The organism is Streptomyces sp. C (genome assembly GCF_000158895.1).
GTDB classification, from domain to species: Bacteria; Actinomycetota; Actinomycetes; order Streptomycetales; family Streptomycetaceae; genus Streptomyces; species Streptomyces racemochromogenes.
Window position 1 is genome coordinate 602,182 of the sequence record NZ_GG657750.1, and the last position, 46,550, is coordinate 648,731.

Here is a 46,550-nt window from a genome sequence, read left to right on the forward strand (position 1 = left end):
CGCGCCCCGCCCGCCGGCCCGCCGACGGGCCGGAGCGCACCCCCCGAACGGCTGGAGCCGACCCGCCGGGTGTCCACAGTGCGGGGGTGATCAAGCCACCGCGTACCCTGCCGGGCGTACGGTCGACGTCAGGCGAGCACCGTACGAGCGCGCGGAGCGCCCGGCTGTACGGGTCGCCGAGAAGCGGGACAGGGCAGACGAGAGCGTGAGGCGGAACGCCGGTGATCCGGGTAGTGGTGGTGGACGACGAGGCCCTGGTGCGGTCGGGCTTCCAGATGATCCTGAACGCGTCCGACGGCATCGAGGTCGTGGCGACCGCGGAGGGGGCGCAGGCCGCCGACGTGATCCGGCGGGAGCTCCCGGACGTCGTCCTCCTCGACATCCGCATGCCGGACGTGGACGGCCTGACGGTACTGCGGCAGATCCAAGAACTCCCCGAACCGCCGCACGTGGCCATGCTGACCACCTTCGACACCGACGAGTACATCCTCACCGCACTGCGCTCGGGAGCCTCCGGCTTCCTGCTCAAGGACACCGAGCCCGAACAGCTCGCCCAACTGGTCCGCACCCTGGCCGCGGGCGGGGTGGTGATGTCCCCGAAGGCCTCGCGCGCGCTGCTGCGCGGCCACCCGGGAGCGGGAGCACCCCAGGACGCGGACGTCGCACGCGTCGGCCTCCTCAGCGACCGGGAACGCGACGTCCTCGTCCTGATCGCCGACGGACTGTCCAACGCCGACATCGGCACCCGCATCCACCTGAGCCAGGGCACCGTCAAGGACCACGTCAGCTCGATCCTCACCAAACTGCGGGTCACCAGCCGCGTCCAGGCCGCCCTGCTCGCCGAGCGGGCCGGACTGCTCAGCCGCAGCGACGGCGACACGACCCGGGACAACGGCCGGTGAGCACGGGCCGGGAACTGTGGCGGCGGGTGCCGCCCTGGGCCGTCGACGCGGGCCTGGTCGCCCTGGCCGCGCTCGACGCATGGATCAACCTCTTCGGCGACGCGACCCCGCTGATGTGGGCCTGCGCCGCCGTGGGCTCGGCCGGACTGTTCCTGCGCAGGCGCCTCCCCCTGGCCGTCTTCCTGCTGACGATGCCCATGGCCCTGTTCATGGACGTGGCGGTCGCCCCGATCGCCGCCCTGTACACACTGGCCGCGTCCACCCGCAACCGCCCCCTGCCGGCCGGCTGCGCCCTGCTGAACGCGGCCGCGGACACCCTGTCCTGGCCCCTGTCCCACACGTTCACGGGCGACCGGACCTGGACGCTCGTCCAGTTCGTCTACACGCTGGCCACGGCGTTCGCCCCCGTGCTGTTCGGCCAGCTCGTGCAGGCCAGGCGCGACGTGGCCCGCCAGCTCGTCGAAGTCGAAGAGGCCCGGGAACACGAACGCGCCCTGTACGCCCAGACCGTCCTCGCCCGCGAACGCGCCCAACTGGCCCGCGAGATGCACGACGTCGTCTCCCACCAGGTCAGCCTCATCGCCGTCCAGGCGGGAGCCCTGCAGATGGCCTCGAAGAACCCCGACACCCGCGAGGCCGCCCGCACCATCCGCACCCTCAGCGCGAACACCCTCGACGAACTCCGCCACATGGTCACCCTGCTCCGCGCCTCCGGCGGCAAGGCGACCGAACTCACGCCCCAGCCCACCCTCGCCGACCTCCAGCAGCTCATCGCCAACAGCGGCATCCAGACCACGCTGACCGGAGAGCTCCCTCCCGGCATCAGCACCACCGCCCAGCGCACCGTCTACCGCACGGTCCAAGAAGCCCTCACCAACGTCCGCAAACACGCCCCCGGCGCCCGAGCCGACGTACGGCTGTGGCACGACGCGCACCACTTCGGCGTCACCGTCACCAACACCGCCCCCACCCGCCCGTCCGTCGCCCTGCCCAGCGCCCGCCAGGGCCCTCATCGGCCTGAAGGAACGCGCCGACCTCCTCCACGGCACCCTCACCGCCGGCCCCACCCCGGAGGGCGGGTACGGGGTCGACCTACGAGCTCCCGCCCGGCCCGCCTGAACGGCCGAAAGCAGGCCGTCCTTCTTCCAGTCGGTCCACGGTTCCTGGCGCAGATGGAGGCATATCACTCCAGAACGCGACAGTTTTTGATCCCTTTTGGCCAGTTGTGGTATAGACCTGCCGTTTCCGGCGGCGCTAGTTTCCCTCACACTCACCTCACAGACCACGCACAGCAGAGGAAGGCAACGATGCGCCGCACGACAACCCGCCCGGGCCGAGGGCTCGGAGCGCTCTTAGCCACCGCGACGGCCGCCGTGGGCCTGGCCGCCACGCCGGCCGCCGCCGCGCCCGCCGCCGCCACCCCGGCCGCTTCCGGGCAGGCCGTCCAGCCCGGCCAAGCCTGTACCGCGGCCGATCTCGGTACCCGCCACCCGATCATCAAGACGACCGAAGTCACCCCGACGATCACCCACTTCAAGGGCTGGTACGTCACCCAGGGCTCCACCGGCAGCCATACCGTCACCACCAGCACCCAGACCACCATCTCGGTGTCCGTCGGCCTCAACGGCACCGTTCAGGGAAGCTTCGCCGTCGAGGCCCTCGGCAGTGTCGGCGCGAGCCTCGGCCTGAACGTACAGGTCAACTACTCCTCCACCAGCAGCGAGTCGAACTCCGTCTCCTGGAACTTCCTGCAGCCCGGCTACTACGGCCTCTACAAGGGCACCAAGAAGGTCACCGGCACCTACGGCAGCCTCAACTGCAACCGCGCCCAACGGGGAGACGGCAGTTGGGCACTGAAGTGGACCGAGGGCCCTGACAGCGGCAGTTACACCACCTACACCGCCCTCGAAGAAGGCGCGGTGCGCTGCGAGGACAAGGTCCCCGCCAACAGCATCATGGCCAAGGCCCAGGTCCTGTTGGACTGCGGCTCCCCCGCCGCCACCGCGAAGCACGCGGCAGGTCCCGTCCCCTCGGCCAAGGCCGACCAGGCCAAGCACGACGCCGACGACGCCGCCGCAGCAGCAGCCGCCCAGGCCGCCAGGCCCGCCCCGCGCGCCGCCCTGAACTGCCAGCCCGGCGCCTACAAGATCGACGTCCCGGGCAAGCCCCTGAACTGGAGCGCACCGCTCCTGGCCAACGACGGCATCCGCCTGCGCGAATCCACGTTCTTCAGCGCCCACCTGGACAACTGGCGCCTGTGCAACGTGACGGAGAAGAACGGAGTCCTCGAGGCGTCCCTGTGGAACTGGGGCAACGGCGGTTGCGCGACCATCCCGGCGGACATCGCCAACCAGGAGCAGGCCTACCTGACGACGGCCACCTGCGGGGAGGACGACCTCCAGCGGTTCTACATCTACCGCGACGTTCCCGGCAGCACGAAGATCGGTCTGCAGAACAAGTACACCGGCTCCATGATGGGCCACGACCGGTACGCCGACGGGGAACTCATCCGCCAGTACTCCAGCGGCCGGCCCGACGGAACGGGTACCTACACCCTGACCGGAGTCTGACGACCCCCACCCCGTGAGCGCGGCCCCGCACGTGAACCCCCGGCTCCGCAGGGTTCCGTGCGGGCCCTCCGCGCCTCTCCCGAGCCCAGCCCTGCCCCCGCGGGGGCAGGGCTCAGGGGGCCCGCCAGACGTTGGCGAAGGCCGCGTTCTCGATGGACCGCCGCTGGCGCACCGCCTCCAGTTCCATCACGGCGTCGTTGACGGCGGCCAGCACGGTGGTCACCGCTTCGCCGTCCGGGCCGGGGGCGTCCGCGGAGGGTCCGCGGCGGATGCCGACGGCCATGGCGAGGGCCCGGAGGACGGGTTCGTCCTCCTCCCAGCGCCTGCGCGCCCGCTGCCGGGCCGGAGAGTCGACGAGTTCCAGGTGCCCGGCCCCGAACGACAGGTACCCGCGCCGCGCCGGGGACAGCAGGCCGTCCTCCTCGAACACCGCCTGGTAGGCCGCGGACAGGTCGCGGCCCCTGCGCCACAGCCAGTCGTCGACGCGCTCGTACGGCTCCTGCCGTCCGAGCGCCGACGCCGCCACCCCGAGCAGTCGGTCGTCCAGCGCCGGCTGCGGGCCGGGCAGGATGAGGTCGTCGTCCAGGGTGACGGCCTCCGCCGCGACGAGATCGATCAGTTCGGCACCGGCCAGGGCCAGGGACAGGTCGCCCTGTCCCACAGGGCGCTCGGGCGCAGACTCCAGGGCGACGATGAACAGGTCTTGCGCCGTGGTCATGAAGGGCTCCCTCGTGGTCGGCCGAACCATCTCCCGTCGCTGCCGGCGACGGCGCGGGTGCGATGCAGGTGCGGGGCAAGTATCGCCCGGGAGAACCTCCCCGACGCAGAGCTCGCGCGCCCGGCCTCCCAGCGTGCAACTCCCGTGCTCTCCGCAGGAGAAGGGCAGGGCCGCAGGCCAGGCTGCCGTAACGGGGGTCCTGTCCGGATATCGGCCACATAGCCGGTTAACGGCGACTAACCCATTTGGCCGCCGGTGAGAAGCTGGTCCGTGCGGCGGGTTAGACACTTTGTTGTACTACCCCTGTGAACCACCAAAAGATCTTGACGTTCCTCCAGGCCGTGGATAAGTTTCAGTCGACCTACACGGGGGAGCGGATGCGGGCCTGAAGGCGCCGCATCAGAACGGGGAGTCGGGGAGTTCGCGGCTGATTCAGCCCATGTACCGCAGTGACTCGCGGTTTCTTCGGGCACGGCCGTACGTCTGTGCATTTTTCTTGGCCGCGCGGTGATTTCGGCATACCTGCATGCTGTTTTCATCCCCTTCTTTTCCTCTCACCTGGCGTGAGTCCTTCCACAGAACTTCGGAATCGCCCTGCCTGCGCACCTGTGCGCAGCAATGGGGTGTGCCCGATGGGAGTCCTGCAGCTCGCAGGCTCCTGAGCGCCCAAGTGGGCGACTACGTGTTCAAGGAGGTGAAAAACATGGAGAACCTGGACGTCATCGAGGTTGAGGACGACATCGTCGAGTTCGAGTCCGCCGAGGACAACGCCGCCAACGTCGGCAACATCGGCAACATCGGCAACATCGGAAATATCGGCAACATCGGCAACATCGGCAACATCTGATGAAGCTGGCTGGCGGGGGCCTCCCGGCCCCCGCCACATTACGGAAGGGATGTACCGGACGTGGCGCGCTCGGTCATAGAAGAAAAGATGGAAGCGGCGCGCAAGCTGGCCCGCGTGCTTTCCGACCAGAATGACGGGTCAATCGACTCGATTTACATAGCGGGAAGCCTGACGGCCGGACTCGGGAATCCCACCAGTGATGCCGATTTGTTCGTCCTCTATGCCGACGAAGCGGCCATGGGCGATGACGTCTCGCAGTACAACGTCGACGGGCACCGCGTGGACGTGGAGCGCTACACCCTCGCCTTCGTCGAGGAGGCCGTAGGCGAAATCACGTCGTTCCGCCTCCGTCGCGACAACCTGACGGATCTTCACAAACTGCCGTCCAAGCTGGACTTCGTCTGCCGCCTGTACACCTCGGAGATCCTGCTCTCCTCCCCGGCGCTCGCGGCCTTCCAGCAGCGCATCGACGAGTCCATCGGCGCCATCCGCCAGGTCGCGGTGAACCACTCGGCCATCGCGATCAACGGCCACCTCGAGGACTTCCTCGGTGCCTCCGTCGACGGCGACCTGGAGACGGCCGCACTGGTCGGCCAGGAACTCACCGCCTACGCCGGCAAGGCCGTCGCGGCCGCCTCGGGCGACCTGTACCACAGCAAGAAGTGGGTCTACAAGCAGCTCGCCCGCACCCCCGTCGCAGGCTTCCCGAAGGCCGCGTTCACCGACTTCCAGCGCGGCACCTGGACCGACCGTGGCACCGCGGCCGCCGAAGAGCTGGTGTTCTTCGTGCAGACCTGCATCGCCGCCAGCCAGCTCCTCAGCCGTCAGAACGTCTCCCTCGACGTCTGGCCGGCCTGGACCGCCCCCGCCGTGCCCGCCGCCGACGGCCTGTGGCGCAACCCCTCGTACAACGTCCTCGGCCAGGACGAGGGCGTCCTCCTCCACTGGGAGCTGCGCCGCCAGCTGATGCTGCGCGACCCGGCCGCGTTCGTCTGGGCGCTGTGCGACGGCCGCGGGCCGCAGGACGTGGTGAAGGCCGTGGAACAGCTCGCCGAGCACGTTCCCGCCCTGAAGACGATGACCGCCGAGCGCGTCGAGAAGCTCCTGGCGTCGCTGCGCGAGCGCGACCTGGTGCAGCCGCAGCCGTACTCCGTCCTGCGTTCGATCTGACCGGGGCGCACGGCGATGGGAAGCGTGATGAGTGAAGGACCCGGGCAGCCGGGGAGGTCCGGGGGGCCCGCGGCGGGGCACGACGACGGTGCGGGGCAGCTCCTGGAGCTGGCCCAGTGGGCCGTGGAACGGCTGCGGGGCTCCGCGGACTACGTGCAGGTCTACGCCGAGAGCACCCTGGAGGTACGCGTCGAGTGCCTCGACGGGGACGTCCTCGCCACCTGCGCCGAGCCGCGCGACGGGCTCGGCGCGATGGTCCGCACCGGCGACCGCTGGCGCCACCGTGCCTTCCCGGTGACCGAACTCGACGCGCTTCCCTCCTGGTTGGACGCAGCGCAGTCCTCCGCCGCCGGTCCCGTGAGCCCCACCGGGTCCACCGGGTCCACCGCGTGGTGGCCGGAGCGCGAAGACATCCGCTTCACACCCGTGGCCGCGCAGGACTGGCTCGTCCACGAGGCCTCCGTGCCGCACTCCCTGCGCACGATGGAGGACTTCACCGCACGCACCATCGCCGTCGCCGACACCGACGGCGTGCGGGCGAGCTCCGCCTCCCGCCTCGTCCGCCGCCGCGTCGAGGCCACCGTCACCACCGGCGGTGGCCGCTACCGCGGCCTCAACCGCTGGCTCGAACGCGGCCCGGCGGCCGGCCACGGCGCGGACAACGGGGCCACCACCCCGCAGGACGTCGCCCGCGTGGCCCTCGGCCATGCGCACGACTCCCGCACGAGCCGCCCTGCGCGGCCGCCACCGCACCCCCGTCGTCTTCGGCCCGACCGCGGCCGTCGGCTTCCTCCACGAGCTGGTCGGGCACGCCCTCGAGGGCGACAACTTCGCGATGACCAGCGACTACGTCACCGCACTGCGCAAGCCCGGCGCGGTCCCCGAGCTGCTCACCCTGCACGACGACGCCACCCTCGCCGACGGCTACGGCTCCTACGCCATCGACGACGAGGGCGTCGAAGGCCGCACCACCGTCCTGGTGGCCAACGGGGAGATCGGTTCGCCGCTCACCTCGGTACGCGCGGCCCAGCGCCACGGCTACACCCCCACCGGCAACGGCCGCCGCCGCGACTACCGCGAGCTTCCGCTGCCCCGGGCCAGCAACACCGTGGTTCCGCCCGGCACCGAAGACCCGGCCGCGCTCGCCGAAGCCTCCCGCGAGGGCCTGCTGCACGTCGGCTGCCTGGGCGCCGGGATGATCAACCTCGCCACCGGAGAGTTCTCCTTCGCGGCCCTCAACTGCACCTACCTCACCCCTGACGGGCACCGTGTCCCGGTCCGCGACGTCAGCCTGTTCGGTGACGCCCTGGACACGCTGCGCCGGGCCGAGGCGGTCGGTTCGGACTTCGGCGGCGACAGCATCACCTGCGGAAAGCAGGGCCAGATGATCGGGATCGGTCTCTTCTCGCCCTCGATGCGCTACTCCGCCCTGGATTGGAGCGCGGCATGAGAGTGCTGGAGACCAGAACCGCCGAGGCCCTGGCCACCACGGCCGCCGTCGAAGCCGCTCTGCGCACGGGGGAGCACGCGTCCACCCACCTCGAACGGACCACCCGGCGCCGGCTCACCGTCGACCCGGCGGGCCGCAAGCGGCTCTTCCACGACGACGCCGGCTTCGGCGGCTTCGTCCGCCTCGGCCACGCCGGCCGGGAGCTGTACCTCAACGCCGGGCAGCTCAGTGAACGGGGAACGGCCGCCCTCCTCGCCACAGGACGCCGGCTCTTCCACCTCGGCAGCCCCCTGCCCGCCACCGAGCGGATCCCGGCCCACCACCGCGCCGCTGCCCCGGACGGCGGCTGGCAGACCACCACCGGCCGGCTCGACATGGCGTCCGCCGCCGCAGGCGCGGCCGACCTCCGTGATGCCGTCGCCGCCCGGCTGGGCGCCGGACAGCACCTCGGAGCCCTGCAGATCTGCGACCAGCTGCGCGAGTCGGTCCACGCCCACACCGCGGCCGCCCCCGCCTGGGACCAGTGCTACGGGGTCGAGCTGACGGCCGTCGCCACCAGCGCCGACGGCGCCCGCGCGGTCTCCGCCTCCCGGTACGCCACCGGGCTCGACGCGATCGACCCGGCCTGCCTGGGCCGCGAACTGAGCCTCATGGAGACGGGCATGGGCGCGGGCGAGCGCCCCTACGAAGGCCCCCGCGTCGTCTTCGCCCCCACCGCCACCGCCCAGCTGCTGCGCGCTCTGACGAGCACGCTCCTGCTCAACCCCCTCACCCGTCCGGCTCCCCTGATCACGTCGCTCGTGGACGAGGGCCCCCGCCCCGACGCGTGGGGCGCCCGCTCCTTCGACTGCGAGGGCACGGCCACCGGAGCCACCGCCCTCGTCGGCCCGGACGGCGTCCAGCACACCGTCGCCACCCGCAAGGCGCACGCCGGCGGTGAGGGCGCCGAAGCGGCCACGGCCGGCCTGCTCACCGGGCACGCCTGGTGGAACCCGCTGAAGAACTTCCCCCAGCTCGGCGCGGGCAACGTCCGCCTGACCCCGGCGGGCGCGGGCGCCGGCCTGCTGGACGGCGAACGCTGCGTGGTCGTGGACGCCCGCACCCTGGGCGTCGAGGAGTTCCGCTCCGGCGGACAGCTCGCCTTCCGCCTGCTGGCCGCCCGCGCGGTGGACGGCGTCCCTCAGGAAGCCTTCCGTCCTATGTCCGTCGAGGGCGAGGCCATCGACTTCCTCGCGTCCGTCACGGCGGTCGGCGAACACGTGTCGTACTTCCCCGGACAGATCTCCGCCGGTGGCGGATACCTGGAGATGGATCTCAGCCGGGTCACCTCGAAAGCGAGAGAACGATGAACACACCCGGCAAGGGCCTCGAAGCCCGGGGGCTCGTCCGCGAGTTCACGGCCAAGGACGGCACCGCGCGCCGGGCGGTCGACGACGTCACGCTGACCGTCGGCCCCGGTGAACTGGTCTCCGTCCTCGGCCCCAACGGCGCGGGCAAGACCACCACCGTCAAAATGCTCACCGGCCTGCTGCTGCCCACCTCCGGCACCGTGCTGATCAACGGGCACGACGTCGTGCGTTCCCGCCGCCGCGCCTCCCTGGCCTGCGGATTCAGCCTCGGCGGCGACACCGGCCTGTATCCGAGGCTGACCGCCCGGCAGAACCTCGAGTTCTTCGGGCTGATGTACGGCCTGCGCGGCGCGCGGCTGGAGGCCCGGGCCGGGCTGCTGCTCGACGAGGTCGGCCTCGCCGACCGCGCCGGTGACCTCGTGGGCTCCTTCTCCCGTGGCATGAAGCAGCGCCTGCACCTGGCGCGCGCCCTGCTCCACGACCCGGCCGTGCTCATCCTGGACGAGCCGTCCGCCGGTCTCGACCCCCAGTCCGCCGCCGCCATGCGCGCCCTCGTGGCACGGCTGGCGGGGGAGGGCCGCAGCATTCTGCTGACCACCCACGACATGCGCGAAGCCGAGGAACTCAGCAACCGCATCGTGCTGATGAAGGGGGGCCGCGTCCACACCGAGTCCACGGCCGCCGAACTGCGGCTGACCGCCGCCGAACGCCTGGGACACGTGGTCAACACCGTCTTCTCCGCCGCGCGGGTCCCCGACGGGACCGGCGACTGCCCCGGGCTGATGTCCGCCGAGCAAAACGGCGCCGCCCTCACCCTGCGGGTGTCCGACGGGGCCGCCGCCGTCCAGTGGCTGCTCGCCACCTTCCCGGGCATGACCAGCAGCGTCGCCGTCACCCCGCCCACCCTAGAAGAGGTCTTCCTCGACATGGTGGCGACCTCATGACGGCCCTGACCCCCCAGTCGGCCGAGGCCGCCGGCCGTCTCGGCTGGCCCCTGCCCACCTTCCTGCGGGCCCTGGCCGACCAGTTGCGGATGCACGCCTCCAGCCCCATGGCCGTCTTCTCCACGCTGGCCATGCCCTGCGTCTTCGCGTTCGTCGTGCACGCCAATGCCACCGGCGCCGCCCGCGAGACTTCCGGTGACATGGCAGTGGGCTCCGCGGGCATCGGCATGCTCGACTCGATCATCGTGCTCGTCGTCGTCAGCCTGCTCGGCGAGAAGCAGTGGAAGACGCTCTACGCGGCCCTCGGCAGCCCCGGCGGCCTCGTTCCGGTGGTCCTCGGCAGACTGACCGGCACCGCCGTCCAGTCGCTGACCGCTCTGCCGGGCACGCTGGTCATCCTGCTGCTGCTGTTCGGCCTCGGCGACGGCTTCGACTGGGCGCGCTGGCTCGCCGGCGGAGTCCTGCTGGCCTTCGCGACCGCCTCCGTGGTGGGCCTGCTCGGCTTCGCGGTGCTGCGCTTCCCCTACTCGGCCGGCATGACGAACGGACTGACCGGCCTGGTGATGGCGCTCAGCGCGCTCATCGTCCCGCAGTCCGCCCTGCCGGGCCCCGTCCAGAAGCTCGCGCTCGTCATCCCGCAGTCCCACGTCATGGCCTGGGTCCGCGGCGGCGGTACCGGCGAACTGCTCGCCGCCCTCGCCCTGACCGGCGTCTTCTGCGGACTTGTCGTCCTCGCCGTCCGGCGGCTGGAGAGCACCGCTCGCCGCCAGGCCCTACCCCTGGAGGCGTGACCCATGGCCCCCCTCACGGAGGACCGCCGGGGAAGCGCCGCCGGCGCCGCCCTGCACGGCGCGGCGCTCTCGTACCGCGCCCTGTTCACCTGGCTCAACCCGCTCGGCTACCTCAGCTCCCGCATCGTCCGCCCGATCGGCACGGCGATCGCGTTCATCTCCCTGTCCACGCACTACGGGGCGGCCGCCGGGCGCATGCTCATCGCCTGCAGCCTGCTGGCGGGCGCCGGCGCCGTCGTGTACGGCATGGCCCTGTCGATCGGCAACGAGCGCTCGTTCGGGACGCTGGGGATCTGGCTGGCCTCACCCCAGAACAAGCTGGCCTCGGCCTGCCAGCGGGCGCTGCCGCACATCGTGGACGGAATCGTCGGAGGACTGTGCACGTACCTCGTGTGCTGTCTGCTCTACACCACCCTGCCGATGGGAGTGGCGGAGTTCTCCGGCCTGCTGGCCGTCGGCGTACTGACCACCGCCGGTTTCGGCCTGTCGCTGTCGGCGCTCGCCCTGGTCGTCGAGGACCTGTTCGTGGGGCCGAACACGGCGGAGCTGATCCTCATGATCCTGTCCGGCACCCTCGTGCCGCAGGACCGGCTGCCCGGTTTCCTGGTGCCCGTCAGCCAGGCCATGCCCCTCAGCCACGTCATGAGCGCGGTCGAGCGGAGCCTCGCGGGCCGGGCGTACGGGGCGGCCTTGCCGGCCGAACTGCTCGTCGGAGCCGTCTGGTTCGCGGTCGGCGTGCTCTTCCTGCACCTGGCGGTGCGCCGCGCGTCCGCCCGCACCGCGCTCGGCAACGCCTAGGGCCTGCCGAGCCCGGCCTGATCCGAAAGACAGGCCCTGAGAACACCCAAGAGAGAAAAGTGAGCGACATGTCTACCTTCAGCCCCTCGGCGAACGCCTGGATCGACCCGCGCGGATCCTTCGCGGCCACCGCCGGCCGACGTGACGGCCTGATCGTCCGGGACGGCCTGACCCCCCGTCCGCTGGGCGCCGACGAGCCCTACTTCGTGCCCTCCCTGCCCGTCGAGGTGCACTGCCACGGGCTGGGAGACGTCGACTTCTCCAACTTCGCGGAGATCGACCTCCACGCGGTCGACAAGCACGCCGCGTCCGAGGGCCTGCTGTGCATCCCCACCCTCTACCTCCAGCAGGAGCGGCTCGACGGCTTCGTGGAGTTCATGCGGGGCTTCGCCGCCCTGAAGGCCGACGGACAGCTGCCGTTCATCCCCGCCATCGCCCTGGAAGGTCCGCTCGTCGCCAGCTTCGGCGGCACCCCGGCCTCCTCGGTGTGGGCGCCCTCCAAGGAGGAGTGGGAGAAGCTCGCGAGCTGTGGTCCCCTCGGCCTCGTCTACATCATGATCTCCCCGGACGCCCTCCAGTCCAGCTCCTACCTCGCGGCCCAGTTCACCCCGGACCACCCCCCGCTGGAGTGGATCGTCACCCGCCTCGTCGAGAACGGCATCCGGCCGGCCCTCGGCCACTTCGCCAAGGAAAACCCGCAGATCGGCGCCGACTGCATCGAGGAGGTGCTCGCGGCGGCCGAAGCGGCCGACTGCCCGCACACCGGCGTCCGCGTGGTCACCGACCACCTCTTCAACGAGATGCCGCTGCTCATCAAGCACGCGTTCCGCACCTCCAGGGCCCGCGCCAACCGCGACGCCCTGCTGGCGAGCTACGACCTGCCGTCGTGGAACCTCGCCGACCTCCACGAGCAGGTCGGCCCCGTCCCGGCCGCCATCATGCGCGGCGCCCACCAGGGCCGCATCGCGGCCTGCCTGAACTTCGACGGCGAGCACGTCGACTTCGCCATCGCCAAGCGCGCCATCGAGATCGTCGGCCCCCACAACATGATGCTGATGACCGACCGCAGCGACACCGCGCGCCTCGCCGGCCAGGACCTCCACCAGGAGGCCGGCAGCGACCTCTGGTACCAGGAACAGGGCGTCGTCGCCGCCGGCACCCAGCCGATCGACCAGCAGATCGCCAACGTCAGGGCCCTGGGCGTCGGCGAGAGCGACATCTGGCACCTGGTCTCCTTCACCGCCTACCGCACCTTCTTCCCGGAGATCGACCTCACGGGAACGCAGTTCGGTCGCGGCTGCCACGTCGACGCCGAGCGCCGTCGCATCGCCCTGCTCTGAGCACGACGCGACCGCGGACCGTAGTGAAAGCACAGCAAGGAGCACCATGATGGGGACGACGGGGAACCCCGGCGAACGCATGCACGACATACCGCCGCGGCTGCTGGCGGCGATCACCCGCTCACCGGTCAAGGCCCGGCTCTTCGGCGCGGACACCTATCTGCGCGAAGCCGCCTGGACCTTCGCCGACCACGTGGACGACGTGCTCGGCACCGCCCTGTGCGTGCTCAAGCCGGACGCCGCCGTCGGACGCCGCTACGGCACGGCCGTGGAAGCGCTGCGCGACCACGGCTTCCGGCCCGTCGACGTCCTCCGGGTGCGCCACAGCAGGCTGACGATCCGCGAGACCTGGCGCTTCCAGCTCAACTTCGCCGACCGCGAGCGGATCGCCACCATGGACCTCTACCTGCGGTCCCTGGACAGCGTCCTGCTGGTCCTGCGCGACGAACGCCACCGGCCGGGCGCCGTTCCCGCCTCGGTCCGGCTCGCCTCCCTCAAGGGCCCCGCCACCGCTGAGCTGCGCCGCCCCGAGCACCTGCGCGAGCGGCTCGGGGCGCTCAACGGCCTGTTCAACTTCGTGCACACCGCCGACGAACCCATCGACGTCCTGCGCGACCTCGGACTGCTGCTGGAAGAGGGCGACCGGATCCGCGTGCGCACGCGGATCCTCGCCCGCCACGACGCGAGCGAGGAAGCGCGCCGGGTCTTCGACGCGATCGAGAGCGCGACGCCCCCGCACGACCTCGACCCGGAACGCAGCTGGCAGCGGCTGACCCGGTCCGCCGCGCCCGCCGGTGAAACCGCCCGCGCCAGGGCGGCGGGCCGGACCGTCACCGCGACCGAACTGCTGCGCGCCGCCCAGCACTCCGACGCGGACCCGGCCGACCTGTGGGACCTGCTGTCCGTCCTCACCACGAGCGTGCGGTTCAACACCCCGGGCATCGAGCGGCTCTTCCCCAACGTCCTGCTCAGCGCCTGGGAGGAGGACCCGCGATGACCAGCCCCCACGTGTGCGTCTGCCACCGCGTCACCGAGGACGAGATCATCGGCTTGATCCGGCGCGGGATCACCACCGCCGACGGCATCGGCGAGCAGTGCGGGGCCGGCCAGGGCTGCGGAGACTGCCGCGAGATGCTCGACGAGCTCATCGAGGACTTCGCCGAGGACCTCGCCGACGGCTTGCCCGAAGACGTCACTCACGGCTTGGCCGAGGACCTCCGCCCGGACCCGGCCGAGGACTCCGCCCGGGAGGCCGGCCTCGCCATTGCCACGACGGACGGCCACGGGAGCCACGAGCACGCGCGGGCGGTGACCGGTGCCCGCCACTGACGACCACGAGCAGCCCGCAGCGTTCTGGCGCACCACGCTGGAAGAGGCCGCGGTCTTCTCCCTCGCCACCGAAGCCGTCAAGGAAGCCACCCCGCTGCCCCGCACCGCGGTGTACGACTTTTCCTTCGCCGGCGCCCACGGCCACCGGATCGGCGGCTGGCTCCTCCTGCCCGCCGACAGCCCCCGTCCCCTGCCCTGTGTGGTGCAGTACCTCGGATACGGCGAAGGCCGAGGCCACGCGCTCGACCGGCTGCTGTGGCCGGCCCTCGGCTACGCCACCCTCGTCGTCGACACCCGCGGCCAGAGCGGCGCCGGCGGCCGCCGGGGCGCCACCCCGGACCCGGTCGGCCTGACCCACCCGCAGGTCCCCGGCTTCACGACGCGCGGCGTCCTCGACCCCGGCTCCTACTACTACCGCGACGCGTACACCGACGCGGTACGAGCGGTCGAGGCCGCCGCCTCCCACCCCGCCGTCGACCCCGCACGCATCGCCACCGCCGGCTGCAGCCAGGGCGGCCAGCTCGCCCTGGCCGCAGCCGTGCTGAGCCCCTTGGTCGCCGCGGCGCTCGTGGAATCACCGTTCCTCTCCGCCGTCACCGACCTGGGCCGCCTGCCCGACCGGCAGCCCTACCGCGAGCTCCTGCGCTTCGCCGAGTCCTACCCCGACCTCGCCCCGCGCGCCCTGCGGACCCTGGGCCTGTTCGACGTGGCCCGGCTCGCCGCCCACGGCCGCTGCCCGGCGCTGTTCTCCGTGGCCGGGCGCGACCTGCGCTGCGCACCGGAAACCGGGTACGCCGCCCACGCGAACTACCCGGCCGAAAAGGAGCTCCTGACCTGGCCGACGGCCGAGCACGCCGCTCCCAACACCCCGCTGCGACTGGCCGAGGCCCGGTTCCTCGCATCGGTCTTCTCCCGGCCTCAGGCCGGGGCCCGCACCCCCGCCTTCTGGCAGGAAGGACACGACCAGACATGAGTCTGCTGCGCTCCGACAGCCCGCCCGTCGACAGGCTGACCGAGGTCGGCGCCGACATCCGCGACGCCGTCACCTGGTCCCGGGAGAAGGCCGACCTGTACGCGGTCGACCAGTACTTCCGCGAGGCGTGCTGGACCTTCGGCGACATGACCGAACAGATGCTCGGCGTCGCGCTGTGCATGCTGAAGTCCGAGGCCACCGCCGGACGCCGACTGCGGCCCGCTCTGCGCATCCTGCGGGAAGAGGGCTTCCACCCCGTCGACATGGTGCGATTCCGGCACGACCGGCTCACGATCCGCGAGGTGTGGCGCTACCAGTTCAACATCGCCTCCCGCGAGCGCATCGAGGCGATGGACGTCATCCTGCCGAGCACTGACACCATCGCCCTGGTCCTGCGGGACGAGCGGTGGACCCCGGGCGCCCTGCCCGCCGCGGTCCGCCTCAACGCGCTCAAGGGACCGGCCGACCCGGCCCTGCGCGGACCCGAGCACCTGCGCCACCGGCTCGGCGTCGTCAACGGGCTCTTCAACTTCACCCACATCTCCGACGAACCGGCCGACGTGCTCCGCGAGATCGCCGTGATCTGCGACGAACCCCGGCGCGAACTCATGCGCCGCCGCATCCTGGACGGGCACGACGCCCGCGTCGAGGTGCTCACCGCCTTCCAGGACCTCGAAAGCCGCCACCCCGCGCACGACTTCGACCTGGAGGCCAGTTGGGGGCGGCTCGCCGAGGCCCCCGGCCCGCTCGGGGAACCCGCCCGCCGACGCGCCCAGGGCACACCGCCGCCACTCGCCGAAATCCTCGAACTGACCCGCGCCACGCCCGTGGACAGCCCCCACCGCTGGGACCTGCTGACCGTGTTGACGCACCAGCTGACCCGGATGAACACCCCCGGCGTGACGCCCACCGTCCCCAACGTCACCCAGGCATGGCAGCCGGCCGGCCACCCGGCGGGAGCCGCCTCGTGAGCGCCGTGCTGGCCACCGTCAACCTCGGCGTCGAGCGCACCGGATCCTGGACGGACGTCGGCCGCAGCGGCATCGACAAGCGCCCCGTCCCGCACCGGGTGACGGCACGCACCTGGGGCCTGGAAGGCGATCTGGTCGCCAACCCGAAGGTGCACGGCGGCCCCGACAAGGCCGTCTACGCCTTCGCCCGCGAGGACGCCGTCTTCTGGGAACACGAGCTCGGCCGCGAGGTCCTCCCCGGAAACGTCGGCGAGAACTTCTCCACCACCGGCCTGGACATCACCGGCGCCGAAGTCGGGGAGCAGTGGGCCATCGGGGACGCCGTCTTCGAGGTGATCAGAGCCCGCAAGCCCTGCCGCGTCTTCGCCGGCTTCTGGGACGTACCGGACCTCGTCACCCGGTTCATCGCCCATGGCGCCCCCGGCGCGTACCTGCGCGTGCTCAAGGAGGGCACCGTCGGTGCGGGCGACCCCATCGAGATCGTCAAGCGCCCGGGCCACGGCGTCACCATCGGGCTGATGCTGCGCGCCCTGACCACCGAAAGGCACCTGCTGCCCCGCTTCCTCGACGCCCCGCAGATGCTTCCCAAACACCACGAAAAGGCCCGCCAGTGGCTGGCCGCCCACCACGAGACGGAAAGTGTGACGCGATGACGACGACCACCCCGCAGCCGCTGATCGACCCGGCCCGGCTGGCCGCGCTGGACTGGAACGACATGCCGGCCCTGCACGGCCCCATGGAAGAGCTCCTCGGCGAGCTGGTGTCGTCCCCGACCTGGCTGAACGACGCCTTCGACCACGTGCTGCGCACCCCCGAACTCCTCGGCCAGTGCGAGCGCCTCCAGGAACTCGACCGTGTCGTCCTCGTCAACGACAAGGCCAGCGACGTACGCGTACGGCTGCACGTCTTCACCGGCAGCGGCTTCGACCGCCCCCACAACCACCGGTGGAGCTTCGGCAGCCGCATCCTCCACGGCAGCTACCAGCACCACCTCTTCGGCGACTACGAGAACCTGGACACCTCCACCCGCATCGGCGCCCCCGCTCTGGTCCGCGAGGAGACCGCCGGATCCGGCTACGTCATCCGCCACACCATGGTCCACACGGTCAGCTCCGCGCCCGGCACCACCTCGCTGATCGTCCGCGGCCCCGCGGAGAAGGACCGTTTCGTGGTGATGAACCGCGACACCGGCGAGGCCTGGTGGCAGTACGGCCAGAAGGCGGAGAAGCCCGAGGACCAGGCCAAGCGGCAGCTCGGGGCGGAGCGGGTCGAGGAGATCCGCCGCCTCCTCATCAGCCAGGGATGCATCCGTTGAACGCGCACCCGGCCGAACCGGCCGAACCGGTCGAACCGGTCGAACTCGTCATCTTCGACTGCGACGGCGTCCTCGTCGACAGCGAGCCCATCGCCGTCCGCACCCATGTCGCACTCGGGGCGGAGCTGGGCTGGCCGCTGACCGAAGCCGAGGTCATGGAGCGCTTCGTGGGCCGCTCCACCACCTCCATCGGCGAGCAGATCGCCGAACGCGTCGGCCCCGCCACCGCCCGGATCTGGGACGAGCGCTTCCGCGAGATGCACGCCCAGGCCGTCGACACCGGCCTGCAGGCCGTCGACGGGATCGAGGAAGCACTCGACGGCCTGCACGCCGCGGGGCTCGGCCCACAGCAGTGGTGCATCGCCTCCAGCGGCAGCCACGACAAGATGCGGCACACCCTGGGCCGCGTCGGCCTCTACGACCGGTTCGACGGCCGGATCTTCAGCGCCCACGAGGTCGAACGCGGCAAGCCCGCTCCCGACCTCTTCCTGCACGCCGCCCGTTCCATGGGCGTGGAACCGGCGCGCTGCGCGGTCGTCGAGGACAGCCGCTTCGGCATCCAGGCCGCCGGGGCCGCGGGCATGCGCGGCTTCGGCTACGCGGGCGGCCTCACCCCCGCCGCGTGGCTGACGGCGCCTCACACGGTCGTCTTCACCGACATGCGCCGGCTTCCGGCGCTGATTCCCGCACCCCGGCAGGAGGAGAACGGCCGTGCCCCTGGAAATTGAGCGCAAGTTCCTTCTCGACGGCTTCACGCCGCCGCCCGGCGCGCACGCGCAGCCCATCGAGCAGGGCTACATCGCGATCACCCCGGACGGCACCGAGGTGCGGCTACGCAGCATCGACGGCGCCTACGTCCTCGGCGTCAAACGCGGCACCGGCTCGCTCGCCCGCACCGAGGTCGAGTGCCCGCTCAGCCGGGCGGAGTTCGAGGAGCTCTGGCCGGCGACGGCCGCCGCCCGTCTGGTGAAGACCCGCTACACCGTTCCCCTGGACACCGCCGTGGCCTCCGTCGACGTCTACGCGGAGTCCCTCGCGGGCCTGTGTACCGCCGAAGTCGAGTTCCCCTCGCTGGAAGCGGCCGAACGCTTCGCCCCGCCGTCGTGGTTCGGCCCGGAGGTCACCGGAGCCAAGCCCTACAAGAACCGCACCCTGGCCACCGAAGGCCGCCCTCCGCAGCCGGGCCTCTGAGGCCGTGGAACGCGTCTCGCCTCCTGGAGGAGTAGCGGTCCGGGGCGGGCGCGAGGTTTCACCCGAATGGCGCAACATAATGCGCCACCCGAATGGATGAAGATCAGGCTGGCTAGTGCCCCAACCGAGGCAATGCGTGAAAGGGGAACCACATGCGCATTCGAAGAATGATCGCCGCCGTGTTCGCCACGGCAGCCCTCGCCGGGCTCGGCCTCACAGGCGCCGCGGCCGCCACCGCCGCCACCACTCAGGGCGTGCCATCCTCCGTCACCCCTTCCGAGTGCAAGCAGGGCGGCGGAACCGCCGATCTGACGACCAACGTCTGCACGGGCGGCATGTACGACGGGGAGCAGATCGACTGAAGCAGATCGACTGAACCCCGCAAGGCGCCCCGCAGCCACGCGCCGCGGGGCGCTCCCGCACGTGTGCCGGTCAGCCGGTGCGGAAACTGCCGGTGTACACGTCCGTGCGGTTCTGTGGTGCGCCGGAGTGGGTCTCGGTGAGCACCGCCCGCACTCCCTTGCCGTCTGCCACGAGGCCTTGGTAGTCGCCGAGGAAGTAGCCGCCGGCGAACGGCGCCTGCAGCCAGTCGAAGACCCGCGAGATCCGTCGTTCGGTCTGCAGTCTCGGGTTTCCGTGCGGCAGTGTGGCCAGCTGGTACGCGGTGGGCAGGGTGGTGGTGTCCCCCGGCTCGAGGAAGCGCAGGTCGTAGTAGGTGAGCGCGACCGTGCCCCGTTCGTCGACCGCGATCGACGGGGAGAAGGCCGGCACGCCGTCGGGGCTGATCAGCTCGGGGCTCCCCCAGGTGCGCCCGCCGTCGGTGGAGCGCACCAGCTGGACGGAGTTGAACGCGCCGCCGGAGAAGTCCGCGCCCTCGTAGGCCATGTACAGCGTGCCCGTCCCGGGGTCGACGGCCGGGCTGGGCAGGGTGGACGCGGCGCGCAGCGGCTTGGTGGGATCGTTCGGGTCGACTTCCGGCACGGCGGTGTCCCGTGCCACGGTGACCGGTGAGCTCCAGGTCGCTCCGGCGTCCGTCGACGTGACCATCGCGTAGTGGGCGTCGAGGACGGTGGTCAGGTCGTCGGCCACGGTGATCATGTCGAAGAAGTCGTACAGGGTGCCGGTGCGCCGGTCGACGACGATGAGGTGGCCGATGGTCTGGGTGTTGGGCACGGCACTGGTGTCGACGAACCGCCGGGCCTCGCTCCAGGTGCGGCCGCCGTCGCGGGTGAGGGAGATGTAGCCGGGACCGTCGATGCCGCCGGGGCCGGGCGGGTCGTTGTCGAGGCGGTCCCAGACCTGGTAGGCGGTGCCCTCGCGGATCGGGTCGGCGGTCAGTGAGGGCTTGTCGTTGAAGAACGGCTGCTCGTCGACGTGCGTGGTGGTGAGGTTCTGCCAAGTGCGGCCGCCGTCACGGGAAGTGGCGGTCAGAAGGGCGCTGCGCGTGCTCTTCGTGAAGTCGACCCCCTCCCCGCTCGCGTAGACCGTGCCGTCCGGCCCGGTGCTCACCCAGGGGTCGGAGGCCCGTTCGTAGTCCGCGCCGCCGGGGGCGCACAGGCTGAACGGCAGCGTGCTCCGGTGGAAGGTCTCGCCGTCCGCGGACCAGGAGGCCGCCAGGCCACGGGCAGCACCGTCGTTCCAGCGGTCCTGCTGGAACACGGTGACCACGCGCTTGGGGTCGCGCGGATCGACGGACAGGTACGGCTCGACCTCGGTGCCCGGGTAGACGACGCTGTCGGGGGACCTGGCGCCGATGGTGCACTTCGCGTACGGGTCGCCTTGGGACACCTTCACCAAGGGGGTGCCGTCGGGGTTCCGGTCTGCTGGCGCAGGGGTCGCGCCGGTGACCGTGACGAGCAGGAGCGCGGCGGTGGTGGCGGCTGTCAGGGGCAGGCGGACGCGCATGCGGGATCTCCTCCGGGCCTGTCGGCCGGGATGCGGGACCGCCGTGGTCGGGGCGGCCTTGGGCACGGAGGCATACCGCGTCGAGCGCGAGGGTGGGGCGACTCCGCCTGATCCTTTTCGGCGTTGCGGCCGGAGCTCTTGATGGGCCGAACGACGGAGTCGGCTCCGGGGGCGTAGAGGCGCACGACGGAGCCGACCGGCGAGTGCTGCGGCAGTCGGCTCTCTGGTCGTGCTGATACCGCGGACCGGTCAGGTGATGGGCGACGTGGTCCCGTCAGGCAGCGTGCAGTAGTCGCCGGCGTAGGGGCGTCCGACGATCTGTCCGCCGGCGGCCGTGCAGTCGTCTCTGGAGATGTCCGGAGACGAGGCGGCCCCGGCGCTGACTGCGCCGATGGCGCTCATGCCGGCCAGGGTCGCCGCGGCCAGGGGGAGGCCCAGGATTCTTCGCAGGCGCATGACTTCCTCCTCCTCTCAGGCGCCTTCGTTTCGGCTAACGCGGTTCGTGGGCCGCAGCCCGGCAGGCGCCGGTCGCGGCGCCGCCCGCCACTCCGGCCCCCGTCAGCCCGGACACACAACCCTGCAGGTCTCCGCTCACGCCTCGGCTACAGGCCGCTGTGACGGAGCCGGAGTCGGTGGCGCCGGCCTGTTCTGCCATCTGTGTGCAGGCGGGGATGTCCGCGCGGGCCGCGGGAGCGGCTAGAACCGTTCCACTGAGGGCGAGGGTGAGGCCGGTGAGGGCACCGGCGATACGGGTCGACGTGCGCATGGGGACGCACCTGCCTTCCGGGTCGGTCGCGCGGTCCCGGCCCCAGCGGGCCGGTCCACGCGGTAAGACCGCCTGGCGACGCTCCGTGAACGGCGGCTCGTCCCGGCGGGCTCACACCTCTCCCCAGCGTCGCATCCTCGGAGCGGGAGCGCCCCGTCGCGCCGGGCCGGGCGCCGTGGGGTTGGGATGTGCAGCCTCCGCAGGGCGGGGGCGGTCTCACCCCCGCCCGTCGCTCATGAGTAGCGCCTCGGCTCGCCGGGGCGCTCGAAGTAGAAGCCCCGCGGCCCTTCAGGTTCCGGGGAACCGCCACACAGGCAGGACCGCCGGCCCCCGCCTTCCACCAGCGCGCTACCGTCAAGGACAGGTTTGCCGTCGAAGCGCCGCCCGACAGAGCCGAACAGGTGCGTACCGCGGCCGAGCCGCATCAGCCCCGCGACCACGCGCCACGGCGGGACGGGCAGTCCGCCCGACACCAGCGGAACAAGTAGGAACAGGTTCCTCTTCTCCCGTGCGCTCGGGCCGGTCCACAGCGCAACGACCACTGCCGCGTCCTGCGGCTCGGGAACACAGCCGCGGACGTAGTACGGCCTGGCAATCGGAGTGTCCGTGTAGTGCCAGAGGGCGGCAGAGACAGCACGCTGTGCGCGGGTGAGGCAGCCCTCGGAGCAGGTCAGTTGACCCATGACGGACATTTCTGCATCCCCCGGCAATAGGCCGTGATGACTCCGACCTTCCCCTTCGCCCCGGGTGCTTCGTACCTGCCGTCGTCCGTGGTCCTGGCGTAGCGGACCTTGACCACGAAGTCGACCTGGCGGCCGTTCTTGATGGCCGATCCCCAGTATTCGAGGTTGCGCTGCTGGTCGGAGAGCTTGTCGGGCTTGCCGTTGAGGGCGGCGTTGATCAGCCTGCAGCTCGTGATGCCGTGCGGCCGGGAGAAGTGCTGCCACCCGAGCTCGGAGTTGCCTGTTCGCGTGGGGATGCGACGGCTGTCCCAATCCGTCTGCACGCACCTCTCCGTCGTGTCCCAGGACTCGAGTGGGGCGCCCGCCGGGGCGGCTCCCAGCAGCGCCACGACAGCGACCAGCACGGCCACCCTCTGTAAAGAAGCAGTGATCATCCGCCAAGGATCCCGGCCTCCTCGCCGACGGGTACACGGGCCGCACGTACATTCACCCGAATGCTCCGGCCGCAGCCGCTGGACTCCGCTCCTGGAATCGACGGCGCTCGGGCAGCAGGCGGCCGCCCCGATCGGCGGCGTCACTGCTCCTGCGGCGGCTTGCCCTCCGCCGCCGACACCTCGACGAACTCGACCTGGCCCTTGCCGTCGAGGCGCAGGATCGGGACGGCCTTGTTGCGCGGATTGCCGTTGTTCTGGAAGGAGATGAAGCCGCTGGCCCCGGCCACCTGCTGGGTGCCGTCCATCTGGTGGAACATCCGGGCCACCGCGTCACCGGCGACCTGCCCCTGCCACCGGGCGGCCATCTGGATTCCGTGGGCCGCGGTGAGGACCGCGTCGTGGCCCATCAGCGCCCCGCCGTCCGCACGGGGGTCGTGCGGGAACCACTGGTCCAGCAGCCCGCCCGGCTGGAAGTTCTTCGCGGACGGCGCGGACACCGCCTGTGGCGCGGAGCGGTACATGTCGGGGTGGGAAAGGCCCGTGTAGAGCACCTCGATACCTGTCTCGGCGGCGTGGGCGAGCTGCTCGGCGCTCAGGTTGGTCGTGTCGTCCCCGGCGAACACGGTGAACTGCTGGTCGGTGCAGCTGCGGTTGGAGAGCGCGTCGAGGAAGTGGGTGAGGTGCCTGCCGCGGCCCGCGAAGTAGACGAGCTGCGGGCGCTGCTGGCACAGCTGCCCCGGGATGTAGCGCAGTTCGTTCTGCCAGGCGCTGCTGACGGAGGAGTCGTAGGTCATCCGCTCGGAGACGAGCCTGTGCTTGTCGCCCTCCTGGAAGGCCTTGGTGAAGGCCGTGCCGAGGGTCGAGGCGTAGAGGTTTCCCTCCGCCACGTCCTGGAGGACGACGGCGGTGGCGACGCCGCGCCGTTTGAGGTAGCCGGCGGCCGCGTACGCCTCGTCCTCGTTGGTGGGGGCGATCCGCACGAAGCCGTTGATGTTCTGGATGTTCGTGGCGGTCATGGTGGCGCCGACCATGGCGATGCCGTTCTCGGAGAGGCGCTGGATGGCCGCGAGGTTCTCCTTGGTGCTGGGGCCCAGGCCGGCCACGGCGACGAGCCGGTCGGGGCCGTCCTTGCGGGCGATCAGCTCGTCGACGGTGTGCTTCCACCGCGCGGACCTGCTGCCCGGGTTGGCGATCAGCAGGCGGATCTTGGGGGTGGCGGCGAGGTCGCCCTGGTTGTGACGGTACTGGGCGAGGTAGGCGCCCTGGAGTTCGTGGCGGACGCCCTCGGCCGAGTTGCTGTCCTCGGCCGTCGTGGTGAAGGAGGTGAAGTAGGCGACGCTGACGTACGGTTCCTTGTCGGCGTTGGCGAGGACCCTGCTGTTCTCCTCCTCGATCCTCTTGCTGACGGCGTCGAGGTGCGGGGCGAAGACGTAGGAGCCGTCGGTCACTCCGACGCACTCGTCGTCCGGTCCCTGTTCGACGACTCCGTCCCCGCATCTCGCCTGCCGTTCCTGCAGCCAGCCGGCCCCCAGCCAGAACGCGGCGACCAGTACCACGGCGGCCGCGGCGGCAAGGACGACACGGCGTACGACGTGCAGGGGCCATTCGAGTCTGGGCACGCGCTCAGCCCTCCCAGCCCGCGGTCTGGGGATCACGCCAGTGGCGGTACCGTTCCGCCTCGTTGAACAGAGCCACGATGTCGTTCCTCCGCAGTTGGGACAGCTGGGTGTAGCCGTCGGCCATCAGGTCGCCCAGCCGCATGGCCGGGTCGGCGAGCGGATCGCTCCACACCCAGCGGGTGGTCACCAGGGTGTGGATCACGGACTCGGTGTCCATGACGCGCCCGGGCCTGCGCTGGACGAGCCCGGCGAGGAGTTCCAATGGACCGCTGTCGGGGGGCAGTCGGTTCGGCGCGGCGGTGATCGCGTCGAGCTCGGAGATCCACTGCGCGGCCGGTACGGCGATGAAGCGTCGCGCCAGGTGGGCGGTGACCTCCTCGGTCCGCCCGCGGGCGAGCTGGTGGTACATCTCCTGCACCGGTTTGCCCTCGCCGCGGTAGTACTCGGCGAGGAGTTCGTGCACGGCGTCCCACCTGTCCGGACGTGCCGCGAGCCGCCACAGCAGCAGACGGCGCAGCCAGGGGTGGAGTACGGGGACGACTGCGACCGGCCCGTTCAGCAGCCAGCGGGAACGGACATCGCCGAACAGGGAATCGTCCGGACTGAGCAGCCGGGTGGCGACCGAGAAGTCCCGGGCCGCCGCGCATTCGGCGAGCGTGGCGCGCTGGGTCCCGTCGAAGTCGCGCAAGAGGTGCCCGAGGGCGGTGTCGGCGAGGGAGGCGGAGTCCTCCCCGGCGCGCAGCGGCCTGTCCGGCAGGGTGCGCAGCCAGCGGTCCTGCTGGGGGCCCGACTCCCGAGGGGGCCCGGTCTGGCGGAGTACGTCGAGTACCTGGTGGACCGCGCGCGGCAGTCCGCCGGTGAGGCGGTGCACGAAGGGGGTGAGCCGGGTCAGCGGGGCCAGGTCGCTGTTGCCGCCGAGCTGGAGTTCTATCCGGATCCGCACCTCGTCCAGGTTGAGGTCGCGCAGGCGTAACGGGTACCACCAGGAGTCCTCGCTGTCGCGGGTCGGCCGATGGGCGTTCCAGTCGGCCAGGGAGGCCCGGTCGGGGCCCCGCAGCTGCCACGGCCAGGACTCGCCGGTGGCCGGGCCCCAGCGGGGCAGCCAGCGGTTGGAACTGGCGACGACGGTCAGCGGGTCACTCGCGTGACCGGCGACGACCGTCTCATCGTGCCGGGCACGCAGCAGCAGGTCGAGGAATCGGCGGCCGTACTCGGTGTGGGAGTTGTCGAGGAGCAGGAGGTAGGAGCGGGGCATGAAGTTGCGGGCGGTGTTCCGTCTGAGGTCCTCCAGGAAGGCCGAGAAGAGGACGAGGTCGAGCCGCTCCTGCTCGTTCTCGTCGCCCTCGTGGCGCCAGAGGTTGAGCTCCACGAGCGCCTCCATGGGGTCCGCGCTGCGGGTCATGGGGTGGCGTCCGTACCAGGTGGCCCCGGCGGTGAGCCGGCTGCCCGGTCTGCCGCCGAACAGTCCGGGCATGGTGCGGCGGCCCCGCCGCAGGGCGTCCTGGAAGAGGGCGTGCGCGGCGGTGGAGGCACCTTCGGGCATGCCGACCGCACCCATGGCCACTTCGAAGAAGGCGGCCAGGTAGTCGCCATGCCGGGCCTCGTTCTCCTCCTGGAACCGGTCGAGCTGCCGCCGCACCACACGCCGGCCGTCGGGAAGACTGCGCATGCGCAGCTCCTGGTCGGAGGCGAGCAGGCCGAGGCTGAGCAGCGGGAAGTGGGAACGGCCGTAGCGGGGTAGTTTGCGTTCGAGCTGGCGTGCCAGGAGTCCGAGGGCGTAACGCGGCAGCAGGGACTGGGCCCCGCCGAAGTTGACGAAGGCGAAGGGATAGTCGGGCCCGAAGCGCTCCATGAGGGCGCTGTGCGCCTCGCTGGCTCCGCTGCCCGCGGGGCCGAGCAGTACGGTCAGGGGCCGCTCGGCCGCCGGGTCCTCCTTCAGGCATGCGTCGACCAGCGACAGGATGCCGCTGCGGCCTCGCAGGCCCATGCCCGTACCCGGCTCCATCACGCTTGATCCCCCCCGGGACGACGTTTCCGAGAAGTAGAGACTGCCATCCCCAGCCGCAGTCAGACAGGGGTTTCGGCCACTGGAATCCTTCCCCTCCGCGGCGCCTGCCGGCCTCGGTCGACCAGCGGCCGGCTCACGCGACGCGCTGCTGCTCGGGGTGGCCACGTGCGGGCCGAGCAGGCGGCCGCTGCGAGGACGGGGAGCGCTGCGCCGTTGTGCCACCGACATCGGCCTTGAAGTGCTGAGGTTCGGTCCCGGCGTCCTTGATGGTCATGCTCTTCTCCCGGTCGATGGAGGTGGTACGCGTTCGGGCGCAGGATGTGGCGCCGGGCCAACCCCTTCCAGACTCACGCGGGCGTTGTGACCCGACGCCAGTGACACTCGAGCCGCGCGTTCACGGGCGCCGGGGCGCCGACAACGTCGTAGCGGCCGGGCCGGTAGCCGCCGGCGACCATGCCCCCGCGCCAGGTGGTCTTTCTCGAAGCACGCGCGGACGCCGTGGACCGGGTTCGGCGACGGATCGCGGAAGGGGAGCGCTGGTCCGCGCTCCCCTACCTGCCGTTGGTCTGCAGCCGAAGACGTGGGGCAGATCGTTCGACTCCAGCGTGCGTGACGAGCTGATCGGATTCGACTGGCGGTGCCATGGCGTCGTGTCCGCCCGTGGCGGATCTGCCGGAGGCAGAGGAACGACGTTCGGTGGGTTCCGGGCGGCAAGAGTGGAGTCGACGACATCCCGCCTCGACAAGGAGAAGAGATGACTCCCCTCACCATGCTCGCGCCCCGCGCGGAAGAGGGCGACACGCCGCCCGGCCACTTCGACGACCACCTCGCGGCCAGGCTGCTCGACCAGCGGATCGTCCTCCTCGGCACCCAGGTCGACGAGGTGTCGGCCAACCGGGTGTGCGCGCAGCTGCTGCTGCTGTCGGCACAGGACCCGCGCTCCGACATCAGCCTGTACGTCAACAGCCCCGGCGGGTCGGTCACCGCGGGTCTCGCCATCTACGACACGATGCGGCTCATCCCGAACGACGTCTCGACGCTGGCGATGGGCTTCGCCGCCAGCATGGGCCAGTTCCTGCTCACCGTGGGGACGCCCGGCAAGCGGTTCGCGCTGCCGAACGCGCGGATCATGATGCACCAGCCCTCGGCGGGCATCGGCGGTACCGCCGCAGACGTCGAGATCCAGGCGGAGAACCTCCGGTTCATCAAGAAGGCCGTCGAGCGGATCACCGCCCAGCACACCGGACAGAGCGAGGAGACGATCGCGCGGGACGGCGACCGGGACCGCTGGTTCACGGCCGAACAGGCCAGGGAGTACGGGATGGTGGACCGGGTGGTGGAGTCGCTCGCCGACATCCGCCCGGCCACGCCGCGCCGACGGACGGGGCTGTGACATGGGGTCGTACACGGTTCCCTACGTGATCGAGCGGACCACGCAGGGCGAGCGGTCCTACGACGTCTTCAGCCGGCTGCTGAACGAGCGGATCATCTTCCTCGGCACCGAGATCGACGACGGGGTTGCCAACGTGGTCATCGCGCAGCTCCTGCACCTGGAGTCGGCGAACCCGGAGCAGGAGATCTCGATCTATCTCAACTCACCTGGCGGATCGTTCACTTCGCTGATGGCGATCTACGACACGATGACGTTCGTGCAGGCGCCGATCTCCACCTTCTGCGTCGGTCAGGCCGCGTCCACGGCGGCGGTGCTGCTGGCGGGCGGAGATCCCGGGCGACGGTTCGTGCTCCGGCACGCGCGGGTGCTGCTCGGCCAGCCGGCCAGCGGCGGCCGGCAGGGGACGGTCTCCGACCTCAGCCTCGCGGCCAAGGAGATGGTCCGCATCCGCTCGCAGGTGGAGGAGGTCCTGTCCCGGCACACGCACCACGACGCAGCGACGCTGCGCGCGGACATGGACCGGGAGAAGGTGTTCACCGCCGAGGAGGCCGTGGCCTACGGGCTCGCCGACGAGGTGCTGAGCCGACGGTCCGCGTTCGTCTGAGCCCGCGTCGGCCGTGGCCGAGGGGCGGGGCGAGCCGGCCGGTACGGCGGGCGCGCCCCGTCGTACCGGCCGTATGCCCGGCCGGTCAGGCGGCGAGGCAGAAGCCGTCGTACTGAGCCGGGGGCGACGTGCGGCCCCGGACCCCCCGGCTCCGGGCGTGCCGGGCCAGCTCGTCACCGACGAGCAGGAGCAGGTCGGCGAGGCTGAGCCCGAGGGCCTGGGCGGCGGCCGCGAGGACCTCGGAGGATGCCTCCTTGCGTCCGCGCTCCACCTCCGACAGGTACGGCATCGAGATCCGGGCCGCCTCCGAGACGTCCTTCAGCGTGCGCTCCTGGGCGGACCGCTCGCGCCGGAGCACGGCGCCGACGAGGTCACGCCACAGGGGCTCCCTCGGCGCGTGTGGCCGTGGACCCCCCACGGGTCGCCGCGGGGCGCCGGCCGCCCCGCGGGAACCGGGCGACGGGGCCTGCGGGCGCAGGGGGATGACGCGGGACTCGTTCGGCGCATGAGTACTCACCCCCCTCACCCTAGGGATCCGGGGCGCGGGGGGAAGGGGGTGGCCTTCTGCCCTGGGTGAAGCCGGCCGGTGCAGACACGGGTCCAGCGCTGGTCCTGCTCTCCGCCTGGCCACCAACGGATCGTGATCAGGGAGGCTCGGGCTGCCCGGCAGCGCTCGGAGGCGTTGCGGCTCACGGCACGGCGAAGGCTGGGGGTGGGCCGAAGGGGAGGGGAAGTCGCGGCTTCTCCCCCTCCCTGGCTGAACGAGTCGGGGGCACCGGCGGTCGGCTGGTGGGTGAGCTTGTCGAAGTAGTCGGGGCCGGGCCAGATCAGGCCCAGGATCAGGACCGGACCGCGCGACGTGTCGGCGAGCAGCTCACGCAACCCTGCGGCTATCGCCTCGCCGTGCTGCTCGCTGAGCAGGTAGTGCTGGGCCTCGTTCAACCACACCACGGTGCGCGGACCGACCCGAGCGAGATCAGCGAGCGCGGCCTGCGGCCGCTCCGGGTCGATGGGAACCGACCAGCATCACCAGACGACTGAAACGTCCGACACAAGGTCAGGACATCACCGTGACCCCGAAGAAGACGCCCCGCCGTCGCAACCACCCCGGCTCCGCACGGTCCCGCCGGCGACCGACCTGGGCGTCGGGTTGCCGGGGCCGTCGTGTCGTGGATGAGGAGAATCGGTGCCCTGCCCTGTCCCACACGTTCTCGTGGGCCGGGGCACGGCGGAAGGAATCGCCGTATCGTCTCAGGTGTGATCTACGACACTCCGTGGGTGATTGGCGGCCGCTACCGCGTCATCGAGCACCTGGGCGGGGGCGCCATGGGGCAGGTGTGGCGGGCCCTGGACGAGCGGCTCGACCGCCCTGTCGCCCTCAAGACCGTGGTCCTTCCGTCCGACATGGCCACGGCGGAACAGCTACTCGCCTGGTCGCAGCGTGAAGCCCGCTCGATGGCCCGGGTCAAGCATCCCGGGGTGATCTCGGTCCTGGACGCCGTCGAGTGGCGCGGCACGCCGGTCATCGTCATGGAACTGGTCGAAGGTCCCTCGCTCGACAAGGTGTTGCGCGAGCGCGGGCGGCTGGGGCGGATCGAGGTGATCCGGATCGGGCTGGCGCTCGTGGATGCGCTGGGGGCGGCCCATGCGGTGGGCATCGTGCACCGGGACGTGAAACCGGGGAACGTCCTGTTGGAGGGGGAACGGGTGGTGCTGAGCGATTTCGGGGTAGCTCATCTGCCCGGTGCCACGACGCTGACTTCTCCTCACGGCCCTCCGGGGACGATGTCCTACATGGCTCCTGAACTGTTACGGGGCGGGGCGAGCCGACCCGAGTGCGACCTGTGGTCGCTGGGGGTGATGCTGTACCAGATGTCGGAGGGGCGTCTTCCGTTCGACCCGGAGCGGGGGGCCGCGGGTTTCATCCAGGCCGTCGTCGACGAACCCCCTCTGCCCGTCGTCCACGCCGGGTCCCTGGCACCGCTGCTGCACGGTCTGCTGGAGAAGGACCCGGCCCATCGGTACACCGGCGCCCGAGCCCGTGATGCCCTCCGCTCGCTCGGATCCGGTGGGGGTGACGACAGGTCCGTTGGAGCGCCGGCCACGGCCGGCGGCGACGGGGACGGGGACGGGGACGGTCCGGAGTCCGCATCAAAAGCCCCGCAGCACGGGCCGGCGACCGCGGCGGCCCCCACCGTCTCCGCTGCCGAGCTCCTCCGCCCCGAGGCCCCGGGCGAAGGCTCAACGCATCCGCCGACCGTCGCACCCCGGCCCGGGGCATCCGCGAGGGCGCCCTTGAACACGCCCTTCGACGGGGTCGGCGCACCGGGTGACACCCCGCGCCGGGGCACGGCCTCGCCCCGGCGCCGCCACCTCACCCGCCGGGCGGTGCTGCTCAGCGCCGCCGCGGCCGCGGCCGTTCCCACGGGCATCTACCTCACCCGTTTCCTTCCCCGCCGGCCGATCGCCACGCTGAACGCCCGCAAGGACGGCTTCGGGGCGGGAGAGCTCTACACGGTGGCCTTCAGCCCGGACGGGAAGCTCCTCGCCACCGGAGGCCGTCTGCGCCTGTGGGACGTGGCGTCGCGGGCCATCATCGCCACCCTGAGCGGGCACGTGGTCAACCAGGCCGTGTTCAGCCCCGATGGCGCGATCCTGGCCACGGCCGGTCAGGACGGCACCGCTCGGCTGTGGGACGTAGCCGCCCGCTCCCACCGGGCGACGCTCACCGGACACGACCACGCCGTGGAGGGAGCCGCGTTCAGCCCGGACGGCAGGGTTCTGGCGACGGCGGGCTCCGACGCGACCGTCCGGCTGTGGGACGTCGCCGCCCGAGCCGGCACGGCAACGCTCAAGGGGCACACCCACTACGTCCGTTCGGTCGCCTTCAGCCCGGACGGCCGGACGCTGGCCACGGCCAGCGTGGACGGCACCACCCGACTGTGGGACATGAAGACTCGCACCACCACGGCCGTCCTCGCCATGGAGGGCCAGCACTTCAACGGTGCGGTGTTCAGCCCCGATGGCTCCATGCTCGCCGCCGTGCTGAGCAAGGGCAGGATCCGGCTCTGGGACGCGGGAGGGCGCGCCGTGATCGCCGACCTCGACGCGGACGCGTCCGGGATCCAGGCCCTCGCGTTCAACCGCGACGGCAGCGTGCTCGCGTGTGCCACGAAAGGGGGGTCCGGCACCGCTTCCGTGGGCGTGTGGAACGTGCGGAGACGCGAGAGCGCCGCCGTCCTCAGTGTGGACACCGACGACGTGGCGGGGGTCTCTTCCGTGGCCTTCAGCCCTGACGGCGAGACCCTCGCGGCCGCGGGCAACGACGGCACCGTCCAGCTGTGGAACACCGACGTCTGACGGGGGGGGGGCAGGGAGCCCCCTCACCTGACGGGCGAAAACGAGCCGGCGGTGGTCGTGTGGTGGGGCACACAAGATGGCCCGCGATTGTGATGGCCCGCCACATATGCCGCTGACCTGGGGACTCCTACGTTGTGGCGACACCCGTCGTCCCCGAAGTCCCCTGGAAGTGGAGCACACGGTCTCCCCCGCAACGAGCAGAACGAGTCCGTCCGGCATAGGCAGGATCGTCGCCGCGAGCCTCGTCGGGACCACCATCGAGTGGTACGACAACTCATCCGATCAGAGCTATGACCTTGGTTTTTACCCATACCGAGACGCGGAAGTCAGCACCGAACCAGCACCGGAACATCTCGTGCTGGTTAGACAGGAGCAGCAGGCTGAACCGGAATCGATTGCAAAGCTACCGCCAGGCGGTAAAAGGGTCACTCAGTGCAGCGCACTGCCCCGGTCCCCAACCCTGAACTCTCGACCGTCCCGGGGCTGATGCGCTCCACCTGCCTCGTGTGTCCACACTGGGTAGGCCCGGGTCGACTCCCCCAGCGCGCGAACGAACAGGCCACCCTCGACCTTCCCCGCAGAGGCAGGGCGGCGTGTCGCGCCCCTTCATGACGTTTTCGGCCTTCGGACGATCCCAGTGCTCGCCGGGTTGGCGGCGGCATTCCGGCTCGGTACGCGGAGCTGAACGGACCATCCCCGCGGGCGCGGGGTCGACTCGCGCGGGGCCGTGAGGCACTGGTAGGTCACCGGACCATCCCCGCGGGCGCGGGGTCGACACTTACTGAGCTGGGGGTTTCTCGGTCCAGGTGGCTGTTTTCGTTTAGTCGCTTTTGGCAGCGAGCCGAAAAGATCAGCCCGTCGAAGTTGACGGGCTGCCAGCGGCCGCGGCTTCCGGTTCATACGGCCAGCCTTGTGCGTTGGCGGCAGGTTCGAAGAATAGCCTGACCACTAGCCACGAGACGACTTCGGGATGACCTGCTCCCGCCTCCAGCATCGCCTGGCACGAGCAGCATGTGGGGAACCTCAGATCCCGCCAGGTCCGCGTCGGGCATCGGGGACACGCCGCTGAGCGACGCCACGGCAAACCCGCCGGGGGATGCTGTCGCGAGGCGATATCCGATCTGTCCCAGGCGGTAGCGGCGAGTTGGGTGTTGGCCCCAGCCAGTACGCCCGCAGGGCCGGTAACGTCCATCACCTCGACGCCCTCATAGGTCGTGCTCCGACCTCAACCATGGCGCCCACGAAGGTACCCGCGATGCAGGACCCCGGCACCCGCGGCAGCGGTTCCAGGGGCAGGGAAACGGCTGGTCCAGGCGCTCGCCGAGGGCCCGGCCGGTACTGGGGCGGCGAAATGGTTGGTCTGCGGGGCCGACAGAACCGGGTGCTGCTTTGTCATGTCCCTCCCAGGGCGGGACGGGGCCCCGCTGACGTCCCCCGACGCGCCGCACCCGTCCCCCATCGATGAATCCGTAGACCACTTCACATCACCACCGGGAGAACCCGTGCCCGACAGCAAGAACATCAACAACCCCGTGGGCCAGGGCGGCGGCCACCGCAAGAAGCTGTCCCGCGCCGAACGGCAGAACAACGGTCCGCACCGCAACCTCGACCGCCAGGGCGCCGCCGACCGGAAGGCGGAGCTCGTGCGCAAGATGCGCGAGAAGGCACGCGCGGCCGAGAACGCCGGGCAGGCGGACGACGACACCCCACAGAGCTGACGCACCGCCGCCACAAGGCGACACCGCATGGGGCAGGGCCCCAACCGCTACGCGCGGCCCAGGCCCTGCTGTCGTGCTGGGCGCGGCCGGTCCCGCTCAGCTCTCGCCGGGCTGCTGCAGCAGCAGCGCAGCGCATTCCCCGTGTCCAACCCCGGTAACACCGCAGCTAGTAACTTCCACGCACCTTCACAGCTATCCTCCTCTAGACGCGCCCCTCGGTACCGCACCCCTCAGCATCAGCTCTGGTCTCCGTGACCAGCACCAAACCAGCACCAAACCAGCACCAAACCAGCACCGGAACGATGACGATGGCTGCTGACGTGGGGTTTTGGGTCAGCACCGAACCAGCACGGGAGCCAGCACCGCCCCTTCAAAACGGGCGGAATTCTGCAAATCCGGCGCGATCCGGAGGGGCTTCCTCCGAAGGGGCAATCAGCCAGAGGTGGTCGTGTGGTGGTCCGGCACACAAGGTGGCGGCTGATTGTGATGGTCCTCCACATATGCCGCTGACCTGGGGACTTCTACGTTGTGGCGACAGTCGACGTCCCCGCAGACCCCCTGGAAGTGGTGCACATGGTCTCCCCCGCAGCGAGCAGAACCAGTCCGTCCGGCATACGCAGGATCGTCGCCGCGAGTCTCATCGGGACCACCATCGAGTGGTACGACTTCTTCCTCTACGGCTCCGCCGCCGCCCTGGTGTTCAACACGCTGTTCTTCCCCGCCAGCGACCCCCTCGTCGGGACCCTCCTCGCGTTCCTCACCTACGCCGTCGGCTTCGCCGCGCGGCCGATCGGCGGGGTGGTGTTCGGGCACTTCGGGGACCGGATCGGGCGGAAGCGGTTGCTCGTGGTGAGCCTGTTGATGATGGGCGGGGCCACCTTCGCGATCGGGTTGCTGCCGACGCACGCCGCCGTCGGCGGAGCCGCGCCCGTGCTGTTGACCGTGTTGCGGCTGGTGCAGGGGTTCGCGCTCGGGGGTGAGTGGGGCGGGGCGGTGCTGCTCGTCGCCGAGCACGGGGACGAGCGGCACCGGGGGTTCTGGGCCTCGTGGCCGCAGGCCGGTGCGCCCGGCGGGAACCTGCTGGCCACGGGGGTGCTGGCGCTGCTGGCCACCGTCCAGTCCGACGAGGCGTTCCTGGCGTGGGGGTGGCGGGTGCCGTTCCTGCTGTCGGGGGTGCTGGTGGTGGTCGGGCTGTGGATTCGGGTCTCGGTGTCGGAGTCGCCGGCGTTCCTGGAGGCGCGGGCCCGGGCCGAGGCCGAGGAGGCGGCCGGGGTGCGGCAGCGCCCGCCGGTGGTGGAGGTGCTGCGGTCGGGCCGGCGCGGGGTGCTCACCGCGATCGGGGTCCGGCTCGGGGAGAACGTCTCCTATTACGTGCTGACGGCCTTTCTGCTCGTTTATGTCACCGTGCATCTGCACCTGCCCAAGGGGGACGCGCTGAACGCCGTGCTGATCGGTTCGGCGGTGCACTTCGTGACGATCCCGCTGTGGGGCGCGCTGTCGGACCGGATCGGGCGCAGGGCCGTGACCCTCATCGGGTCGGTCGGGATGGCGGGCTGGGCGTTCGCCTTCTTCGCCCTGCTGGACTCGCGGTCCTTCCCGGTGATCGCCGCCGCCGTGACCGCGGGGCTGCTGCTGCACGGGGCGATGTACGGACCCCAGGCGGCGTTCATCTCGGAGATGTTCGACACCCGCGTCCGCTACTCGGGGGCCTCCATGGGCTCGCAGGTCGCCTCCATCATCGGCGGCGCCCTCGCGCCGATCATCGCGGTGGAGCTGCTCAAGGAGTACGGGTCCTCCGTGCCGGTCTCCGTCTATCTCTGCGCGGCCGCGCTGATCACGACGGTGACCGCGCTGGTCGCCCGGGAGACCCGCGGCCGCAGCCTCGACCGGGCTGCCCGTACGGCCGCGCCCGTCCCCGTCAAGGGCTGACCGGGGCCGCGCCCGTATGCTCACCGGCGTGACCACCGTGACGGAAGGCATACGGGAGCTGCTCGGACTGCTGGCCCAGGGGGCGCCGGCAGAGGAGTTCGCGCGGCCCGCGGCGGCCGCGCGCGCCGCCGGGGTCTCCGGGGCCGAACTGGCCGCCCTGGACGAGGCGACGGGGGTGGCGCTGGAGGTCCACCGGACGCTGGGCCGGCACCGCACCCGCGAGGCGGAGCTGACCGCGCTGTTCGACACCGCCGGGGACCTGGCCGCGCTGCGCGACCTGGACGCGGTACTGCGGGCCATCACGCACCGGGCCAAGCAGCTGCTGCACACGGACGTCACGTACCTCTCGCTGATCGACGAGGCCGCGGGCGACACCTTCATGCGGGTGACCGAGGGCTCGGTGTCGGCCGCCTTCCAGCAGCTGCGCCTGGGCATGGGCGAGGGGCTCGGCGGGCTCGTCGCCCAGACCGCCCGCCCGTACGCCACCGGGGACTACCAGCGCGATCCGCGCTTCCAGCACACCGGGCCCATCGACAGCGCCGTCGGCGAGGAGGACCTGCACGCCATCCTCGGCGTCCCGCTGCGGCTGGGGCCGAAGGTGATCGGGGTGCTCTTCGCGGCCGACCGCAGCCCGCGCGAGTTCAGCCCGCGGGAGGTGGCGCTGCTGTCCTCGCTGGCCGACCACGCCGCCATCGCCATCGACGGGGCCCGGTTGCTGGAGGAGACCCGCCGGGCCCTGGCCGAACTGGGCGCCGCTTCCCGGACCATCCAGGAGAACAGCGACGCGCTGCGCCGGGCGGAGCGGGCGCACGACCGGCTGACCGGCCTCGTCCTGCGCGGCGGCGACGTCGCCGAGGTGGCGGCCGCGATCGGCGCGCTGCTGGAGGGCGGCACCCTGGTCCACGACCCCGAGGGCAGGGAGCTGGCCCGCGCGCAGACCGGGCCCTGCCCGCCGCCGGCCGGGGCCGTGGCCGCGTCCCGGTCCGGTGGCCGGGCCGTCGCGGAGGGCGGCACCTGGGTGTGCGCCGTGCTGGCGGGTCCCGAACTCCTCGGCAGCCTCACGCTGACCGGCCGGCCCGGCCTGGACGAGGCCGGGCGGCGCCTGTTCGAGCGTGCGGCGACGGTCACGGCCCTGCTGCTGCTCCTGGGCCGTTCGGTGGCGCAGACCGAGGACCGGATCCGCGGGGAGCTGCTCGGGGACCTGCTGAGCCCGTCCGCCGATCCGGCGGGCCTGGCCGTGCGGGCCCGCCGGCTGGACGTGGACCTGGCCCGCCCGCACGCCCTCTTCGTCCTGCACAGCGACGGCGCTCCCCGGCCGCGGTTGCTCACGGCCGCCGCGCACCACGCCCGCGAGCGCCGCGGGCTGGCCGGGGTCCATCACGACCACGCCGTGCTGCTGGCCCCTTCCGAGGCGGCCGGCGCCGACGCGGCCCGGCTCGCCGCGGCCCTCGGGCGGAGCGTGGGCGCGCCGGTCACGGTGGGTGCGGCGCGGGCCGGCGACGGCGCGGGCGGGCTGCACGCCGCGCACGCGGAGGCGCTGCGGTGCCTGTCGACGCTGCGGGCGCTGGGCCGGGCCGGTGACGGGAGCACGCTGGCGGACCTCGGGTTCCTCGGGGTGCTGCTGGGCGACCGGGCCGACCTGTCGGGCTTCGTGCGGACCGTGCTCGGGCCGGTGCTGGACTACGACGCCCGGCGCGGCAGCGACCTCGTGGGGACGCTGCGGGTCTACTTCGCGACGGGCATGAGCCAGGCGCGGGCGAAGGAGGTCCTGCACGTGCACGTGAACACGGTGGTACAGCGCCTCGACCGCATCGGCCGGCTCCTCGGTCCCGACTGGCAGTCCCCGGACCGTTCGCTGGAGCTCCAACTCGCCCTGCGCCTGCACCAGGTGTCGGCTCCGGGGACGCCCGCGGCCAAGGGTCCGGCTTCGCCCTGATCACGGCCGGCGCCGTTTGACAGGGCCGCACCCTCACCCCATCATTCCATTACTCATCTAGTGGATTCAGTGAAAAGGGGGAGGCTGTGCGCGACACGACCACTTCCGGCGCGGCCGCCGGCCGATGGGCCCTGGAGGCGCGCGGGCTGGGCAAGAAGTACCGGCGGGGCTGGGCGCTGCGGGACTGCTCCTTCCGGATACCCGCCGGCCGCGTCACCGCCCTGGTGGGGCCCAACGGGGCGGGCAAGAGCACCCTGCTGAGCCTGGCGGCCGGCCTCGCCCGGCCCTCGGCCGGCGACCTGAGGGTCTTCGGCACACCCGCCGGCTCCCGGGCCTCCATGCCGCTGTGGGCCTATCTCGCCCAGGACAAGCCGCTGTTCAAGCGGTTCACGGTGGCGCAGACCCTGCGGCTGGGCCGGGAGCTCAACCCGGGCTGGGACCAGGCGGTGGCCGAGCGGATCATCCGCGCGGGGATGGTCCCGCCGGACGCCCGCGTGGGCGACCTGTCGGGCGGCCAGCGCACCCGCGTGGCCTTCGCGCTGGCCTTCGGCAAACGTCCCGAACTGCTGCTGCTGGACGAGCCGATGGCCGATCTGGACCCGGTGGCCCGCGACGAGATGGGCGCCCTGCTGCTGTCCGAGGCGGCCGAGCACGGGACCACCGTCGTGATGTCCTCCCACCTGCTGAGCGAGATCGAGCCGATGTGCGACTACGTACTCGTGCTCTCCGACGGCCGGGTCCGGATGGCCGGGGAGGCCGACGAGCTGGTCCCCATGCACACCCTGGTCAGCGGGGTGAGCACGGAGACCGGGCCGCCCGCCTCCCTGAACGACCACACCGTCATCGAAGTACGGACCTCGGGGCGCCACTTCACCGCGCTGGTACGGCGCCAGGGCCCGCTGGACGGGGCGTGGCAGCAGGTGGAACCGAGCATGGAGGAGGTGCTGCTCGCCTACCTCCGCTCCCCCGGCGCCCCCGCGCTGCTCTCCCCCACCGCCGCCCCGCTGCACCGAGAGGAGTGCGCGGCATGAGCGCACCGACCGCCACCGCCCCCGCGAGCAGCTCCCGCCCGCGCCGGCTGCGCGGGCTCGCCTGGCTCATGGCACGCCAGCACCGCACCGCCGTGATCACCTGCGCCGCCCTGACGGTCGCCGGAGCGGCCTGGATCGTCTACCAGCGCGCCGCGATGCTGGACGCCCTGCACGCCACCGGCTGGCCGGTCGCCTCCGCCCGCACCGTCGACCGGGCCGCCCACGACCGGGCCACCAGCGACCTGGACTCCTTCGGCAGCACGCTCGCCTTCCTCCCCGTGCTGTTCGGCGTCCTGCTCGGCGCCCCGCTGATCTCCGCCGACCGGGAGCACGGGACAGCCCGGCTGGTCGCCACCCAGTCGGTCCCGCGCGGCCGCTGGCTGGTGGGGAAGCTGTGCTTCGCCCTGGCGCTGGCGGCGGTGCCGTCGGTGGTCCTGAGCCTGCTCTACTCCTGGTGGCTGGAGTCCGTCGGCCCGCTCGCCCCCCGGGACTGGCTGAGCGGCCCGGCGTTCGGGGCCACGGGACCGGTCCTGGCGGCCTCGGCCCTGTTCTGCACCGCGCTCGGCATCACCATCGGCGCCCTGGCCCGCCGGTCGCTGCCGGCGATGGTGGCCACGTTCTTCGCCTCGTACACCGCCCTCCTCGCGGCGGAGCTGCTCCGCGGGCGGCTCGCCACGCCCCGGACGCTCGCCTATCCGCTGGGTTCCGCCCAGCCGGCCGCGCTCGACCACGTGGTGCAGGTGGACCAGTGGGTCGGGACCGCCTCCGGCGAGCTCTACGGCTGGGGGACCTGCGTGCACGACAGTTCGCCGGAGGGCTGCCGGGCCTCGCTGGGCATCGTCAACTCGGTCTGGGAGTACTTCGGACAGGACCAGATGGCGGGCATGCAGTGGACCTCGGCCGGGATCTTCCTGGGGCTGACCGCACTGCTGGTGGGCGCCTTCCTGCGGTGGGCCCGGCACGGGGCGCTCTGAGCCGGACCACCCTCGCGGACGGCCTAGGCTGGAACGTCACCCCCGGAACCCCGGAACCCCGGAACCCCGGAACCCGGGAACCCGGGAACCCGGGAACCCGGGAACCCGGGAACCCGGGAACCCGGGAACCCGGGAACCCGGGAACCCCGTTGGACCGAGAAGCAGCAAGGAGGCGGGCACGGTGGTCGTGTTTCGCATCGAACGCCGCAGCGGCCTGCCCGCCTACCTCCAGATCGTGCAGCAGGTGGAACAGGCCCTGCGCATGGGGGCGCTGGCCGAGGGCGACAAGCTGCCGACGGCGGCGCAGGTCGCGGCCACCACGAAGGTCAACCCCAACACCACGCTCAAGGCCTACCGCGAGCTGGAGCGTTCCGGCCTCGTCGAGGTGCGCCAGGGCTCCGGCACCTTCATCACCCGCTCGCTGGCCACCCCGCAGACGGCGCCGGAGTCCCCGCTGCGCACGGGTCTCGGGGAGTGGATGCGCGAGGCCCGGGAGCAGGGCCTGAGCGCCCGCGACGTGTCGACGCTCTTCGGCGCGGTGCTCGGCGAGTACTACCCGCCCGCCCCCTGAAACAGAGGCAGGCATGGTGCGGCCGGCCCAGTTCCCGGGCGACCGCCTCTCGCGCCGGATCCTGAGGCGCTGACCCCGGTCACTCCGAGCGGCGGCGCCCCCTCCCCCCCCCTCGCACGGGCGGGGCGCCACCGTCGTTCAGTAGGTGTAGCTCAGGCCCGACTTGTACGGGGTCAGCGTCCGCTGGCCCACCACGCCGCGGTACGTGTACCAGCCCCACTTCTTGCACATCGTCTGGTAGCTCAGGGTGTTGTAGGCCCCCGACCCCACCCGGACGCGCGGGTAGATGACGTTGTCGCCCCAGTCCCCGGAGGCGGGGCCGCTGGAATAGGCGTCCACGCCCCAGTACACCCCGACGACGGAGCCGCCGGCCGGGCAGTTCCAGCTGCCGAAGTTGACCCAGACGTTCCCTCCCGTCCAGGCGCTGGCCGGAGCGGCGCTCAGGCCGACGACGCCGAGCGCCATCAGGGAACCCGTCAGCACCGCACGGGATTTACGCAGCAGTGATCCACGCATGTGACCTCCCCGGTCACGGCCGGGTGCCTTCGCACCTCCTGCCGTGCGCAGCAGGCTGCCATATGAGTCACAGGATTGTCTGACTTTCGGCTTGATAACCGTAAAGTCGAACTATTGGATGAAATAAGCCTGTTCGAATCAAGGCTGCCCGCGGCCGCCCTTCAGACGGCCACGGCCGTGGTGACCACCAGCGGCGGCCTCTCGCGTTCCGCCGCCCAGGGGCGGCTGCCGACCAGGTCCGGGTCCGCCGTCTCCCCCGCCTCCGCCACCGTCGGGCGGTGCTGGACCACGTCGCGGAAGCCGGCCCGCTCCAGCAGTCCGGGCAGGAGGCCGACGGGCCAGGCGTGGTTGCGGACCTCCTGCCAGGAACCGTCGGTGCGCCTCAGCCGTACGGTCAGCTCCTGCCCCGGCGCGTACACCGCGCCCGGTTCCCCGATGCGGAGGGAGGCGTACTCCGTGCCGGTGCAGCCCGGGTCCGTGGCCAGCAGGACGAACGGGCCGCCGGGGCGCAGCAGTCGGCGGACCTCCCGGAACACGGCCAGCACGGCTTCCTCGTCCGGGAGCGAGGCGAGCACGTGGCTGCACATGACGGCGTCGGCGGCGCCGTCCGCCAGGCCGGCCACCCGGCCGCCGTCGACCAGGTGGTACTCGGCCGCTCCGGTGTCCGAGGCGCGGGCCAGGGCCAGCATCTCGGGCGAGGTGTCCACCCCCACCACCCGGGCCCCCAGCTGCCGGGCGGCGTGCCCCGCGACCTTGCCGGGGCCGCATCCGTAGTCCACGAGGACCGCCCCGGCGCCGATCCCCCGCCGGGCCAGGGCCCGGAAGACGAACGGGTAGCCGAGCAGCCAGTCCGTGGCCGCCTCCAGCGCGGCGAAGGCCCGCGCTCCCTCACTCCCGGACCAGGCGGCCGCCTCGGCGGCGCCCTGGTCCCCCGAATCCCGCTCCGAGTCGCTCACAGCCCCACTATCGACCCGCGCCGCGTGCCGCGCGGTGCCGCGACACGGCTGCCGGGCCCGCTACCCGCGCTCGGGCCATGGTGCCCCTGGTCGTGGCCGCCGAGGGCGCGGAGCGGGCGGCGGATGACGCGCGAGCTCAAGCGCGCGCTGCGCGGCTACCCCTCGGACACCATCGGCCGGGGCCGGGCCGGAGCCTCCGGCCGCAGCGCGCCGGCGGCGAGGGCCGCGAAGGCGCAGCAGGCCACCGGCAGCAGCAGGGCCGGGCCGAGCGGTACGAGGCGGGTCAGCGGGCCGATCACCGCGGGGCCGGCGAGCATGCCGAGGTAGCCCAGGCCCGCGACCCGGGCGACGTTGGCCCCGGCGGCCTCCGGGTCCGCGTGGCCGGCCGCGCTGAAGAGCTGCGGGACGCAGCCGGAGAGGCCGGCGCCGAAGAGGGTCCAGCCGGCGAGGGCCGCGGGGACGCCGGGCGCGGCCACCGCCAGGGCCAGGCCGGCCGCGGCGAGGGCGGCTCCGTAGCGCAGGACGGCGACCGGTCCGGTACGCGCCGTCAGGCGGTCGGCGAGGAACCGCCCGGCGGTCATGGCGGTGGCGAAGGCCCCGTACGCGAGGGCGGCGGTGGCTGCGGGCGCGCCGAGGGAGCCCTCCAGGTGGAGGGCGCTCCAGTCGTTGGCGACGCCCTCGCAGAGCATCAGCAGGAAGGCGAGTACGGCGAGCGTCCGCACGCGCGGCGAGGACCCGCGGGCGGGGCGCGCGGCCGCGGCACCGGCCGGGACGGGGGCCGGGACGGGGGCCGGGGCGGCGTCCGGGTCCAGCAGGGCGGGGGCGGCGAGGAGCGCGAGGAGGAGGCCGCCGAGGGCGGTGGCCCCGAGGGTGGCGGCGGCCGGGAGGCCGAGGCCCAGGGCGGCGGCGCCGGCGAGGGCGGCGAGGGCGCCGCCGACGGAGAAGACGGCGTGGAAGGCGGACATGACGGGGCGCCCATAGCCGCGTTCCACCTGGACGGCGTGCGTGTTCATGCCGACGTCGAGGCAGCCGTTGCCGAAGCCCAGCAGCAGCAGGGCGGCACCCAGCGAGGGCGCGTCGGACGCCCAGGCGGGCGGTACCAGCGCGAGGGCGCACAGGGCGGCGCCGGCGGGGACGGTCAGCGGCGCGCCGAAGCGGTCGGTGAGCGGTCCGGCCAGCCGCATCCCGGCGAAGGCGCCGGCCCCGAGGAGGAGCAGGAGCCAGCCGAGGAGGGCGTGGTCGGCGCCGGTGTGCTGCCGCACCACCGGGATGTGCACGATCCACATGCCCATGAGGAAGCCGTTGAGGGCGAAGTAGGCGAAGGTGGCGCGCCGTCCGTTCCGCAGGCGTGCGGACGGGGGCGGCCCTTGGAGTCCGAGTCCGGTTCCGTGTGCGATTCGCTGCATGAGATCGAACATAACAAACACATTCGATGTTCGAAACTTGCCTTTCGAACATCGGCGATGTTCAATCCGGGTATGAGTGCAGACCGCCTGAGGCAGATCACCGATGCCGTCCGCGCGAGCGGCAGCCGCAGCGTCACGGAGCTCGCGGAGCTCACCGGCGCCTCCGAGATGACCATCCGCCGCGACCTGGAGGCCCTCGCCGAGCAGGGCGTGCTGGAGCGCTACCGGGGCGGGGCGCGGAGCCTGCTGCTGCGCGGGGAGGAGACGCCCTTCCCGCTGCGCGCCCGCGACGGGCTGGAGGCCAAGCGGCGCATCGCCGCCGAGGTCGCGGCCCTGCTGGCGGACGGGGAATCGGTCGTCCTGGACAGCGGGACCACCTGCCTGGAGGTGGCCCGCGCCCTGCACCACCGCCGGCTCACCGTCGTGCCGCTGTCTCTGCACGCCGCCAACGCCCTCGCCGACGCGCCCCGCATGACGCTGCTGCTGCCGGGCGGAGCGCCGCGCAGGGGCGAGCTCGCCCTCACCGGGCCGCTGACCGAGGCCTCCCTCGCCGCCCTGCGCTTCGACACCGCGGTGATCGGCTGCTGCGGCCTGAGCGCGGAGCACGGCCTGACCGCCTACGACCTGGCCGACGCGGCCGTCAAGCGCGCCGCGATCGCCTCCGCGCGCCGCGTCATCGCCGTCACCGAGTCCGCGAAGCTCTCGCGCACCGCCCTCGCGCACGTGCTGCCCGCCTCCGCGCTGCACGCCGTGGTCACCGACGAGGGGGCGCCGCAGGCCGAGGCCGACGCCCTGGCCGCGGCCGGCGTCACCGTACGGACGGTGTGAGACGTACGCACGCCGGGCGGCCACCGGCCCGGCGCGCGACCATGAGGGGATGGACGAAGCGCCCCTGAACGGCGTCAGCACCCCCGGGCGGGTGGCGGCCGAGGGCGAGGGCATCAGCATCGAGGAACTGGCCCTCGCCGCCCGCAACCACGGCCTGCCGCTGGAGGCGCTGCGGTACGAGGTCACGCCGCCCGGGCTGCACTACGTCCTGGTCCACTACGACATCCCCGACGCCGGCCCCGGCCCCGGCGCCGACGGCTGGCGGCTCGGCGTCGGCGGCCGGGTGCGGACTCCGCTGTCGCTGGACCTGGCCGCCCTGCGGGCCCTGCCGGGCGTCACCCGCCGGGTCACGATGGAGTGCGCGGGCAACGGGCGGGCACGGCTGACGCCCCGGCCGGTGAGCCAGCCGTGGCTGGTCGAGGCCGTGGGCACCGCCGACTGGACGGGGGTGCCCCTGCGGACCGTGCTCGCGGAGGCCGGGGTGCTGCCGGAGGCGGTGGAGGCGGTGTTCACCGGCGCCGACCACGGGGTGGAGCGGGGCGTGGAACAGGACTACCGGCGCAGCCTGCCCCTGCACGTCGCCGCCGGGACGGACCCCGAGGTGCTGCTCGCGTACGCGATGAACGACGCGCCCCTGCCGCCGCAGCACGGCTTCCCGCTGCGGCTGGTGGTGCCGGGCTGGTACGGCATGGCCCACGTGAAGTGGCTGCGGGACATCACCCTGGCCGACGGGCCCTTCACCGGCTTCCAGCAGGCCGTGGCCTACCGCTACCGGCGCACCGCCGAGGACCCCGGCGAGCCGGTGACCCGGATCGCGCCGAGGGCGCTGATGGTCCCGCCGGGGTTCCCCGACTTCATGTCCCGCGTCCGGGTGGTGCGGCCGGGGCAGGTGCGGCTGGAGGGGCGCGCCTGGTCGGGGTACGGGCCGGTGACCCGGGTCGAGGTGAGCGGCGACGGGGGCCTTACGTGGGCGGACGCCGAGGTGGCGGCGCGGGAGCCGGGCGGCTGGGCGTGGCAGGCCTGGAGCGCCCCGTGGACGGCCGTTCCCGGCAGCCACACGCTCGCGGTCCGCGCCACGGACGCGGCCGGCCGCGCCCAGCCCCTCGAACAGCCCTGGAACCGCGGGGGCTTCGGCAACAACCTCGTTCAACGGGTGCCGGTGGTGGTGCTGCCGGGGGACGGCGACCGGAGCTGCGGCTAGAATCGGGGGCCGCCGGTTCAGGAGGGGCGGGCGTCTTCGAGGAGTTCGGGGCCGTTGTTGCGCACGTTGTTGACCGCCGTGTTCACCGCGCGGGCCGTCAGCCGGCCTCCGGCGGGGGTGGCGAGGAGGGCCCGCAGGGCGTCGGGGTCCTGGTGGGCGGGGTCGAGCCAGGCGTCGAAGTCGGCGGGGGCGAGGGCCAGGGGCATCCGGGGGTGGACGCGGCCGGCGGCGTCGGTGGCCTCGGTGGTGATGACGGTGCAGGTCGCCCACCAGGCGGCCGGGTCGTCCCCGTCGCTGACGGCGGGGTCGCGCCAGAACTCGTACAGGCCCGCCATCGCCATCACCGTGCCGTCCTCGGGGCTGATGAAATAGGGCTGCTTGTACGCCTTCGCGGACCCGGCGGCGGGGACGGCCTCCCATTCGTAGAAGCCGTCGGCGGGCAGCAGGCAGCGGCGCTTGGCGAAGGCCCGGCGGTAGGCCGGCTTCTCCCCCACCGTCTCGACCCTGGCGTTGATCATCCTGGCCGCGCCCTCCGGCCCCTTCGACCAGGACGGCACCAGCCCCCACCGCAGCGCCCGCAGCTGCCGTTCCAGGACCCCGCTGTCCCGGTCGGCGCGCTCCAGCACCGCCCACACCGGATCCGTCGGGGCGACGTTCCAGCTGGGCGGCAGCACCAGGTCGGGGGCGGGAGCGGGGACCTGGAAGAGCCCCGCCAGGTCCTCGGGACCGCGGGTGGAGACGTATCGGCCGCACATGCCCTCCAGCCTGCCACGCGGGCCGGACGCGGGGGTGCCGGGCGGGGCCGGGTGTGTCAGCTGTACGGGTCGGTCCGCGCGTACGCGGGGCCGTAGTAGTGCTCCAGCTCCTCCAGCGGGGGCCGGTGGCCCTTGACGGTCATCGTGTCGAAGAACGGGCCGTCGCGCAGCAGCCGGGCCCGGCCGTTGACGCGGAGGGTGTCCCCCGGCCGGGGACCGGGAACCCCTGGTCCCGTGCGACTGCCTCGTGATCATTTCACGGGTCCGGGAGCCGCCCCCGTGCAGGGCGGGGGCTCAGGCGGCGCCGTCCTTGAGGGAACGGCCGAACTGCTCGTCCAGGACCGACAGCCGGCGCCAGTACTCGTCCTCGTCGATCTCGCCGGAGGCGAAGCGGCGTCCCAGGACCGCGAGCGGCGAGTGCGCCCCGTACGCGGCTCCCCGGTCGGACCGCCGGGGACCGGGGCGGCCCCCGCGCCAGACGGTGCGGCGCAGCACGGTGACGACCGTGAGCACGACCGCCGCCCAGATCAGGGGGAGGAAGAGGATCCAGGGGCCGGGCACGTCGAAGGCGAGGGTGGTGAAGGTGTCCATCTCGGTTCAGCTCCTCGGAGGGTGGGCTTCTCCTTGCTGCTCCGAGACTGGCTCCGGGAAGGGTTCCGGGTCGTCGTACGGCCGGCTGCTCTCCGGGTACTCCCGTGGGAGTACCCCCGCCGGGGTGGGGGTCAGCCGAGCCAGCCGGGGCGGACCAGGCCCGTCTCGTAGGCGAGGACGACGAGCTGGGCGCGGTCGCGGGCGCCGAGTTTGACCATCGTCCGGCTGACGTGCGTCTTCGCGGTGAGGGGGCTGACGACCAGGCGGCGGGCGATCTCCTCGTTGGACAGGCCCGTGCCGACCAGGGCCATGACCTCGCGCTCGCGGTCGGTGAGCCGCTCCAGCCCCTCCGCGGGGGCCGGGCGGCGGGAGCGGGCGGCGAACTCCGCGATCAGGCGGCGGGTGACCCCGGGGGAGAGCAGCGCGTCCCCTTCGACCACGGCCCGTACCGCGCGCAGCAGTTCCTCCGGTTCGGTGTCCTTGACCAGGAAGCCGGAGGCTCCGGCGCGGATCGCCTCGAAGACGTACTCGTCGAGCTCGAAGGTGGTGAGCATGACCACCCGGACGTCGGCCAGGTCCTGGTCCGCGCTGATCGCGCGGGTGGCGGCGAGACCGTCGAGGAGCGGCATGCGGATGTCCATCAGGACGACGTCGGGGCGCAGCTCGCGGGCGAGGCGGACGGCCTGCGCCCCGTCGGCCGCCTCGCCG

The 46,550-nt window shown here is 72.3% G+C and carries 46 protein-coding genes and 2 pseudogenes; 31 read left to right on the top strand and 17 right to left on the bottom strand.

What is annotated here, in order from left to right; translation table 11 throughout:
* The first annotated feature begins 275 nt into the window (after positions 1–275).
* From SSNG_RS02840 to SSNG_RS02845, 3 genes and pseudogenes are all read left to right on the top strand, one after another.
* Positions 276–902: a response regulator transcription factor gene (locus tag SSNG_RS02840; RefSeq protein ID WP_241695200.1), complete on the top strand. Its 627-nt coding sequence runs from the start codon at positions 276–278 to the stop codon at positions 900–902.
* Positions 899–2,021, top strand: a pseudogene (locus tag SSNG_RS39040) (histidine kinase). The gene SSNG_RS02840 and the pseudogene SSNG_RS39040 overlap by 4 nt, the downstream one beginning before the upstream one ends.
* A gap of 188 nt (positions 2,022–2,209) precedes the next feature.
* On the top strand, positions 2,210–3,472 hold the full coding sequence (locus tag SSNG_RS02845) for a hypothetical protein (protein WP_128636842.1): 1,263 nt from the start codon (positions 2,210–2,212) through the stop codon (positions 3,470–3,472).
* A 112-nt stretch (positions 3,473–3,584) separates the two neighbouring features.
* Here SSNG_RS02845 and SSNG_RS02850 read toward each other — a convergent pair whose 3' ends face one another.
* Positions 3,585–4,190, bottom strand: a complete 606-nt coding sequence (locus tag SSNG_RS02850) for a GPP34 family phosphoprotein (protein ID WP_007262285.1) — start codon at positions 4,188–4,190, stop codon at positions 3,585–3,587.
* Positions 4,191–4,860: 670 nt separating this feature from the next.
* Here SSNG_RS02850 and SSNG_RS41705 point away from each other — a divergent pair.
* The 17 genes from SSNG_RS41705 to SSNG_RS02935 all read left to right on the top strand — a co-directional run bounded on the left by SSNG_RS41705 (position 4,861) and on the right by SSNG_RS02935 (position 19,020).
* Positions 4,861–5,037 carry a hypothetical protein gene (locus tag SSNG_RS41705; RefSeq protein WP_165364963.1) on the top strand — a complete coding sequence of 59 codons (177 nt, stop codon included), beginning with the start codon at positions 4,861–4,863 and terminating at the stop codon, positions 5,035–5,037.
* Positions 5,038–5,124: 87 nt separating this feature from the next.
* Positions 5,125–6,207, top strand: coding sequence for a PqqD family protein (locus tag SSNG_RS02855; RefSeq protein WP_128636844.1), 1,083 nt, complete (start codon positions 5,125–5,127; stop codon positions 6,205–6,207).
* A gap of 706 nt (positions 6,208–6,913) precedes the next feature.
* Positions 6,914–7,657 carry a TldD/PmbA family protein gene (locus tag SSNG_RS02865; RefSeq protein WP_050779524.1) on the top strand — a complete coding sequence of 248 codons (744 nt, stop codon included), beginning with the start codon at positions 6,914–6,916 and terminating at the stop codon, positions 7,655–7,657.
* The gene (locus SSNG_RS02870; RefSeq protein ID WP_129593276.1) at positions 7,654–9,006 is read left to right on the top strand and encodes a metallopeptidase TldD-related protein; all 1,353 of its coding nucleotides are present in this window, start codon (positions 7,654–7,656) and stop codon (positions 9,004–9,006) included. The genes SSNG_RS02865 and SSNG_RS02870 overlap by 4 nt, the downstream gene beginning before the upstream one ends.
* Positions 9,003–9,950: an ABC transporter ATP-binding protein gene (locus tag SSNG_RS02875; RefSeq protein WP_007262291.1), complete on the top strand. Its 948-nt coding sequence runs from the start codon at positions 9,003–9,005 to the stop codon at positions 9,948–9,950. The genes SSNG_RS02870 and SSNG_RS02875 overlap by 4 nt, the downstream gene beginning before the upstream one ends.
* Positions 9,947–10,741: an ABC transporter permease gene (locus SSNG_RS41710; protein ID WP_042800445.1), complete on the top strand. Its 795-nt coding sequence runs from the start codon at positions 9,947–9,949 to the stop codon at positions 10,739–10,741. Before SSNG_RS02875 ends, SSNG_RS41710 begins: the two co-directional genes overlap by 4 nt.
* A gap of 3 nt (positions 10,742–10,744) precedes the next feature.
* Positions 10,745–11,539: an ABC transporter permease gene (locus SSNG_RS02885; RefSeq protein ID WP_007262293.1), complete on the top strand. Its 795-nt coding sequence runs from the start codon at positions 10,745–10,747 to the stop codon at positions 11,537–11,539.
* Positions 11,540–11,607: 68 nt separating this feature from the next.
* The gene (locus SSNG_RS02890) at positions 11,608–12,879 is read left to right on the top strand and encodes a hypothetical protein (RefSeq protein ID WP_007262294.1); all 1,272 of its coding nucleotides are present in this window, start codon (positions 11,608–11,610) and stop codon (positions 12,877–12,879) included.
* Between the two features lie 46 nt (positions 12,880–12,925).
* Positions 12,926–13,876 carry a nucleoside-diphosphate kinase gene (locus SSNG_RS37690; RefSeq protein WP_007262295.1) on the top strand — a complete coding sequence of 317 codons (951 nt, stop codon included), beginning with the start codon at positions 12,926–12,928 and terminating at the stop codon, positions 13,874–13,876.
* Positions 13,873–14,208, top strand: a complete 336-nt coding sequence (locus tag SSNG_RS02900; RefSeq protein WP_042800446.1) for a (2Fe-2S)-binding protein — start codon at positions 13,873–13,875, stop codon at positions 14,206–14,208. The genes SSNG_RS37690 and SSNG_RS02900 overlap by 4 nt, the downstream gene beginning before the upstream one ends.
* Positions 14,195–15,181, top strand: a complete 987-nt coding sequence (locus tag SSNG_RS02905) for an acetylxylan esterase (protein WP_007262297.1) — start codon at positions 14,195–14,197, stop codon at positions 15,179–15,181. Before SSNG_RS02900 ends, SSNG_RS02905 begins: the two co-directional genes overlap by 14 nt.
* Positions 15,178–16,152 (top strand): nucleoside-diphosphate kinase, encoded by a 975-nt coding sequence (locus tag SSNG_RS37695; RefSeq protein ID WP_007262298.1) that lies wholly within the window; start codon positions 15,178–15,180, stop codon positions 16,150–16,152. The genes SSNG_RS02905 and SSNG_RS37695 overlap by 4 nt, the downstream gene beginning before the upstream one ends.
* A complete protein-coding gene (locus SSNG_RS02915; protein WP_007262299.1) occupies positions 16,149–16,805 on the top strand; it encodes an MOSC domain-containing protein in 657 nt (218 codons plus the stop codon). The genes SSNG_RS37695 and SSNG_RS02915 overlap by 4 nt, the downstream gene beginning before the upstream one ends.
* Positions 16,802–17,467: a hypothetical protein gene (locus SSNG_RS02920; RefSeq protein WP_007262300.1), complete on the top strand. Its 666-nt coding sequence runs from the start codon at positions 16,802–16,804 to the stop codon at positions 17,465–17,467. Before SSNG_RS02915 ends, SSNG_RS02920 begins: the two co-directional genes overlap by 4 nt.
* The gene (locus SSNG_RS02925; RefSeq protein WP_007262301.1) at positions 17,464–18,195 is read left to right on the top strand and encodes an HAD family hydrolase; all 732 of its coding nucleotides are present in this window, start codon (positions 17,464–17,466) and stop codon (positions 18,193–18,195) included. The genes SSNG_RS02920 and SSNG_RS02925 overlap by 4 nt, the downstream gene beginning before the upstream one ends.
* Positions 18,179–18,658 carry a CYTH domain-containing protein gene (locus SSNG_RS02930; RefSeq protein ID WP_042800447.1) on the top strand — a complete coding sequence of 160 codons (480 nt, stop codon included), beginning with the start codon at positions 18,179–18,181 and terminating at the stop codon, positions 18,656–18,658. Before SSNG_RS02925 ends, SSNG_RS02930 begins: the two co-directional genes overlap by 17 nt.
* Positions 18,659–18,810: 152 nt before the next feature.
* A complete protein-coding gene (locus SSNG_RS02935) occupies positions 18,811–19,020 on the top strand; it encodes a hypothetical protein (protein ID WP_007262303.1) in 210 nt (69 codons plus the stop codon).
* A 70-nt stretch (positions 19,021–19,090) separates the two neighbouring features.
* Here SSNG_RS02935 and SSNG_RS02940 read toward each other — a convergent pair whose 3' ends face one another.
* The 7 genes from SSNG_RS02940 to SSNG_RS41715 all read right to left on the bottom strand — a co-directional run bounded on the left by SSNG_RS02940 (position 19,091) and on the right by SSNG_RS41715 (position 26,347).
* On the bottom strand, positions 19,091–20,563 hold the full coding sequence (locus tag SSNG_RS02940; protein WP_050779527.1) for a sialidase family protein: 1,473 nt from the start codon (positions 20,561–20,563) through the stop codon (positions 19,091–19,093).
* 249 nt (positions 20,564–20,812) lie between these two features.
* Positions 20,813–21,019, bottom strand: a complete 207-nt coding sequence (locus tag SSNG_RS02945) for a hypothetical protein (RefSeq protein ID WP_007262305.1) — start codon at positions 21,017–21,019, stop codon at positions 20,813–20,815.
* Positions 21,020–21,562: 543 nt separating this feature from the next.
* Positions 21,563–22,021, bottom strand: coding sequence for a hypothetical protein (locus SSNG_RS02950; protein ID WP_007262307.1), 459 nt, complete (start codon positions 22,019–22,021; stop codon positions 21,563–21,565).
* Positions 22,000–22,335: a hypothetical protein gene (locus SSNG_RS02955; RefSeq protein WP_129593277.1), complete on the bottom strand. Its 336-nt coding sequence runs from the start codon at positions 22,333–22,335 to the stop codon at positions 22,000–22,002. Before SSNG_RS02955 ends, SSNG_RS02950 begins: the two co-directional genes overlap by 22 nt.
* Before the next feature lie 251 nt (positions 22,336–22,586).
* Positions 22,587–24,065 carry a branched-chain amino acid ABC transporter substrate-binding protein gene (locus SSNG_RS02960; RefSeq protein WP_042800448.1) on the bottom strand — a complete coding sequence of 493 codons (1,479 nt, stop codon included), beginning with the start codon at positions 24,063–24,065 and terminating at the stop codon, positions 22,587–22,589.
* Between the two features lie 4 nt (positions 24,066–24,069).
* Positions 24,070–26,070 (bottom strand): hypothetical protein, encoded by a 2,001-nt coding sequence (locus SSNG_RS02965; RefSeq protein WP_042800450.1) that lies wholly within the window; start codon positions 26,068–26,070, stop codon positions 24,070–24,072.
* A 136-nt stretch (positions 26,071–26,206) separates the two neighbouring features.
* Positions 26,207–26,347, bottom strand: coding sequence for a hypothetical protein (locus tag SSNG_RS41715; RefSeq protein ID WP_165364965.1), 141 nt, complete (start codon positions 26,345–26,347; stop codon positions 26,207–26,209).
* Between the two features lie 480 nt (positions 26,348–26,827).
* Between SSNG_RS41715 and SSNG_RS02970 the strand changes: the two genes are divergently transcribed.
* Positions 26,828–27,466 carry an ATP-dependent Clp protease proteolytic subunit gene (locus SSNG_RS02970; protein WP_007262311.1) on the top strand — a complete coding sequence of 213 codons (639 nt, stop codon included), beginning with the start codon at positions 26,828–26,830 and terminating at the stop codon, positions 27,464–27,466.
* A gap of 1 nt (position 27,467) precedes the next feature.
* Positions 27,468–28,070, top strand: a complete 603-nt coding sequence (locus SSNG_RS02975) for an ATP-dependent Clp protease proteolytic subunit (RefSeq protein WP_007262312.1) — start codon at positions 27,468–27,470, stop codon at positions 28,068–28,070.
* 85 nt (positions 28,071–28,155) lie between these two features.
* Here SSNG_RS02975 and SSNG_RS02980 read toward each other — a convergent pair whose 3' ends face one another.
* Together SSNG_RS02980 and SSNG_RS02985 are read right to left on the bottom strand one after the other, a co-directional pair.
* Entirely contained in the window at positions 28,156–28,587 is a 432-nt protein-coding gene (locus tag SSNG_RS02980; protein ID WP_042800452.1) for a helix-turn-helix transcriptional regulator, read from the bottom strand.
* 5 nt (positions 28,588–28,592) lie between these two features.
* Positions 28,593–29,012 (bottom strand): hypothetical protein, encoded by a 420-nt coding sequence (locus SSNG_RS02985; protein WP_129593278.1) that lies wholly within the window; start codon positions 29,010–29,012, stop codon positions 28,593–28,595.
* Positions 29,013–29,327: 315 nt separating this feature from the next.
* On the opposite strand from SSNG_RS02985, the gene SSNG_RS02990 reads away from it, so the two are divergent.
* The 7 genes from SSNG_RS02990 (at position 29,328) to SSNG_RS03020 (ending at position 39,589) form a co-directional block, all read left to right on the top strand.
* Positions 29,328–31,430 carry a serine/threonine-protein kinase gene (locus SSNG_RS02990; protein WP_042800454.1) on the top strand — a complete coding sequence of 701 codons (2,103 nt, stop codon included), beginning with the start codon at positions 29,328–29,330 and terminating at the stop codon, positions 31,428–31,430.
* 1,502 nt (positions 31,431–32,932) lie between these two features.
* Entirely contained in the window at positions 32,933–33,148 is a 216-nt protein-coding gene (locus SSNG_RS02995; RefSeq protein ID WP_007262316.1) for a DUF6243 family protein, read from the top strand.
* Between the two features lie 573 nt (positions 33,149–33,721).
* The gene (locus SSNG_RS03000) at positions 33,722–35,077 is read left to right on the top strand and encodes an MFS transporter (protein ID WP_050779529.1); all 1,356 of its coding nucleotides are present in this window, start codon (positions 33,722–33,724) and stop codon (positions 35,075–35,077) included.
* 16 nt (positions 35,078–35,093) lie between these two features.
* Positions 35,094–37,013 carry a GAF domain-containing protein gene (locus SSNG_RS03005; RefSeq protein ID WP_007262318.1) on the top strand — a complete coding sequence of 640 codons (1,920 nt, stop codon included), beginning with the start codon at positions 35,094–35,096 and terminating at the stop codon, positions 37,011–37,013.
* Between the two features lie 86 nt (positions 37,014–37,099).
* The gene (locus tag SSNG_RS03010; protein ID WP_007262319.1) at positions 37,100–38,044 is read left to right on the top strand and encodes an ABC transporter ATP-binding protein; all 945 of its coding nucleotides are present in this window, start codon (positions 37,100–37,102) and stop codon (positions 38,042–38,044) included.
* Positions 38,041–39,018 carry an ABC transporter permease gene (locus tag SSNG_RS03015; protein ID WP_007262320.1) on the top strand — a complete coding sequence of 326 codons (978 nt, stop codon included), beginning with the start codon at positions 38,041–38,043 and terminating at the stop codon, positions 39,016–39,018. Before SSNG_RS03010 ends, SSNG_RS03015 begins: the two co-directional genes overlap by 4 nt.
* Before the next feature lie 181 nt (positions 39,019–39,199).
* A complete protein-coding gene (locus SSNG_RS03020) occupies positions 39,200–39,589 on the top strand; it encodes a GntR family transcriptional regulator (RefSeq protein ID WP_007262321.1) in 390 nt (129 codons plus the stop codon).
* Between the two features lie 138 nt (positions 39,590–39,727).
* Here the strand turns inward: SSNG_RS03020 and SSNG_RS03025 are convergent, their stop codons facing one another.
* The 3 genes from SSNG_RS03025 to SSNG_RS03035 all read right to left on the bottom strand — a co-directional run bounded on the left by SSNG_RS03025 (position 39,728) and on the right by SSNG_RS03035 (position 42,467).
* Positions 39,728–40,105 carry a hypothetical protein gene (locus SSNG_RS03025; protein ID WP_007262322.1) on the bottom strand — a complete coding sequence of 126 codons (378 nt, stop codon included), beginning with the start codon at positions 40,103–40,105 and terminating at the stop codon, positions 39,728–39,730.
* Positions 40,106–40,266: 161 nt separating this feature from the next.
* A complete protein-coding gene (locus SSNG_RS03030; RefSeq protein ID WP_007262323.1) occupies positions 40,267–41,061 on the bottom strand; it encodes a class I SAM-dependent methyltransferase in 795 nt (264 codons plus the stop codon).
* Positions 41,062–41,216: 155 nt separating this feature from the next.
* Complete coding sequence (locus SSNG_RS03035) at positions 41,217–42,467, bottom strand: MFS transporter (protein ID WP_050779825.1); 1,251 nt, start codon at positions 42,465–42,467, stop codon at positions 41,217–41,219.
* A 72-nt stretch (positions 42,468–42,539) separates the two neighbouring features.
* Here SSNG_RS03035 and SSNG_RS03040 point away from each other — a divergent pair, with 72 nt between their 5' ends.
* Positions 42,540–43,295 (top strand): DeoR/GlpR family DNA-binding transcription regulator, encoded by a 756-nt coding sequence (locus SSNG_RS03040; RefSeq protein ID WP_007262325.1) that lies wholly within the window; start codon positions 42,540–42,542, stop codon positions 43,293–43,295.
* 49 nt (positions 43,296–43,344) lie between these two features.
* On the top strand, positions 43,345–44,496 hold the full coding sequence (locus tag SSNG_RS03045; protein WP_042800456.1) for a sulfite oxidase: 1,152 nt from the start codon (positions 43,345–43,347) through the stop codon (positions 44,494–44,496).
* 17 nt (positions 44,497–44,513) lie between these two features.
* Here the strand turns inward: SSNG_RS03045 and SSNG_RS03050 are convergent, their stop codons facing one another.
* From SSNG_RS03050 to SSNG_RS03060, 4 genes and pseudogenes are all read right to left on the bottom strand, one after another.
* Positions 44,514–45,251 (bottom strand): SOS response-associated peptidase, encoded by a 738-nt coding sequence (locus SSNG_RS03050; RefSeq protein ID WP_042800457.1) that lies wholly within the window; start codon positions 45,249–45,251, stop codon positions 44,514–44,516.
* Between the two features lie 113 nt (positions 45,252–45,364).
* Positions 45,365–45,457, bottom strand: a pseudogene (locus SSNG_RS43400) (pyridoxamine 5'-phosphate oxidase family protein); the annotation flags it as partial.
* 88 nt (positions 45,458–45,545) lie between these two features.
* Complete coding sequence (locus SSNG_RS03055) at positions 45,546–45,842, bottom strand: SHOCT domain-containing protein (RefSeq protein ID WP_007262328.1); 297 nt, start codon at positions 45,840–45,842, stop codon at positions 45,546–45,548.
* 131 nt (positions 45,843–45,973) lie between these two features.
* Positions 45,974–46,550: response regulator transcription factor (locus SSNG_RS03060; protein ID WP_007262329.1), on the bottom strand; the 577-nt coding region annotated here is incomplete at its 5' end.

Coding starts and splice junctions, on each gene's coding strand:
- SSNG_RS03025 (WP_007262322.1), bottom strand. CDS start 40,105: ATGCGTGGATCACTGCTGCGTAAATCCCGTGCGGTGCTGACGGGTTCC.
- SSNG_RS37695 (WP_007262298.1), top strand. CDS start 15,178: ATGAGTCTGCTGCGCTCCGACAGCCCGCCCGTCGACAGGCTGACCGAG.
- SSNG_RS02900 (WP_042800446.1), top strand. CDS start 13,873: ATGACCAGCCCCCACGTGTGCGTCTGCCACCGCGTCACCGAGGACGAG.
- SSNG_RS02890 (WP_007262294.1), top strand. CDS start 11,608: ATGTCTACCTTCAGCCCCTCGGCGAACGCCTGGATCGACCCGCGCGGA.
- SSNG_RS02950 (WP_007262307.1), bottom strand. CDS start 22,021: ATGTCCGTCATGGGTCAACTGACCTGCTCCGAGGGCTGCCTCACCCGC.
- SSNG_RS02845 (WP_128636842.1), top strand. CDS start 2,210: ATGCGCCGCACGACAACCCGCCCGGGCCGAGGGCTCGGAGCGCTCTTA.
- SSNG_RS03055 (WP_007262328.1), bottom strand. CDS start 45,842: ATGGACACCTTCACCACCCTCGCCTTCGACGTGCCCGGCCCCTGGATC.
- SSNG_RS41710 (WP_042800445.1), top strand. CDS start 9,947: ATGACGGCCCTGACCCCCCAGTCGGCCGAGGCCGCCGGCCGTCTCGGC.
- SSNG_RS02940 (WP_050779527.1), bottom strand. CDS start 20,563: ATGCGCGTCCGCCTGCCCCTGACAGCCGCCACCACCGCCGCGCTCCTG.
- SSNG_RS02855 (WP_128636844.1), top strand. CDS start 5,125: ATGGAAGCGGCGCGCAAGCTGGCCCGCGTGCTTTCCGACCAGAATGAC.
- SSNG_RS02970 (WP_007262311.1), top strand. CDS start 26,828: ATGACTCCCCTCACCATGCTCGCGCCCCGCGCGGAAGAGGGCGACACG.
- SSNG_RS02965 (WP_042800450.1), bottom strand. CDS start 26,070: ATGGAGCCGGGTACGGGCATGGGCCTGCGAGGCCGCAGCGGCATCCTG.
- SSNG_RS03050 (WP_042800457.1), bottom strand. CDS start 45,251: ATGTGCGGCCGATACGTCTCCACCCGCGGTCCCGAGGACCTGGCGGGG.
- SSNG_RS02875 (WP_007262291.1), top strand. CDS start 9,003: ATGAACACACCCGGCAAGGGCCTCGAAGCCCGGGGGCTCGTCCGCGAG.
- SSNG_RS02870 (WP_129593276.1), top strand. CDS start 7,654: ATGAGAGTGCTGGAGACCAGAACCGCCGAGGCCCTGGCCACCACGGCC.
- SSNG_RS03045 (WP_042800456.1), top strand. CDS start 43,345: ATGGACGAAGCGCCCCTGAACGGCGTCAGCACCCCCGGGCGGGTGGCG.
- SSNG_RS03015 (WP_007262320.1), top strand. CDS start 38,041: ATGAGCGCACCGACCGCCACCGCCCCCGCGAGCAGCTCCCGCCCGCGC.
- SSNG_RS03005 (WP_007262318.1), top strand. CDS start 35,094: ATGCTCACCGGCGTGACCACCGTGACGGAAGGCATACGGGAGCTGCTC.
- SSNG_RS03040 (WP_007262325.1), top strand. CDS start 42,540: ATGAGTGCAGACCGCCTGAGGCAGATCACCGATGCCGTCCGCGCGAGC.
- SSNG_RS02975 (WP_007262312.1), top strand. CDS start 27,468: ATGGGGTCGTACACGGTTCCCTACGTGATCGAGCGGACCACGCAGGGC.
- SSNG_RS02920 (WP_007262300.1), top strand. CDS start 16,802: ATGACGACGACCACCCCGCAGCCGCTGATCGACCCGGCCCGGCTGGCC.
- SSNG_RS03000 (WP_050779529.1), top strand. CDS start 33,722: ATGGTCTCCCCCGCAGCGAGCAGAACCAGTCCGTCCGGCATACGCAGG.
- SSNG_RS02935 (WP_007262303.1), top strand. CDS start 18,811: ATGCGCATTCGAAGAATGATCGCCGCCGTGTTCGCCACGGCAGCCCTC.
- SSNG_RS02840 (WP_241695200.1), top strand. CDS start 276: ATGATCCTGAACGCGTCCGACGGCATCGAGGTCGTGGCGACCGCGGAG.
- SSNG_RS02885 (WP_007262293.1), top strand. CDS start 10,745: ATGGCCCCCCTCACGGAGGACCGCCGGGGAAGCGCCGCCGGCGCCGCC.
- SSNG_RS02850 (WP_007262285.1), bottom strand. CDS start 4,190: ATGACCACGGCGCAAGACCTGTTCATCGTCGCCCTGGAGTCTGCGCCC.
- SSNG_RS02945 (WP_007262305.1), bottom strand. CDS start 21,019: ATGCGCCTGCGAAGAATCCTGGGCCTCCCCCTGGCCGCGGCGACCCTG.
- SSNG_RS02865 (WP_050779524.1), top strand. CDS start 6,914: ATGCGCACGACTCCCGCACGAGCCGCCCTGCGCGGCCGCCACCGCACC.
- SSNG_RS03035 (WP_050779825.1), bottom strand. CDS start 42,467: ATGCAGCGAATCGCACACGGAACCGGACTCGGACTCCAAGGGCCGCCC.
- SSNG_RS41715 (WP_165364965.1), bottom strand. CDS start 26,347: ATGACCATCAAGGACGCCGGGACCGAACCTCAGCACTTCAAGGCCGAT.
- SSNG_RS37690 (WP_007262295.1), top strand. CDS start 12,926: ATGATGGGGACGACGGGGAACCCCGGCGAACGCATGCACGACATACCG.